Raw genomic sequence first — 57,671 nt, 5'->3', positions numbered from 1 at the left:
GGTAGAGTCCTTAAGATAGTTTGAGCGGATTTCAAGAATCGTAAAACGAATAAGTACAAATGCTTAGTGATAAATTGATGAGCTAAAAATTAATCCTTCACCAACATGACTAGTACTTCGAAGTGATCCGTGTGGGGGAATAAATCAAATAGCTGCACTTTGGTTAAGTGATAGCCTTGAATATGTTCGAGATCTTTCGCTAAGGTTTGCGGATTACAGCTTGAATAGAGAATGGCCTTAGGGGCAAACTCGCTTAAAGACTGGCATAGCGCCTCGCCAATACCGCGCCTCGGCGGATTAACTATGATCAAATCCGGCTTATCGGCAGCGCTTTTACCCTTAGCAAAGTCGGTGGAATCGAGCGCCATAAATTGCACGTTTTCGAGCCCCATCATTTGCGCTGACATTTGCGCGCAGGCAATCGCTTCAGCTTCAATTTCAATCCCTGTGAGGGTAATGTCTTTGGATGCACAGTGCAGTCCGAAACCGCCTACACCACAGAAAAGATCCCATAACGAATGAGGTGAAAACTCGGCAACCCATTCACGGGCCGTTTGATATAACTGCGCCGCAACGTGTGGATTGGTTTGGAAAAAGCTCTTAGGCCGAATGAACAAAGGCACATGATTAAAACGTTCTTCAAGCCTAGTATTCTCAGTTAAGAAAATCTCTTCATCACCCTCAAGTATTGCCATATGAACCGGTTGGATATTGACTGACACCACTTTAATTTGCGGATATTCAGCTAATAATGCAGGTAATTCACGTTCGATACGTTCGATACTATTGGTGGACCGCAGTACAAACCGCAGTAGATATTCACCACGCACTTGACTGCGGGTCAGCAGAATAAATTTAAGTTCACCCTTGGCTCTATCTACCCGATAAGGAGGAAGTCCAGCCTGCTGCACAAAGCGTGTTAAGCGATGTAATAAATCTTGCATATCAGATGGATATAAAAGGCAGTCGCAAAGATCTACCGCCTCGCCACTTGGGCTCACAATCCCCAACACAGGCGCATGGGCGGCGCCTAAGGCCACCATTTTAGCTTTATTACGAAAGCCGCTGTCCTCGCCAATTACCGGCGGCTGAAAAATATCGGGCAAATTAGCTGGGATAAAAGGCGCGAGTAGTTGCTGTAAAATTTGAGTCTTAACCGCCACTTGCTGCACCATAGGCTGTTGTATATGCCGGCAAGAAAGGCACTGACCTTGGTTAAAATAACCACATTGCTTGGCGGTATTTACAATAGCAGCATTCACGGCAGATCCTAGATATCAGTAAAAAAGCGCCACACTGTAGCGGTTTTACAGGTAAAAATCACCTTGAAGCATATTCAAATCAGCATCAAGTGCATAATTCACGGCGCACTCAAGATAGGGTGAGTTTATCAACATCAGCAATAGACTGCCGCTTACCTATGGCCTTTTCAATCCATTCAAGCACTTCGGCTGAGGTACTGCGAAACGTCGTTAACTTACCGCCATATAAACTGAGTATTCGCGGATGGGAAATCGATGTTTGCATTAAGGTATCTCGCGGTCGCTCAAAGGCTTGGCTATTTTGCTTAGGCAAGACCCGAATACCACAGAAAGTTTTGGTTATTAGCGCCTTGAGCTCATCAATATCCGGCGTTAGTGGGAAATAATGTTTGTAGATCCCCAGCAGATAATTAATTTCAGATTCGGTCGCCTCAGGCGGCTTATCTAAAGAGGTTAATTCAGTTTCTGTGGTGCCGACTAAGGTTTGACCATACCAAGGCATCACAAATATTACCCGTTTATCGAAGCATGACTCTAAGTACAAGATGCCATCGGGCGCAGGAATATCCAGTAACACATGGGCGCCTTGCACCCAATCGAGTTCAACACCCGCAAGTGGGGGCAACACTTTACTCAACACCTCATTCACCCAAGGACCAGCGGCATTGATAACTAGACGCGCCTCGGCACTATGGGCCTCGCCCCTGTGGCTAAAACTCAGCTCACAGGTCTCGCGCTTGTGTTCCAACTCAAGAAATTCAGCCTCGGCATAGACTTCAGCACCCAGTGCCTGTGCGCTACGCGCCACCGCTTGAGTTAATAGTTTATCGTCGGTCTGCGCATCCCAATACTGAAATACGGCTTTTAATCCAGAGAGTTTTAATCCCTTGAAACGATGCCAATGCACAGCGGGTACTGACACAAATTGGCCTAAAGGATCAAATTCACTCAGCAGTGCATACATACTCAGTCCTGCGCGAATGGTCCAAGGACTGCGCTGACTGTTGTCGTACACGGGAATATAAAATGGCACAGCTTTAACAAGTGATGGCGCAAGATTGAGTAAATGTCGCCTTTCAAGCAATGATTTGCGGACTAAATTAATTTGTCCGGTTTCTAAATAGCGTAAACCACCGTGGATAAGCTTGCTGGAATTCGCTGAGGTTTGGCCGCCAATTTCGCCCTTTTCAATCAGCAAGGTGGAATAGCCCGCTGCTGCTGCATATTGGGCAATGCCGACACCGCTGATCCCACCGCCAATAATGGCTACATCGAAACAGGCCATAACTTACTCTCGCTACCTTCAATAGACGACTGACCCGCTGAGCCTCAAGCATACAACCCATTACACTCAGTCGAACCGCTAATAAGCGTTAATATGTCAATAAGTTAATCTTAGATCAAATCTCGACGATAAGAGTTTAATCAATACTGGCATGTAATTGCTTAAGTGCTTGATCGCACATAGTCTTTAAGGCTTTTAGTTCGCTCGCCTCGCCGCCGACTTTACAGCGCATCAAATGGGGAATTTCACTTGCCTGTGTTTTGAGGGAAAGTCCTGCAGGCGTTAAGGCCAGCACTCTCACGCGTTCATCCTGTTCACTACGACCGCGAGTCACTAATCCTTTAGATTCTAGTCGCTTCAGCAATGGCGTTAACGTGCCTGAATCGAGGAAAAGTTTATCGCCTAAGGTTTTGACACTAATCCCCTGCTCTTCCCATAGCACTAGCATGACTAAGTACTGCGGATAAGTTAGATCTAATTTGTCCAACAAAGGCCGATAGGCACGCACCATAGCATTTGCAGCACTATAAAGTGAGAAGCACACTTGATTCTCAAGACATAAGGCATTCTCTGTGCTGGTATTTTCGGCCATATCGACAGTATTAACACGGGTGTTGGGTTGAGTTGTTGCCATAGGAAGATCCAACAAATTAAATATATTGCGCACAATATACTTGCATTCACACCAAAGATCGAATTATAGTTTATCACAATTGAATTGCGCGCAATTTAAATCAATTTACTTAATCCTTAATCTTAAAAGGTCTAATACTATGAAAACACTTTATGAAACACGTGCCACAGCAAAAGCGGGGCGTCAAGGTCAAGTCAGCACTGATGATGGTTTACTGGATGTCGCTTTAGCCTATCCAAAAGCCATGGGCGGTAGCGGTCTTGCCACGAATCCTGAACAACTGTTTGCCGCAGGTTATGCCGCCTGTTTCTCAAACGCCATTCTGCACGTCGCAAAAATCGGCAAAGTGGATATTACCGAAGCGCCAGTCAGTGCAGTTGTTGGGATTGGTGCCAATGACGTCGGTGGTTTTGCATTAGCGGTTGCCTTAGAAGTCAGCTTAGATTTACCGCAAGAAGCCGCAGAAGCCCTAGTGCGTCACGCACATCAAGTTTGTCCGTACTCGAACGCCACGCGCAATAATATCGACGTGAAACTTAGCGTAAATGGCGTAACGTTAGGCTAACCATAACCCATCATCGACACCTGTTGATAACGTCAGAAATAGAGCACCCTCGGGTGCTTTATTCTTTATTAGCCAATAACAGCTCAAGCTGAGAATGAGTGTGCATCACACCATTTCACAGGGAGATAAACTGGTTTCAGTTCCCAAAAAATTATTATTCGCGAGTTAACTAACACTTCTTAATATCTAATTTAATCAAAATGATTGATTTAAGTAGAGTAAGAGATAATCGAACCGTTTGACGATACTTAAACCCACTCTCTGTGGGAGGCGCTATGACAAAATATCTATCGAAATTATCTCTCTTTTGCTCGCTATTATTCCTCTTTGCCTTTTCTATCCCGAGCTGGGCCGAGACAACACCCTCAAGCTCAGCGGATCGAACGTGGCATTATGTGAATGCTCAGGGTGAACTCAAAATTAAGCTGTATTTCTTTTGGTCAAAAACCTGTCCGCACTGTGCAGAGGCCCATCCCTTCATTGATTCATTACCGCAAAAATACCCTTGGATAGAACTCGAATCCCATAGGGTGTCAGATCCCGGCGTACAGGATATTTGGCAAAATATCGCCTCCAAAACCAGTACTGAAGCACGCTCAGTACCCTATATGGCAAGTTGTGAAAAGGCCATTGTGGGATATTCAAGTGAAGCGGTAACGGGTGAATTTTTAGTCAATCGACTGAAGAATTGTTATTTATCCCTTGGCGGTAAACTGAGCGACGCTGACCTCCCCACCAAAGGAGCCACCAGCACAACCACAAGCGCTCAAACAGATGCACCGCTCTTTGGCACTTGTGGCACAGATACTGGCGAAGGCACCTGTGATGCCACCAGCTTAAGCGAGCCCGTTGCAGAGCCAGAAGTTCAACCCGTTGAATTACCTTTAGTGGGAGTAGTGACACCTGAGACTATGTCTCTGCCGTTACTCACCTTAGTGCTCGCAGGTGTCGATGCTTTTAACCCTTGTGCCTTCTTTGTATTGCTATTTTTACTATCGATAATGGTTAATGCCAAGAGTCGCAGCCGCATGTTACTCGTCGGCGGGATTTTCGTATTCTTCTCCGGCTTTATCTATTTCCTGTTTATGACGGCATGGCTAAACATCTTCCAACTGCTGGGGGCAGGCAGTGATGGCGGTATGATCATTTTAGCGGCGGGTTGTTTAGCTTTGATCGCTGGAGTTATCAATATCAAAGATTACTTCTTTACTAAGGGAGAAGTAACACTATCAATGTCGGCAGAAAATCGTACGAGTCTAATAAAACGCATGGGGAAACTATCCAATTCCAGTAACTTAGGCGCGTTACTCATAGGTTCTACCGTATTAGCTATCCTCGCCAATGCCTATGAGTTACTTTGCACCGCAGGCTTCCCAATGATCTACACCAGTGTGCTATCTATGCACAATCTGCCTGACATTGAACGCTATATGTATTTGGTTTTATACAATATTGTATATGTGATCCCGCTGGCTATTATTGTTATCGTTTTCAGTGCGACCTTAGGCAAACGTAAGTTGACCGAAAAAGAAGGCCAAACCCTGAAACTTATGTCAGGCGTGATGATGTTGGGTATGGGTATCGCACTGGTTATTGACCCAACAGCACTGCAAAATGTGAGTCTGGCACTCGGATTGATCTTAGGCTCACTAGGCGTTACAGCAATAATTGTCATCGGCCGCAAACTGTTCACGGCCAAGGCAAAATAATTGCAGATTGGCAAATTCATGTGTAACGACTAAAGTTAACCGTGGGTTTGCCGATAAAGGGATCCAGCTTACAATCGAGGTTAGTTATGTCAATTTCACTGAATACCCAAGCTATCGCACCAAATCTAGAAAATGGTGCAATTGGCGTTAAGGTTGCTCAGTTAGCAAAAGAGCAGCAAAAAGCCGAAGGTAAAATCGCGGTAGATTTAATTGCAGCTGCGGCGCCAAAACCCGTAGGCAATGCAGGCCACAACATCAACACTACGGCCTAATTGTTAGCAATACAAAATCAAAAAAAAGCGCTCTGATTATCAGGGCGCTTTTTTTTTGTTATTTTCTCTAAAACGTCAGGCGAATTTAAGAAAAAGCGTTACCATTCACGTGCATAATAGTGAATGTCCACACCACAAATGCCAGTGGGATATGCACTAAGGCATAGAAACACTGATCGAGTCGCCCCATTCCTTTTGCTAACAAAATCAAATATAAGTGTAATCCAATCACCAAAGGAAATAGCGCTAACAGCGGATAGAGTGCGACAGGGTTTGCATCGGAAAATAAGCTGTGACTGAATAAAGCCCACGCCACCATAAAGGCGGTCGTCAACGGCGGCGTTGCAATGCGATATTGCTCTGGATAGGGAAACATCCTACGACCTCTGAGTCTCAATCAATAAATTTACGTTGTAGGTTTTCGCGCAATCAACTGGGCTTTATAACTGCTTTGAGTGGACTGCGGATCACATAATCGACCTTCAAAGTAATGTAAAGATTGCCAGTTAGCAAACACTGATTTGAGTTCATTTTCAGTAAGTAAGAAATCTGGGTTGCGTGGCCTACCTATCTGCGCCTGTTGCGTTGTAAAGGTTTCATAGACGATAAGGCCTGTGCTCTTAACCGCCTTAGCAATTTGTGGCAGTAATGGGCGATGCAGATAATTAAATACTAAGACAATATCGTACTCTTCAACCGGCAATAATGGTCCTGCCTCAGCTTCTAAATCCCTTTGTAATTTGTAAGCATTAGCCTGATCAATGTGTGACATGGCTGACAAATCTCGATCGATAAAAGTCACCTCAGCCCCCTGCGCTAAAAACCACAAACCATTACGCCCAGAACCGCAAGCGAGATCGAGTACCTTAAGTCCATCAAAACAACTCAAGTCTAAGTTATACACAGATGGATTAGGCCAAGCGAACTCTGTGATTAACGCGGCAGGCGTTAAAGTTGACGTATGGGTTACAGACATATCAATTAGCCCTTAATTTCTTTTTTCGAGTCAATTTGCCGACGATGCACAATAGAATAATGCCTGAGCCCTGCAGGACCATGGGACACGATAACTGACAAAAAAAGTATCACGATTAACAGCTCAGGCTTGTAATGAGCCAGCGGCACAAACAGGCCAAGCAAGCCTATTTTTACTAAAGTTAACACTCCCTTAAGCTGGATCAGCCAGCGCCAATCCCGTGCGATTTCCCACAACATTAATATGCTGCCCGTCGTCATCGCGAGATACCAATAACTCAACCATTGCACTTTATTTACATCTAATAAAATGCCACCACCAACACCAACGATCCCTAAAATATGTAATGCCCTTAAACTGGTTTTACTCAAACGTTGAAACCAAAAACGTTTTTCAGATATGCCTTGTTTGTGCATTACAACCCCTTAAGAATCAATTGCGTAACATTTAATTAAAATGATAATATAATTTTATACAATAAAGGCTTTTGAAATAACATTATTTATAGAATACATAAAAATAAATAAGCCATCACCTCAATATACAAGATTAAATTATAATATCTATAAAATACAAATAGATAAAACACGCTACCAAAACCATAATTCATACCATTTTTATTTTATAAAGTTAAAATCAATCCATTCAATATGTTAACTAACGCATATTATACCGTATTGAAGCAGTGATTAGTCTCAACTTCATTAATATTTCCCATCCGATTGCACATTTTAAATATGTTATTTTCGCTGTAACAAAGGTTATGTGATCTGAACACACATATACCTCTTTAGATAGTGCTAAATTTGCAAATGGAGAATGCTCTAACAGTGCGTGAGCTGCGTAAAAAATAAATATCACGCCACGATGAATAACCCTTATTAAGTAGATGAATGTACGGCGGAGGAACTATCATGTTCACAAGAAAGATTCAAAAAACAGCACTAGCCATGCTGATCTCTGGCGCTATGGCAGGTACTGCCTATGCAGCACCAGAAGTGCTAGCCGATTTTCACGGTGAAATGGGTAGCTGCGACAGCTGCCACGTATCAGACAAAGGTGGCGTCACCAACGACAACCTTACCCATGAAAATGCTCAGTGTGTTAGCTGCCACGGTGATTTAAAAGAACTGGCCGCCGCTGCACCTAAAGATAAAGTATCACCCCATAAATCTCACCTAATTGGCGAAATTGCTTGTACTAGCTGCCATAAAGGTCATGAAAAATCAGTCACCTATTGCGATGCTTGTCACAGCTTCGGCTTCGATATGCCTTACGGTGGTAAGTGGGAACGTAAGTTTGTGCCTGTTGATGCAGACAAAGCTGCTCAAGATAAAGCCATTGCCGCTGGCGCAAAAGAAACCACTGATGTCGTGATCATAGGTTCAGGTGGTGCAGGTCTTGCTGCAGCCGTTTCAGCCCGTGATGCAGGCGCTAAAGTTATCCTGCTTGAAAAAGAACCTATCCCAGGCGGAAACACTAAACTTGCTGCTGGCGGTATGAACGCTGCAGAAACTAAGCCACAGGCTAAACTAGGTATCGCAGACAAGAAACAAATCATGATCGACGACACCATGAAAGGTGGTCGCAATATTAACGATCCTGAATTAGTCAAAACCTTAGCCAACAACTCATCAGACTCTATCGATTGGTTAACCTCTATGGGTGCCGATATGACTGACGTAGGTCGAATGGGTGGCGCAAGTGTTAACCGTAGTCACCGTCCAACAGGCGGCGCTGGCGTGGGTGCACACGTAGCACAAGTTCTATGGGACAATGCAGTGAAACGTGGTACTGACATCCGCTTAAACAGCCGTGTAGTACGTATTCTTGAAGATGCGAGCGGTAAAATTATCGGCGTATTGGTGAAGGGTGAATACACAGGTTATTACGTTGTCAAAGCTGACGCTGTCGTTATCGCAGCGGGTGGTTTTGCGAAAAATAACGATCGTGTAGCTAAGTACGATCCTAAGTTAAAAGGCTTTAAAGCGACTAACCACCCAGGTGCTACAGGTGATGGCTTAGACGTGGCATTACAAGCGGGTGCAGCAACTCGCGACTTAGAGTTTATTCAAGCTCACCCAACTTATTCACCTGCTGGTGGTGTAATGATCACCGAAGCGGTACGTGGTAACGGTGCGATCGTGGTTAACCGTGAAGGTAACCGCTTTATGAACGAAATCACCACCCGTGACAAAGCGTCTGCCGCGATTCTGCAACAAAAAGGCGAAAGTGCTTATTTGGTATTCGATGACTCTATCCGTAAGAGCTTAAAAGCCATCGAAGGCTATGTGCACCTGAACATTGTTAAAGAAGGCAAAACAATTGAAGATCTGGCTAAACAGTTAGATATTCCAGCAGCCGAACTCGCTAAAACAGTGAAAGCTTATAATGGCTTTGTTAAATCAGGTAAAGATGCTCAATTTGAACGTCCTGATTTACCACGTGAATTAGTTGTTGCACCTTTCTACGCTCTCGAAATCGCGCCAGCAGTTCACCACACTATGGGTGGTGTTGTGATCGATACTAAAGCCGAAGTGAAGAGTGAAAAAACGGGCAAGCCTATTGATGGTTTATATGCAGCAGGTGAAGTCACAGGTGGCGTTCACGGTGCTAACCGCTTAGGTGGTAATGCTATTTCCGATATCGTTACTTATGGCCGTATCGCGGGTGCATCTGCAGCTAAATACGCTAAAGACAAAAAGTAAAATGCAATAACGGAGGGTTAAAGGACTAACCCTCAGCTCATATAGTACGACTTTCAATATGAGAGCCCTAGCTTGAACACTTCAAGTAAAAGCAGTCAATCAATAAGCGAGCCGTCAGGGGCTCGCTTTTTTTATTCCCAATTGATGATAAAGCTCACTCTTTTAACGGGGAATTTTCTAAGGCTAAGGACAAAAAGCCCTAACTCACTTACACTCTTTGCCAGATAATTACATCAGCAAACCCGTTAGGTGACTGAAATGAGAATTGGATTTTTTAGCGCAAAACATTACGACATGCAGCACTTTAACCGCACAAATGCTGCGTTTGGTGCACAAATTGAGTACTTCGATTATCGCCTCTGCATGCAAACAGTGAAGCTTGCCGAAGGTTTTGAAATTGTCTGTGCCTTCGTCAACGATTCACTCTGTGAAGAAGTTCTGGTCGAACTCGCTAAGGGTGGCACAAAAATTATCGCCATGCGCTGCGCTGGCTTTAACAACGTCGATTTAGTTGCCGCTAAACGCTTAGGCATGCAAGTCGTTAACGTACCAGCTTATTCTCCTGAATCCGTGGCCGAACATACAGTCGCACTGATGTTGACACTGAATCGAAAAATCCACAAAGCTTACCAACGCACCCGCGATGCCAACTTCTCCCTCGAAGGCTTAGTCGGCTTTAACATGTTCGGCAAAACCGTCGGCGTGATTGGTACAGGTAAAATCGGCGTAGCAACCATCAAGGTATTGCTCGGTTTTGGCTGTAAAGTCATTGCCTTCGATCCCTTTATCAATCCAGCGGTTGTCGCGCTGAATGTGGAATATCAAGATCTCGACTCTATTTATGCCAACAGCGATATCATCAGCTTGCATTGCCCGTTGACCGCGGATAACCGTCACTTACTAAACCAAGCCAGCTTCGCCAAGATGAAACCCGGTGTCATGGTGATCAACACCAGTCGCGGTGGTTTACTCAATGCTTTCGACGCAATGGAAGCATTAAAACTGGGGCAAATCGGCTCGCTTGGGCTCGATGTATATGAAAACGAAAAGGGCCTGTTCTTCGAAGACAAATCGAATGAAATTATTCAAGACGATGTATTCCGTCGTTTATCAGCCTGCCATAACGTGATTTTCACGGGTCACCAAGCCTTCCTCACCGAAGAAGCCCTAGGCGCCATTGCCAAAACGACCTTAAGCAATATAAAAGCACTATGTGCCGGTGAACTCTCAGGTAACGAATTGTTTTAACTGACAGATAAAATCCTGACTGCTAAAGTGAGGCTTCAACGTTTGAAGCCTCATAGAGGAATATAAATATGTTAGTGACTCAGGAAATTCAGGATATCTCCACACCTTCAGGGCTAATGCGCACCTATATCTATCGCCCAGATGCACAGGGAATATTCCCAAGTATCATCTTTTATTCCGAGATATTTCAGCAAACTGCGCCCATCGCCCGCACCGCCACTATTCTTGCTGGCCACGGTTTTGTGGTGTTAGTACCCGAAGTGTTCCATGAACTGAATCCTTTAGGCACTGTGCTGGCCTATGATGAATCGGGTAAAGATAAAGGTAACGCCGATAAATTTGCCAAACCCCTAGAACACCACGATAGCGATACCCAAGCACTGATCGATTTTGCCACTCAACAAACTTACTGCAATGGCAAAGTTGGCTCTATGGGCGTGTGTATCGGCGGCCACTTAGCCTACCGTGCCGCACTCAATCCCGCTATTTTAGGTGCATTTTGCCTCTATCCAACCGACATTCATTCCAACACCCTACCCTGCGCTTACGGTAATGACTCACTGAGCCGCAGCGGTGATATTCAAGGGGAATTAGTGTTAGTGTTCGGCAAGCAAGATCCCCACGTATCAGCAGAAGGCCGTGTTCTAATCCACCAGCAATTAATGGCGCTGAACCGTAACTTCACTTGGCTTGAAGTCAACGCCCAACACGCCTTTATGCGTGATGAAGGCGAACGCTATGATCCCGCACTCGCACTGCAAATGTACCTGCAAGCGGTAGCTTTTTTTCAAAGAGTGCTTCACTAGTTTATAAATTAAACATACAAAAATATTAAATACTTAAGGAAAGAGTAAAAATGAAACCCTATAAAAATTTATCCTCAAAAAACTTAGCATTACTATTAATGATTACCCGAGTAACAACCGTTGTTTCGTTATTAGCCGTCGTGCTTTCATTAATTGGCCTAGCGAGTCAGTTTTGGATGACACGTGGATTTAGCCTTAACTTTTGGTCGACAGTGGGCATAGCTACTCTTATCCCCTCTCTACAAGTGCTTTTGGGCTCTGGTATCATAGCTGCTATCATTGCATTTGAAGAATCCTACCGCCAAAAGTCTGAAGCCTTTATCGCCTCGTTAAAATAGCGTTCAGTAATTATCTAAAATACACCTAACGATCTAACTTTTTAAAATCAAATGAATCACTAAAACCTTAACTAATATTATGGTTTTAGTGATTCATCCTTTCATATATTAAACTACTAGTAAAAAGCAGATAATCACTATTCAGAATATATTTCATCGATAAAGCCATCTAAAACACCTATCTGCAAAAGGGGAAAACCTTCACCCCAAGAAATATCATATCCAATGGAAATGGCATTTGAACCTAGCTTACCAACACCAAGGCTGTATTCATTATTTGCATTAACTTCGATCAAGCATGGCAACAAAAATGTCCAAACATTGGATGAGGTGAGTTGGATTTCTGCAGGAACAATGTCTGAAGAGGTAAGAAAGTGAATAATCCTAGTGGTTGCATCTTTTCTAATCTGCTCGGCATTATTGATGAGTTTATCGAATGCCTCACATTGGGATACTGTTGGTCCCTCTTTTGTCCCCCAAATACGTATGAGAAAGCCATCCCCTAAATAAGGTATATCTAATTTCCTTTCCCAGATTTTTGATTGACCTTTTCCTGAAATATCACCAAAAGGAAAAATGGTTATTGACTTTACAAACATGCGAACTCCAAATAACTAAGGTTGCCAACTATGGCCAGATCTATCAAGTTTGTTAAAAATTATGTACACGTATAACTCTGACTGTTCTCAATTACAAAGCAGTCATTATCTCCTTTAATTTTCGTGAATATTTTTTGCTGCCTGGGACTCTTATTTTTTTAAGGTAACGTTCTAGTTCATCTTGTTTTTCAATTAAGAGGCAGAACTCAATAATGTATATCACCAAGAAATTTTTATAAAAAGGCAGTGTTGCGATAACATCATCATTGCTCTCTTGCTCATCTGGTGCATCAATAAAAGTATCAATCTTTTTATCGAAGAAACGAGTAAATAGTGGCATGTTCGATGACACTATCTTCTCCATCTCTAAAATAGAAAATTCGGCGGCGTTTATTTTTTGTGCATCATAGGCTAATAACACTTTAGGTAGATCACATTCATTCACATTTACTTTGCTATTCTTTTTTGCATAGACGAGTAATGAACTATAAAGTTCAGTATCAATCAATTTGCCAACCTCTTCTTCAATGACCATGTATCTATATCCTTTGTTACTCAGGATCAAACTTCTTCTTGCCTTCGAGTAACGCCTGACGTTCGGCTAAGGGAGTTTGATCGGCGAGCTTTAACACTGCCTTTTGCAGCATGAGGTTATTGGGATAAGTAATGGTATCGCCATTGTCGCGGTGAATAAGCACATGGAATAAAGCGATTTCGATGATCACTCCGCTAATATCTTCATCCTTATCAACCACTCTAATACGTTCACCGATACGGTAGGGAAACACGAAAAAGATCAGCACGCCAGCGGTTAAATTACTCAATATCGACCATTGAGCAACCAATGCTACGCCCATCACTGCAAAGGCGGATGACACAAATAGCGACACATCCTGATAGCCCAGTCCGAGCGAGACCGCCATCAATGACAGAGTAATAAAAAACATCACATAGGAAATAAAACGGGTCACTAAACTGGTCCGTGCAACACTCACTTGCTTCATTTGCGCGAGTTTTCTAACCCAATGGGTTAAGGCGCGCTGTAAAAAGATAAACACTGCAAGATAAATACAGGCAAGCAGGATTTGATTTGTCATAATAGCGGCTCAATTAACTAAAACTGTCTGAATTCTAACTTTTTTGCGCGAGCAGTTATAGCCCGTGCAAACAAGCCAAACAGCTAAATCGAGTAATTAATCCAATATGGCCGATTCTACCCTCTTACATGAAACCCAAGACGCACTAGGCCCGATTCGTGTAATCGATTATGACGACTCACGGATCCTGTCCTTTGGGGATAACGATGAGCAGAGTAAGATCCTCAAGGCGGCGCCCCATATTCCCCAGCACACTTATGTGCAAGCCATGTTGTTGGTTTTACTGTTTTGTAAGCCCAAGAGCGCTATTGTTTTAGGTTTAGGCGGCGGCTCGATTATTCACTCACTGCGCAATTTCGACGCGGCAATAAAGTTAACAGCGGTGGAATTACGCCCCGCGGTGATTGAGTTAGCTAAGCGCTATTTTCAACTGCCGATAGGTAAAAAGCTCAATCTTATCAATGATGATGCTATTGCCTTTTTAGCTGCTGGCGATCATAAAAAAGTGGATGTAATTTTTGCCGATATTTATACAGCCAAAGGCGTTGAAACAGGGCAGCTTTCGCCAATATTCCTTGAGCAGTGCACTAACCTCATCAAACCCAATGGGTATTTAGTGCTGAACTGCTGGAAAGAACATAGCCAAAATCGCGAGTTGTTAGCCGACTTACAACAACACTTTGCCCATGTGAACGCTTGTCTCACAGGCGGCGGTAATTGGGTGATTTTTGCGAGCCAATCGCCACAGCTTTTAGGCACCTCGGCCCTTAAAAGTAGTGCTCAATCTTTATCGCAACAATTGGGTTTTGCCCTTGATCGATCATTGACACGCTTTGGGCCTTGGATTTAATACTAATATCAGCAAAATAGCGTAAATTAGTTAACCCTAAGGCTGAGCTTTGATATTCTTCTCACACTTCCATGATATGAGCTGTCACCATGAAAAATAAGCACAAATTTATGTTAAGCGTTATGGCTCTGGCGTGCCTTAACTCTCTCAATGCTAACGCCGAAAGTTTTAGTTTTGACACTCGTAGCTCACTGAATTCAGATACATTAGTGCTATTCCAAAGCGCTGATTCTACTACCTATGGGATCGACTTTTTACCTCAGTCGACCCAAGATCAATTAAACCTAGCAACGGCGGATAATATTTTTTCCGGCAAACGGGGGGAAATCCTCGAGATTTTGGTACCCAGCGAAATTGATGCTAAACGGGTCTTACTGGTCGGCATTGGCGATGCAAAAAACTTAACGCCCGGTGACATTAATACCATCGGTGGCAATGTTGCGGCCAAACTCGATACGGTTCCCCAAGCCACAGTGCGTGTACTCACCCAAGGCTTAACTGCCGCGCCGCTATTTGCCTCTGAGCTTGCCCACGGAATTGAACTACGCAGTTATCGTTATACTCAGTTCAAAGCGAGCCCCCGTGCCGAGAAGAATTACCAAATCGCTGTCGATGATTTAAGTCGCAACCAAAAACACCATAAAAATCTGCAAGCGGTTGAAGCGGGTGTGTTTTTAGCGCGCGATCTGACAAACGCACCTGCAGACATTATGTATCCCGACAGCTTTGCTAACGAAGCCAGAAAACTTAAATCCCTCGGCGTTAAAGTCACGGTATTAGAAGCCAAAGATATCGAACGTCTACAACTGGGCGCCTTAGCTGCTGTAGGTAAAGGCAGCGAGCGCCCACCTAAGTTAGTGGTCGCCCATTGGCCTGGTAGCAAAGACGCGCCAATCGCACTGGTCGGTAAAGGTATCACCTTCGACTCGGGTGGTTACAATATTAAGGCGACAGGTACTTCAATCGCGCGGATGAAGTCAGATATGGCAGGTGCAGCCACTGTGCTTGGCACTATTAAAGCCATGGCGATTCAAAAAGCGCCAGTCAACGTAGTAGCAATTATGCCAATGGCGGAGAACATGGTATCGGGTCATGCAATGATCCCTGGTGATGTGATTAAAACCGCCCAAGGTCTCACCGTTGAAGTGCTCAATACCGACGCCGAAGGTCGCCTAGTGCTGGCCGATGGCCTCTGGTATGCCAGAGAAAATTATAAGCCATCAGTGATTATCGATGTTGCGACACTGACTGGCTCAAAAGTGAGTGCGTTAGGCAATGTTTACGCAGGCTTGTTTACCGATTCTGAGCCTTTAGTGCAGCAGCTAACTTATGCAGGTCAACAGGTTGGCGAAAAGGTCTGGCGCTTACCGTTAGATCAAGCCTATGCGGATGAGCTTAAATCCACTATCGCGGATCTCACAAACACAGGTAAAGAAGGCAGCGCTGGCGCTTCCTCTGCGGCCATGTTCTTAAAACGCTTTGCGGGCGAACAGCCTTGGGCACATCTCGATATCGCGGGCAATGCCTTAACCGCCACCGATACCGCTGTTGTGCCTGCGGGGGCAACAGGTTACGGCGTGCGCTTACTCAGCACTTGGTTAACTCAACCCAAAGCACAGAACTAGAACCTAGAACCTAGAACCTAGAACCTAGAACCTAGAACCTAGAACCTCAGTATCTTGTTTTAATTGTATTTACACTTTAAGGGATATCATTGATATCCCTTTTTTATGCTCGAAATTTATCTTATCTCAATCAACAAAAACCAGCCGGCTAAATCCAAACTACACCCAATCACGCCAAACCCGCAGCCGTCGCAGAAAAACCGATTGAGTCCGACCTAATCGCATCATCATTCTACTAAACCGATTAAGATAATAGTTTTTATCCGTTATCTTAATTTTAATCGAGTCGGTAATATGCTTCACATCGACAGGACGCAAGCAAATGTCCTCGTTATGAACTTAAGCCATCATCAACTAAATGGAAGCATAAAATGACTCAATCAATTATCAACAGCACAATCAAACCATTCAAAGCCACTGCATTCCACAATGGTGAGTTCGTTCCAGTAACTGAACAAGACCTGTTAGGTAAATGGTCTGTTGTCTTCTTCTACCCAGCAGATTTTACCTTTGTTTGCCCAACTGAATTAGGCGACATGGCTGATCACTACGAAAAACTGCAAGGAATGGGCGTTGAAGTTTACTCAGTATCAACTGACACACACTTCACTCACAAAGCATGGCATGACACGTCAGACACCATCAAAAAGATCAACTTCCCAATGCTGGCTGACCCAACAGGCACTATCAGCCGTAACTTCGGCGTGATGATTGAAGAAGACGGTTTAGCACTGCGTGGTACTTTCGTGATTAACCCAGAAGGCCAAATCAAGGTCAGCGAAGTTCACGATTTAGGCATCGGCCGTAGCGCTCAAGAGCTAGTTCGTAAAATTCAAGCAGCTCAATATGTTGCTACTCACGATGGCGAAGTTTGCCCAGCTAAATGGCAACCAGGTGACGAAACATTAGCACCGTCTTTAGACCTCGTTGGCAAAATCTAATTTAGCCTGCAAAGCGTCAACCCCGCCAGTCTAGCGTCCCAAGCTGATTGGCGTTACAGCCGACACAGTTGTAGCGCCACGCAGCAAAGGATTAAGCCCGCCCCTGCAAGGGCCTAGACTGGCCCCCTTTTTCTCCCTTTTACGCGATTTTGGAGTCATCACATGTTAGATGCGAATTTAAAAAATCAACTGCAAACCTATCTGCAAAACCTCAAGAGACCAGTTGAACTTGTCGTGTCTGCAGATGAAAGTAGAAAGTCTCAAGAATTAAAAAGCTTAGCGCAAGACATTGTCAGCCTATCTTCTCTGGTGAGCCTGAAAGAAGTTCAGGGCGAACGCATCCCGGCGATGACAGTGATTAACCCAGAGATTAATACGCAAATCAGCTTTGCTGGTCTGCCTATGGGTCACGAATTTACCTCACTCGTGCTGGCATTACTGCACACGGGTGGACACCCAATCAAACTCAGCGATGATATTATTGAGCAGATCCGCAATCTGCCAGGCAAATATGCCTTTGAAACTTACGTCTCACTGACCTGCCAAAACTGCCCAGACGTAGTACAGGCACTGAACATGATGGCGGCCATTAACCCGAATATCACCAACGTGATGATCGATGGTGCCCTGTTCCAAGAAGAAGTAACCAGCAAAAACATTATGGCTGTGCCTTCTGTCTACTTAAATGGCGAAGTGTTTGCAGCTGGCCGTATCAGCATTGGCGAGATCCTCAATAAACTGGATACCAATGCCGCAAGCCGTAAGGCCGATGAAATTAATGAAAAAGCGCCATTCGAAGTCTTAGTCGTCGGCGGCGGCCCAGCCGGCGCAGCAGCCGCTATTTATGCAGCACGTAAAGGACTTCGCACCGGTATTGTTGCCGACAAGTTTGGCGGACAAGTGGCTGAAACCGTCGGTATCGAGAACTTTATTTCGGTCAAAGCGACCGAAGGTCCAAAACTAGTAGCAAACCTTGAAGCCCATGTAAGAGACTACGAAGTCGACATCATGGACAACCAAAAGGCAGTGTCGTTATCAACAGATGGCTTGTTCGAGCTTGAACTGGCAAGCGGCGCTAAATTACGTAGCCGTACCGTATTGTTAGCCACAGGTGCCCGCTGGCGTGAGATGAACGTCCCCGGCGAGAAAGAATACCGTGGCAAAGGCGTCGCATACTGCCCACATTGTGATGGCCCGTTATTTAAGGGCAAGCGTGTGGCGGTGATCGGCGGCGGTAACTCAGGTATCGAAGCGGCTATCGATCTTGCGAACATAGTAGAACATGTGACTGTGCTGGAATTTGATAAAACCCTGCGCGCCGACGATGTACTGCAACGTAAAGCGGCTTCTATGGGTAACATTAAAATCATTACCCAAGCCATGACCACTGAAGTGACTGGCGATGGTACTCGGGTTAATGGCCTGAACTACACAGACAGAGCCACTGGCGAGAGTCACCATGTCGCACTTGCAGGTATCTTCGTGCAGATTGGGCTAGTACCGAATGCGGAATGGTTGAAGGGCACGATCGATTTAACCCCAAGGGGCGAGATCATAGTCGATGAGCGCGGGCAAACCTCAGTCCCAGGTATTTTTGCCGCAGGTGATGTCACTAACTCACCTTTCAAGCAAATTATCATTGCCATGGGCAGCGGCGCGACCGCATCACTGGGCGCATTTGATTACTTAATTCGCCACAGCGATGAAGAAACCGCCGCGACCAAAGCCGCTTAAGGCTTCGTCAACAGACATCAAAGCTAACGCAAAAATAGCCAGCAAATGCTGGCTATTTTTTTGATGTTAACTAAGGTATTGATAAGGCTTAGCAGGCCTAATTTGCATGAGCATTTCAGGGGGATCGACCGCGTTGAAACCAAACTGGGCGTAGAGTCCATGGGCATCGCGGGTGGCTAACATTATCCGTCTTAAACCTTGTAATTCAGGATGTTCCATAATTGATGTCATCATCAACTTACTTAAGCCTAAGCCACGGTGCGACTCAAGTACAAACACATCGGCAAGATAGGCAAAAGTGGCTTTATCTGTGATTAAGCGGCCAAAAGCCACTTGTTGATTGTCCTTATCAAATACCCCAAAACACAGGCTATTGGCTAACGCTTTTTGTAGCAGCGCCTTTGGCATGCCCTGCGCCCAATAGCTATTACTAATAAAGCCATGGATAACCTCAAGATTCATTTCAGCTTGATCTGTACTGACTCTGTATCCTGTTTCCTGCAGCATTTTCCTTTCTCCGAAATTTTCCGTTAACGTCAGTTCAGGTGTTATTGGCACTCATAAATATCATAAATGCCATCGCTAATAACACCACTTTAGCTAACGAATACAAAGCCCCCGCTAAAGTGCCACCGCCATGATAACTAAAGGCTAAGTGGCGATTGATTTCATACTTAAAGGATTTAGCTAAATAACGGTAAGCGAGAAAGTAAAACAAGGAGGCTGCGGGCCAAATCCCCATAAGCAGCATTTGCCCCTGAGCCTTAGTAGTGAGTAAGGTTGAGATAAACGGTACACTTAAGCAGATAACATATATCCAAGCAAAACGCTTAAGTAGCTGGCGAATTTTTTTATCGGATAATGATTTCAACTTAACTCCTTGTCATCTTACATAGCTTCGATTTGCTCAACCATAAGTTGCAGCGAAAAATTGCCGCGATACTCATTCACATCGAGTTTATACACAACACGGGCATGATTAATCGTCGCATCTGGCCAAGTGTACAAATCCACATTAAAAGCAATCGCATCGAGCATCACAGTGCCGCATTGGGTTTCAAGTACGAGCTTAAGGTGGCGCTCACCGACAAGACGTTGTTGCACTATCGTAAAGTAACCATCGAATAACGGCTCTTCGAAAGCTTGTCCCCAAGGCCCCGCATTGCGCAGTAACTGAGCCATTTCAAGATTCAACTCTGCGGGAGTGAGCTCGCCATCGGACCAAAGCTCACCCGTTAACAACTCAGGTTTAAGCTGCTCACGCACCGCATCATCATAGGCTTTGGCAAAAGTAGCAAAACTGCCCGCTTTGAGCGATAAACCCGCCGCCATTGCATGACCACCAAATTTGATAATCAGTCCCGGATGGCGAGTGTTCACTAACTCCAATAAGTCGCGCATATGCAAGCCTTTGATCGAACGCGCCGAGCCTTTAATTTCACCATTGCCCGCATCGGCAAAGGCAATCACGGGTCTATGGTATTTGTCTTTAATGCGCGAGGCCAAAATCCCGATCACGCCTTGATGCCAATCCTCTTGAAATAAGGCAATCCCCCAAGGCAACTCGGCTTCGTTAAGCTTTAAGTGCTCTAGGCTTTTTAAGGCTTCCTGCTGCATGCCGACTTCCAGCTCACGACGTTCTTGATTCAATCCGTCAAGCTCTGCCGCCATGCGCCGTGCATACATCATGTCTTCGCAGAGTAAGGTTTCAACCCCAAGTGCCATTTCATCTAGTCGCCCTGCGGCATTCAGTCTAGGGCCTACGGCAAAACCAAAGTCAGATGCGACAATGCGCGCCGGATTTCGCTTCGCCACTTCAAGCAACGCAGTAATCCCCACACGGCAACGCCCGGCTCGCACGCGCTGCAAACCTGCTTCAACCAAAATACGATTATTGGCATCGAGTGACACCACATCGGCAACGGTGCCAAGGGCAACGATATCGAGTAATGTGCCTAAATTAGGCTCAGAAATACCATGGGTTTGATACCAGTTTCGCGTCCGTAATTCAGCCCTTAATGCCGTCATCAAATAAAAGGCCACGCCGACACCCGCTATCGATTTACTGGCAAATGGACAGCCCGGTTGGTTAGGGTTCACTATCGCATCGGCAGCGGGTAACTCATGGCCGGGTAAATGATGGTCGGTAATCACCACTTGCATACCAAAGGCTTTGGCCGCCGCAACACCGTCAATTGATGAAATACCATTATCAACTGTGATGAGTAGCTCAGCCTGTTTGGAAGCCGCAACTGCAACAATTTCAGGGCTTAAGCCGTAGCCGTAATCGAAGCGATTGGGGATCAAATAATCCACTCTCACCGCGCCCATCATCCGCAGCGCCAACATACACACACTGGTCGATGTGGCGCCGTCTGCGTCAAAGTCACCCACGATCAGAATCGACTTATTCGCCTGCATGGCATCGGCAATAAGCGCCGCAGCTTCAGGCAGGCCCTTCATGGTTTCAGGTCTTAATAGACCCTTAAGGACAAGTTCGCATTCGTGGGTGAGCGCACCACGGCGAGCGTAAAGCTGCTTCAATAGCGGCGAAAGATGAGCAGGTAAATGGCTATCATCAACGGTTGGGCGACGGACTATCTTATGGATCAAGGGACTCAAACTCTCATGAAATCGTGGCAATAAGATAACAAAAAGGTGAGCCTTAAGCTCACCTTTCGTGGGATAAATTTTACATTTTAGACTGTTACTGACGTGCCTCTAAGGTGCGCAATAAGTCTTCAGGCGGTTGATAACCAGGGATCATATTGCCATCTTCTAATACGATTGCAGGTGTACCATTGACACCAAAGGTTGTGCCTAAAGCATATTGCTCGGCAATTTTAGCATCACATGTTGCCGCGGCAACTTTGCTGCCCGCTTTAGCATCAGTCATGGCTTTTAATGGATCTTTAGCACACCAGATAGCTTGCATCTCGTCGGCATTAGCTGACGGCACACCCGCGCGCGGGAAGGCTAAGTAACGCACTGTAATACCAAGTTTATTGTAGTCAGACATTTGGCTATGCAATTTACGGCAATAACCACAGCTAACATCGGTAAATACAGTGACCACGTGTTTTTCGTTTTTCGCTTTATAGACAAGCATATTCTCTTCAAGCGGCTTCATCATTTCTAAACGCGGACCCGCTAATGCGGCTTCGGTTAAGTTTTTCATGCCCTTATCGATATCATACACACTACCGTGGAATAGTTTTGAACCATCACGGCTAATATAGAGCACGCCGCGGTTGGTCATGGCTTGATACAAGCCCTCAATTGGTGAGTCCTGCATAGAAATGACTTCAACATCTAACATCTCACCGAGTTTTTGCTTAATCGCAGCGGTATCGGGAGACGTCGCAGTGGCAGCGCTGGCAAGTGGTGCAACTAGGAGGGCAAAAACTAAGGATAATGCTGGGGTCAACTTCATGGGACATCCTATAAATTGTGTCGCTACAACGAGATATTGGGGCCGTTCTAACTCGAGATATTCAATAGACCCTGTATAGGGGCAAAAAGTTACAGACAAGCCGCGCGGAAAGCAAATTTATGCTGTAACTAAATCCTTTTTTAGCCTCTAGGATGATGCTGTTGATGCAATTCCTGCAATCTTGCCCGTGCTACATGGGTATAAATCTGTGTCGTCGATAAGTCGCTGTGACCTAATAACAGTTGGACAACCCGCAGATCGGCACCGTGATTGAGCAAATGAGTGGCAAAAGCATGGCGTAAAGTGTGCGGTGATAATGCAGTTTCAATCCCCGCACGCAGAGCATAAAGTTTAATCCGATGCCAAAAAGTTTGCCGCGTCATCATCTGCCCGCGTTTCGACGGAAATACCACATCAGATTGTTTATTACCGAGCAACTCTTGGCGAGCAAATTTCATGTAGCCCTCCACTTCGGTAATAGCCAATTCCCCCAGCGGCACAAGACGCTCTTTGCCACCCTTGCCCACAATACGTACTAAGCCTTGGCGCAAACTCATTTGCTCCATGGTCAAGCCGACAAGTTCACTCACCCTGAGGCCAGTTGCATACAAAAGCTCTAGCATTGCCTTGTCACGGCATTCGACGGCATCATCCACATTGGGCTCAGACAGTAAACGGTCAACCTGCGACTCACTCAGAGAATCCGGCAAATGGCGCGTTAACTTAGGTGACTCTACTAAGGCCATAGGATCAGCTGAAATCTGCTTGGTCTGCACCAGATAAGTATAGAAACGCCGTAAGCTGCTGAGCAGCCGAGCGCTACTGGTACGCGCAAAATTCTGCTCAACTCTAAAGGCCAGATATGCCCTAACATCGGCCTGAGAAACCGCGAGTAACGTCACACCTTGCTGACCTTGATAACGATCAAAATGGCGTAAATCGGTACGATAGGCCGATAGCGTGTTATCACTCAATCCCTTGCTTGACCAAAGATCATCAAGAAAAGCATCGATAAGTGGATCTGGCATATAAGTTTTAGGCACAAATACTCCATAAAAAAACGGCGTAATCAAATGATACGCCGTTGATATTAATTTAAATATGTCTAAGCCTGCATAAGCTTAACTGAGTTAAGCATAAAGACGAGAACTCAAATGCAAAGCCTAGGCTGCAGCCGTTTGACCACGGCCACGGCCGAATACTAAACACAGTGCAATCGTCGCAATGGTCGGCAATAACCAAGCCATACCTTCTTCATAGAGTGGCAGCTTAGATAACACTGGAGACATAACATTCACTATATGGATAAAAACCTGTGCTAAGCCATTCATGGCTTGACCATCAGCGTCAGTCAAACTTTTCGCTGCCACTTTAAGACCATCGAAGATGCCGAAAAACAGTGCCACGCTCAGTACTGCACGATGTGCAAACTGTGGATTCGCAAAATAAGCGGTCAGGAAAGTCACAACCACAAGAGCAATAGCCACAGGATAAATCGTCATTAATACGGGAATACTAATAGCAATCAACTGACTTAGGCCCACGTTCGCAATCACAGCGCATATCAAGCTTAAAAAGATCACGAGGAAACGGTAAGACAGTTTAGGCATCAGCTCATTAAAGAACTCAGAACACGCACTCACCAGCCCAACCGCAGTGGTTAAACAAGCTAAAGTCACGACTGATGACAACAAGACTGAGCCTAGTTCACCAAACTCACGGGTCACGTAATTTGTTAATATTTCGCCGCCATTTTTAGCACCGATGGCGATATCGCCGGCGGTTGCACCTAAAAAGAACAAGGACACATACACAAAAGTTAAACCAGCGGCGGCGATAAAGGCTGCACGAATGAGATACTTAGTTTGATCACTCGGTTGGTCAATGCCCTTTTTACGCAGGATATCAATAATCAACATACCAAACATCAAGGATGCTAACGTATCCATAGTGTTATAGCCTTCCAAAATACCTTTGGTCAGCGGATGCTGTTGGTAATCCCCCACAGCTTGGCCCACTTCGGATGCAGGTAAAAACAGCACTGAAACGGCTAATCCGACCAACAAAATCAATAAAATAGGCGTTAATACTTTACCTACGCTATCGAGCAACTTACCAGGGAAAAGCGCCAGCAACATAGTGACAGCGAAGAAACCTAATGTGTATAGCAGTTGCGTCAGGTTTAATTCCAAACTGCCCAGCAAAAACGTTGCCGTAGTGTCATCGATAAATGGCTTAGCGCCAATCTCGTAAGCCACTAATCCCGTACGCGGCGCAGCAAAAGCAGGGCCGATAATAATGTAAATCGCGACGGCCAATGTCGTTGCTGCAAATACTGGCAGCATAGCCATAACCTTACCTTGAGCCTTAGCGACAGCAATCAGTCCAACTAAAGGTAAACCTACGGCGGTAATCAAAAAACCCAACATGGCGAGGGGCATATTTTCGCCCGCTAACATACCCGCGAATGGTGGAAAAATTAGGTTTCCCGCACCTAAAAAGAACGCAAAGGTCATAAAACCTAAGCCTAATGTATCTCCGATACTCATCTGATTGTCTTGCACTGGAAGCCCCATCTTGTCTTATTGTTTTTTTACAAACTTAAGTGATTATGTGTCGATTAGCCATAGCTAAAACAAAGCCCATCCGGAGTGCAAATCTATGTTTACACAATTCCGTGGTAAATATGTTCGATATCTGCCGAGTTTATAAACGATGGCGAACGTTTATGTAGCCTAACTGACGACTAATTCACCAACAAACTCGTTTACCTATCCGTTAATCTTAAAAGTGATTAAAAATGGGGGCGAAACTAATACCAGACTTAAAGCATCAATACAAGACAACAAGTCCGTTCAGGCAAAAAAAGCTAAATAATGCTAATTAACTGCTAATAAAAGGTTTCTAAGGCAATAAATTAAAGCGTTAATTAAGTGAAATCAGTATTACCACGTAAAATAGTAAATGATTTGGCGACACACATTCATACAGCTAGGACAGATGCGACTGTTTAAAAACATTAGCTAAAAACGAGGGCTAGAATTAGAATATTGCGCGCCCAATATTGGGCCTAAATCACTTTAGAACGGCAAAATTAACTCCCCATGGCATTCACTTTTAAACAATTTCATATCGATGACATGAATTGCGGCATGGCCGTAGGCACAGACAGCGTCGTCCTTGGGGCATGGGCACAACTGACCACCGCGACATCAATCTTAGATATAGGCGCAGGCAGCGGCTTACTCAGTTTAATGGCAGCTCAGCGCAGTCAAGCACATATCACCAGTGTCGAATTAGACACCAATGCCGCCCATGCTTGCCAACATAACTTCCACAATAGTCCTTGGGCTAATCGACTGACCTTAGTTAATTGCAGCATCCAAGACTTTTGCCAACAAACTGAGTATCAAGGGTATTTTGATCACATAATTTGTAATCCCCCCTATTTTGAGCAAGGCACGCAAGCGATACAATCCCAGCGCGCTATGGCCCGTCACACAGATAGCTTAAGCTTTACCGCACTACTCGATGCCATTCATGTGTGCCTAGCACCGCAAGGAAAGGCAAGTCTCATATTACCAATGCAGAGTATGGCCCGTTTCGACGAAATACTAACGCACTCTCAGCTCAATTTTATTGAAATAACCAACCTTATCAGCATTGTAGGAAAAAGTGCTAATCGAGTGCTCTGCGTGCTCGCCCACAAGACTCATCCACAAATGACTCCAAAGCTCAGTGATATCACTATTCGTGAAAGTTCAGGCCAATACACACAAACCATGGTGCAATTGATCCAAGATTTTTACCTTAAATACTGATATCGAGTCCAATCCTGACACCTTAAGTAAAGCTAGCTAAGTTTGGCAAATTTAACGAAAGGTCCAATTCTCCACAAATTAAATGCTAATACATTGACCTAAAAGTAATTAACTTATGCCAATTACCATAAAACTTTACTGACACAGAAGATAAACACAGGAGATCTAGATAAGTTATTTAAGTTAACCGCCATAACCTTTATAATGCTTCGCTATTATCCGTCGAGACGCTGCGCATGCAATTTGAAGATTTCCAGCTTGACCCTAGCTTATTAGAGTCGCTTAATGCCATGGGGCATCATTCACCCACAACGATTCAGCAAGAAACGATTCCTTACGCCCTAGAGCAAAGAGATATTCTTGCGCGCGCCCCGACAGGAACAGGTAAAACAGCGAGCTTTTTACTGCCGTCGCTACAACATTTGATCGACTTTCCCCGTCGTTTTGCTGGACAAGCAAGAGTGCTAATCCTCACGCCAACCCGTGAGTTAGCTAGCCAAATCCACCGTTATGCGAGTCACCTAGCCACGGGCCAAGGTTTAGATATTGCTATCGTTACTGGCGGCGTTCCTTATGGACCACAGGAAGAAGCCTTAGCAGGCAACGTCGATATTCTGGTCGCGACCCCAGGCCGCCTGATGGAATATTTAGACAAAGGCAATTTCAATGCACAAGAAGTCGATATCTTAATTATCGACGAAGCCGATCGCATGTTAGACATGGGCTTCTCTTCTGTGGTGCAAGCCATTGCTATTGAGGCCCAAGGCCGCAAACAGAACATGCTGTTCTCTGCCACCTTAGAAGGCGGCGGTGTACAACGTTTTGCCCGTGAAGTGTTAAACGACCCGATTGAAATCGATGTTGAAGCCCCTCGCAGTGAAAAAGCCAAGATCCACCAATGGATCCACTTAGCCGATGATAAAGAGCATAAATTTGCGCTGTTGTGCCATTTGCTACGCCAAGAAGATGTCAAACGGACTATCGTATTTGTGAAAACCCGCGACATCGTTTCTAGCCTAGAAGGCCAGTTACTGAAAGTCGGTATTCCCTGCGCCTTTATGCGTGGCGATATGGAACAGAAGAAACGCTTCCAAGCCTTGAGTCGCTTTACTAAAGGTGAAGTCAATGTCTTGTTGGCGACCGATGTGGCTGCACGCGGTATTGATATCGACGATATCACTCATGTGATCAACTTCGATATGCCACGTTCTGCCGACACTTATATCCACCGCATTGGCCGTACTGGCCGCGCTGGCGCAAAAGGTACCGCGATTTCGCTTGCCGAAGCCCACGACATGCGTATCGTCGGTAAAATCGAGCGTTATATCGAGCAACCGTTGAAACGCCGCGTGATCGAAGAGCTGCGTCCAAAGAATAAAGAAGCGCGCACACCGGGTAAGAAAAAAGCCAAAGTGAAAGCGAAAGAAGCTGCGAAGAAAACGAGCAAGAAAGAAGCGGCAAAGAAAGCGAGTAAAATCGCCCGTAAGAAAAAGTAACACCCGCTTAAATTCACCAAACTAAAGCCGCTATATGCGGCTTTTTTATTACCAAAATATAACTTACGTGGGTGATTTTACTAAAAATATCCTGCTATGTTTAATTATATAGAATGAAATGCGGCGGATTTAGAGCAGTTAACCCCAATACGTATTCATTCTTATTTCAATATATTCCAATTACCTAACTGAACCTTTCATCACCTTTCTGCTCTAATTTTCGCCCAAATATCGATGCATGATGAGCATATCTGTCGCGGCATCACTTTTAGAAACATTTAATTTACAAAAATAAATTTATTGGCGTGGCCGACTCTGCTACTTTAACCCCATTACGCGATTAGCATGGATTTAACCATTATATGATGAAGACCCTACTGAGGAGACTGTCTCCTTTTCTTATTCTGCTGCTGTTTGTCTTTGGCGCAGCCTTATTAATGCAAACGAAGGAGGCGCCAGAACAAAAACCTGAAGAGATGCCCATTCCTATCGTTGATGTCACGCAAGTGACTCAGCAAACAGTATCGCTAAACTTACCTTCCTACGGCGTGGTTACCCCAAAGTATAAAACACAACTCGTAACCGAAGTTCAAGGCAGAATGCTCACTATCTCCCCTCATTTTGTTGCAGGTGGCATAGTCAAGAAAGGCGAACAATTAGCGCAAATCGAGCCCTCAGATTACGAGGCTGACTTAATGCAAGCCGAAGCGACGCTGGCCCAAGCCACCGCCGCACTGAACGAAGAAATAGCCCGTGGTGAAGTCGCTAAAATCGAATTCAAAGGCTACGATAAGGGCTTGCCCCCTGAGTTAGGTCTACGTATCCCGCAACTCAAAAAAGAACAAGCTAACGTAAAATATGCGCAGGCAGCACTGGCGCGTGCCCAACGTAACCTTGAGCGCACAGTTATTCGTGCGCCCTTTGACGGCATAATCAAAGTTAGAAATGTCGATTTAGGTCAATACGTTAGCTTAGGCACTAATCTAGGTGAGCTCTACGATACTCGCGTTGCCGAAATCCGCTTACCCATTTCTAATGATGATTTAGCCTATCTAGAGTCTGTCGATAATCCCGATACCCAAGTCACGCTTAGCGCCTCTTTGGCGGGCAAAGAAAATACTTGGGAAGGCAATATTATCCGCAGTGAAGGTGTTATCGATGCCGAAAATCGCATGGTGTATTTAGTCGCAGAAATCAAAGATCCCTATCTGCGCGCGAATAAAGTGCCAGGTAGCTTACCACTTAAATACGGTAGCTTCGTCAATGCAGTCATCAAGGGCCGCACTGTCGATGGCATAGTTAAATTACCCCACCATGTGGTTCGTAACGACCAAGTCGCCCTAGTCAACGACAAAAATATCATTTAAATGCGCCAAGTAAATGTGGTTCGTAGTGATTTAGAAAATGTGTTCATCAAAGACAGTCTAAAAACGGGTGAACGCGTCGCTACGACCCACTTCAACAGTATGGCAAATGGGCAAATGGTCAAAATCTTAGGAGAAGCGGCATTGCCCACTGAGACACCAAAAGAAAATACTCCTGAATCGAGTCTTGCGGCCGCTGGAGTCAAATAATGGACACTCAAAAAGGGATCTTAGCTTGGTTCGCCCGCAACAGTGTGGCCGCGAACTTATTAATGTGTGTTCTGCTCATCGGCGGCCTGTTCAGCAGTATTTTGATTAATAAAGAGGTTTTTCCTTCTTTCGAACTCAATTTATTAAATATTTCCGTCGCCTATCCGGGTGCGGCGCCACAGGAAATCGAAGAAGGCATCAACATCAAGATTGAAGAAGCCATCCAAGATATCAACGGCATCAAGAAAGTGACTTCTGTGGCTAGCGAAGGCGTTGGCTCGATTACCGTTGAAGTTGAAGACGGTTACGAAGTGCAGACCATTCTCGATGAAGCCAAACTGCGGTTAGATGCAATTTCAACCTTCCCAGTGAACATCGAAAAACCGAATATCTCTCAAATCAAACCTGAGAATAACGTCATTTGGGTGTCTGTTTATGGCGATATGACACTCCACGATATGAAAGAATTGGCTAAATCGGTTCGTGACGATTTAACCCAACTCCCCGCGGTAACCCGTGCGAAAGTCACAGGGGTGCGCGATTATGAAATCGGTATTGAAGTTTCTGAGAATAAGTTACGAGAGTACGGCTTGACCTTCTCACAAGTCGCATTAGCAGTGCAAAACTCCTCCTTAGACTTACCAGGTGGCTCTATTCGTGCTCAAGATGGCGATATTCTATTGCGCACCAAAGGCCAAGCCTACACGGGCGATGACTTTGCCAATATAGTCGTCACAACTCGCGCAGACGGTAGCCGCGTGATGCTGCCACAAGTGGCGACCATCAAAGATGATTTTGAAGAACGTTTGGAATATACCCGCTTTAACGGCAAACCCGCTGCGATTATTGAAGTTACCAGCATTGATGATCAAAACGCCTTAGACATTGCAGACCAAGTCAAACAGTACGTAGAGCAGCGCCGCGCCACACTGCCAGCGAACGCTCAACTCGATACTTGGGGTGATATGACCCACTATCTCCAGGGCCGCTTAGACATGATGATGTCGAACATGTTTTACGGTGCCTTGTTGGTGTTTATCATCTTAGCCATGTTCCTCGATCTGAAGTTAGCATTTTGGGTCATGATGGGGATACCCGTGTGTTTCCTCGGCACTATGTTGGTCATGCCGCTCGAACCTTTCTCCATGACGATCAACATGTTGACCCTATTCGCTTTTATCTTGGTGCTCGGAATAGTGGTGGATGATGCCATAGTCATCGGCGAGAGTGCCTACACAGAGGTCGAACGCCACGGTCACTCGGTTGAGAACGTGATCCGCGGCGCGCAAAAAGTGGCGATGCCCGCGACCTTCGGGGTCTTAACCACAATTGCGGCATTTATTCCCATGTTAATGGTTTCTGGCCCTATGGGGATTATCTGGAAATCCATCGGTATGGTGGTCATCCTCTGTTTAGCCTTCTCACTGGTAGAGTCTAAATTCATTCTGCCAGCGCATTTAGCGCACATGAAGTTTAAAAAACCTGGCGCACCAAAGGGATTCTTTGGCCACCTAAAAGCCAATTTTAACGACAGAGTGCAATACTTTATTCACCACAGTTATCGCAACTTCCTCGAGCGCTGTATCAAACACAGATACAACGTGGTCGCGGCCTTTATCGGTGTATTAATTCTGTCTATTGCCTTAGTCGCCAGTGGCAAAGTGCGCTGGGTATTTTTCCCAGACATTCCCTCAGACTTTATTCAAGTTGAACTTGAGATGGATGAAGGCAGCTCCGAAGGAAACACCTTAAAAGTAGTACAGAGCATAGAAGAAGCCCTGTACAAGATGAACGAAAAAATGGAGAAAGATAACGGTTATCAAGTGGTGAAGCACAGCTTTATCAATATGAGCTCCCGTACCTCTGCCTTTATTTTTGCCGAACTGACGAAAGGGGAAGACCGTGAAGTCGATGGCGTGACGATTGCTGCCGCGTGGCGTGAACAATTGCCTGAGCTTTTGTCGGTTAAAAAACTCAGTTTTAACGCGAGCACCAACGATGCCGGCGGCGATATTTCCTTCAGATTGACCTCGAGTGACCTCGATGAGCTGTCCGCAGCCTCTAAAGAGTTGAAGCAAAAACTCGCCAGCTATGAAGGCGTGTACGATATTGCCGACAACTTCTCCTCGGGCAGCCATGAAATTCGCCTGAAGATACGTCCAGAGGCAGAAGCCCTAGGCTTGACCCTTTCCGATTTAGCCCGCCAAGTGCGTTACGGTTTCTATGGTTATGAAGCCCAACGTATTTTACGTAATAAAGAAGAAATCAAGGTAATGGTGCGCTATCCATTAGAGCAGCGCCGCACTGTGGGTTATCTTGAAAATATGCTGATCCGCACGCCAACGGGCACTTCGGTTCCCTTCTCGACCGTGGCACAAATTGAAAAAGGTGAATCCTACGCCTCAATTACCCGTGTTGACGGCAAGCGAGCGATTACCATCACGGCAAATGCCAACAAAAACATCGTTGAACCTTCAAAAGTAGTGCAAGAAATCCAAAAAGATTACCTGCCACAATTGCAGGCCAAGTACCCTAAAATCCAAACTGCACTGGACGGTGGCAGTTTGGATGAACAGAATGCCATGGTCGGTTTGATGCAAGGCTTCTTCTTTGCGCTGTTCACCATTTATGCTTTGATGGCCGTGCCACTTAAATCCTACAGTCAGCCGTTAATCATCATGTCTGTGATCCCCTTCGGGATTATCGGCGCTCTGTTTGGTCACTTAATTCAGGGACTCGCGATGAGCGTGTTAAGTCTCTGCGGCATAGTGGCATTAGCAGGTGTGGTGGTGAACGACTCCTTGATTTTGGTGGACTTTGTGAACCGTGCGCGGGAGCAAGGGCAATCGGTCAGGCAGGCGGCGGTCGATTCAGGCTGTTATCGTTTTAGGGCGATCATCCTGACGTCACTCACCACCTTCGTCGGCTTAGTGCCTATTATTCTCGAACGTAGTTTGCAGGCGCAAATTGTGATCCCTATGGCGACATCCCTCGCCTTCGGTATCCTGTTCTCGACCGTTGTGACGCTAATTTTAGTACCCTTGCTGTACATCATACTCGACGACGTTAAGCGCACTAGCAGCCGCTTCTTCCATTGGTGGTGGCAGCCTAAAAAAGACCATGAAGTGGACTTTACACCTGAGCATTTAGAGCCGCCAGTCCCCACTGACTATAAAAAAGACTATCTATAGGAAGTTAACTAGAAGCAGTTAATCAATATCTTGAACCTTAAAAAGAGAGCTTAGGCTCTCTTTTTAATCCTCAGTGCGAGTCAATAACCTCTCAATCATCTATGTCATTTTGAGTCTGCCGCGAGTGGCTTGAGCTTTCAAGTTGCGATCTAGTTGACAGTTATCGCATCAGGCTTTCGCTACACTGTGTTTAAGTCGTCAGCTATCGTTAGAATGAAACCCATCATTATGTCTGAGCATCTGCACAAGCAAAGTATTGATAAACCACAAGTTATAACCACAGAAACCCTAGCGAACGGTCATATAACAGATGAAGTTTGCACAAATGAAACCTGTGCGACTGAAACGCTTGTCTATGATATTCGTCGCAGTCGCTACCTTAATATTACAGGTCGCTGTACCCTGCGCTGCGCGTTTTGTCCAAAACATAATGGCAGTAAACAGATCCACGAATATCAACTGGCACTGTGTCACCAACCTAAGCCCGAAGAAATTATTCCACTGCTTGGCGATGTTAAAGACTTCGAAGAATATGTGTTTTGTGGCTATGGTGAACCAACCTTAAATCTTCCAACCTTGCTGGCGGTGGCGAAAGAAATTAAACAAAGAGGCGGGCGAGTACGCATTAATACCGATGGTTTAGGTAATTTAGTCCATAGGCGCAATATTTTGCCAGAACTGGCTAACTGCGTTGATAGTTTATCCATTTCCCTTAATGCGGATAATGAAGCCGCCTATATGGAACATTGTCGCCCCAAACTCGCCGGTTCTTATGCCGCCGTACATGCTTTCATCGCATTAGCGCCACACTATATTGAAACGGTACAAGTTTCAGCCATCGAAGGATTAGCGGGGGTTGATATCGACATCTGTCGTGAACAAGTTGAGTCCTACGGCTGCGAATTCAAGCATCGCATATTAGGCGCCTTAGGCTAAACGGCATTCTAATACAGCCAAAATCGACTCAAACACCCAAGCAGATAACACTGTCGATTACGTGAGTGGTACATGTGTGAATCGTCTTAACTTTTACTCAAGGAATCTTGCTGAGTAACTTGGCACTGTCGTAACAATTCTTTCGTGTTAACATAGCGAAATTAACAGTTCACCCACTCATAATCGGTTCATGCTGAAGAATAACCCAAGCACGTATCCCGCTGCGCCACTGCTCTCTTTAACTCAAGGGATCTATTGGTCGCATCAACGCTTACTCGCTATTGCAAGCCAGCTTTCTATGCTGGTGATTGGCATGATTATTTTAACTCACTTAATCATTACGTTAGGTGAACGACGCCTGCAAGAAGAGTGGGCAACGCAAAGATACAGTGAACTGCAAACCATAGGCTCATTGATCGCAGATAAAGTGTCTTTTCAGCAATTTCGAACCCAAATTTTCGCCAATGGGGAACTGCTAAAACAATACTTAAGCAATCCTACCGCCAAGCAACAACTTAAATTGCAGGAAAACTGGCAAGATCTAGTAAAACATATTCCTGAGTTACTCGGCATTGCACTGTACGATCCCCAAGGTAACTATAAATTCTCAACTCCCCCTAATTTCAATAAAGATGCCTTACCACCGACCTTACTTGGAGCGAGTCGGAGCATGGGTGGCAAAGAAGTTTATACCTCACCGCTGGAATTTGTTCCGATAGACGGCATGCTTGAACCTTATATGTATCAAATGGCGTGGCTCGAGAAGCCCGATCAGAGTTCTATCGGTTATCTGGTGACGTACAACTCTATGGTAAAAATGCTGGAGGCCATAAAACCAGCCTTTTCGAGCAATAAGTCCCCTATGTTAGTGCTTGATACTCAAGGATTACTCTATGCTGGCGCGAGCGATCTCGCCCCTCTAAGCAATATGCCAGAGACCTTAGGAGCAAGTTTAAGACAGAGCTATCCGGCCCTGTGGCGCGATATGTCCATGAGCAACTTTGGACAATTCCACGGTGAAGAAGCCACTTATGTTTACCTTAAAATCGAACTAACTGCCCAACCTGAGACTCACAGAGAATATTTTTTACTCTCCTATGTGCGCAACTCAGACATAGCTGCTCGTTTCTCACAATGGCAAAACATTGTCATTGTGGCATCGTTAATATTAACGGTTTTAGCCGCTTGGGTTGTACTACTCAGCCACATGTATCGCTTACAACAGCGTTCACGCCAATACAGTATTGATGTTGCTAATGGCTTATTTAATAGTGACATCGGCTTTATGATGGTAAACGAAAATGCCAGAGTCATCAGTGCCAATACTAAAGCGGCACAAGCGACCTTAGTACCATTAGATGAACTGACAGACCGAAGCCTACAGCGTACCTTATGCCTCGATGATAAAACCTACACGGAGTTAATGGAGCAGGTACATAAAACCGGTCAATGGTCTGGTGAAATCAGTCTAGAGAGTATTGATGGCCCTACTTTACGCGTTCATATCCGCCAAGCACCAAGGGCGAGCCGAGGCTCACCACATCTATTAATCACCCTTGAGGACATCAGTGAGTTAATCAGCAGCAAACAAAATGCTTTTCTCAGTGAGCTTTTATGCGATAACACAGTCGCGACAGCCCTCACAGATGCTAACGGTAAACTGATTAAAATCAATCCTGTATTCGATGCGTTAATGCAACTCAATGGCGATTTAAATCAAGATTTAGCGTCATTACTCGCGAATGATTTAGGCAATCAATGGCAGAGGATCAGCGCTCAGATAGCCATGCAAGGTCAGTGGCAAGGGCAAATTCTATGCTCACCTAAACAGGCGCATTCCAATTGTTTGCAAGCCACATTGAAGGGCCATGTGGCCGCCGATGGTGAGATTGATTATATCGTCTGCACTTTAGAGCAAGCCGCCGAGCGTGGTCGAGGCACAGAGAAGCGTAACCTTGTACCCCATCGCAGTACTATTCTGCTGAATTTGGCAGATTTAGAACGTTACTTTAACTCTCTGCCGCCACCAAGCCGTCTCAGTTCAAGCTTACTGTTAATGGATATCAATCCAGAGGGCATGCTAAGCCACATGAGTGATATCGACCAACTGGCAAATCGTCAGCAAGAAATAGAAGTGCAATTATTGCTTGAAATTCCAGCTAATTATCAAATTCTGCATTGGCAGCTAGGGAAGCTCATTGTGATGTTACCTGACACAGACGCCACCCATGCGCACAACTTTGCCCTCAATATGATGGAAAAGCTCAATGGTAATGGCTTAGGGGAAGGTATTAGTATTGGTATTGCGGGTTATCAAGAAGGCCAGACATTAGAGCAATATTTGAATAATGCCGAAATCGCCCTAAAACGGGCGAAGCAAAATAACGATCAAAATATCGGTCAAGCCTTTACTCGTCATCAATCGTAGATTCGGGTGCATTAACTGAGTCAGGCAACTGACTCTGGGTAATTTCTATGATTGCCGAGCGGTTCATGGTGATTTTATAGCGGATATACTGCGGGGCTTCGCGCCCATCACGCAACACTAAAATCAGGTTGACTTGATAGCGCCGCTCAACCGATTCATAACTAATTTTGCCCTCAACTTCCTTATAAATCTTCGCTTTACCCCGTTCTAAATAACGGGCAAAAGGCACTAAGCTAAAGCTCACTTGCTCTTGAATAGTCGAATATCCCGCTTGGAATTCACTCTGATTCACCTTAGTGGCGATTTTATAGTGCAGAATTTCCGCATCGACCTTATTTTGACTATGTCTGTGCTTTAGAATGTCACTGACTTTTTCAGGTAGATCTTGCTGACGCATAAACTCAAGCCATACCAACTGCTTAGCGATAACCGCCTGACTCGTAGTATCCCGTAAAATGCGGCTCCAACGTGGTCGACCCCGCTGAATAAATCGCCACATGGCATTGCGCACATCGTCCTTAAAGATTTCCCTAAAACCGTAGATCACGGCCAAGGTCAGCACTAGCGCAATAGTAAAACCACTAAAGGCGCCCTGCGCTTGAATTATCAACGCAGACACCACCAACATCACTAACGCGGTTGCCAGTCCTGTCGTAAACTTTTTAAGGCCAATCCCTAAAGGCTTTAACTCTTCTTTGAGTACCACACCTTGTTGGATTAAACGGCGCAACAACAACATCTTGTTAGAGATACGGTTAGGATCTTGCTTAGTTTGCGCAGAGTTGTACTTATGCTCATCACGATAGGCACATTCATTACGACATAGCGTGAGTACCCGCTCTAAAATATCGTTGAAATCACTGGTACGAGTGGCATAAGCGAGCACTTTGAGTAACTGCTGCTCACAAAACCAAGACAAGTAGTTATCAGCATTTTCAAAGTAAGATTTCCATTTGGGATCACCTGGTTCGTTACGACGAAACTTTTTCAGCAACTGGGCAATTTGTTCGCGTAATTCGTCGAGGGCAAAATAAAAATGGGTTACATCTGTGATTTGATTGAGTTCTTTAACATCGTTTTCAACCGCAACCGCAAACTGATAGGCGAAGAGATTTAGGTACAACCTGAACTCTTCAACAGTACGTCGATTTAAACTGGCAAAACGCCCCTGCACCAGAGGTAAGTGCAAGCCTTCTGAATAGTATGAGCGACGTCCAACTATTGAGCTGTAGTAGTATTCTTCTTCATTGAGCGTGCGCGAGCCTATGCCCATTTCCTTAGGTAAAAAGAAATAGAGATCAAGCTGACGATTATCGCCCTTTTCCATCTGATGGCTGAACTTAATCGACAGGGATTCTTCTTGCTTTACACGTATCTTAGACACAACACCCTTTTCATGAATCCCTCACTGGAGACTCACCACAGTAATCACAAATCAATGAGCACTAATCTTAACTGAAATAAACTCAAATTCACTGATTAAATTCGACTATTTACGATTCTGCATCCACAAATGGTATTGCTAGGCTGAAAAAGGACCACGGCATAATCTTTGGTGTCATCCATATCTAACACCTCGATACTGAGATTGTGCATTTCTGAGTCATTAAAATGTAAGCTGCTGATATAGGATAGATATTTCATATGTTCTGGCCAATTTTTTTGCTTTTCAATTTCAGATTCCGTTTTCGTTTTAACGGTAACTTTATAGGTCATGCTATTGGCCTCAATACTGTCGACTTTGCCTTGCATTAAAATATTGCCCGCACTCGTACCGTCAATATTAAAGTAACGATAATTGATCTGCGTATTGTCAGCGGCAATCAAAACATCCACGAGTAGGTAAAATTTACCGTCACTGCTAACACTCGAGCTGCCGCTAGGATTGGCACTAGAATGGCGGTCGAATAATTCAGAGCTGCAATTTAAAATCATCGTCTGATTGGTAGCCGACTGTTTGTATATCACACCGCAGGCCATAATCAATGCCGACAAGATAACAATATTAATCGTCCACTTTAGCCATTTAGCCACAGATGTTAACCTCCTGCAGCCAAGCAGCATCGATGAAGGTTTTCGGTCGAGTGAAATCACTGATTTTAATATTACGGATCACTGACTGACCGAGTTTTTCGCCTCGAAAAGTAATATTAAGCACTTGTTTATCATGGGACAAAGAAGCATAAACATCAGCCCAATCACTTTGACCGCAGGCGATTAATCCTGCACTTAAGCGCTCACCTAATTCGAAGAGTAAGGTGTTATTAGTATTGGAATCAGCAAATAAGTGTAATCGTACTTGCTGGCCTGAAGCCAAAGGTAATATTGAGGTCATAAGTGCTTGGGTTGGCTTGCTGTGATCCGTATGATTCAAATAAAACACCGAAAACGCTAACATAAACCCGAATAACACTAAGGCACTCCACAAAGGCACTGTGTGCAATCTGAGGTAATTAACACCTCTAAACTCAGTCCCATTAGATGGTTGGAGTAAATAACCTTGGCCTTTCACGGTTTCAATCAAGCCCTCATATTGAGGTCCAAGAAAGCTGCGAAGCATAAAAACAGCACGGGCCACAGAGGTATCAGTTAGCGGCGGATGCTTTCCATCCCCCGTCTTCAGCATGTGCTTAGAAACCAACTTACCTTGATGCTCAACAAGCAAATTAAGTACTTGTAACTCGGCTCGAGGAAGATGCCAAGATTCATCGCGAGACAACTCAATCAGTATGCCTCGTTCCCGATCAAACCTGCAGTCTCCCAATTGCATCAACATCCACTCAACTCCATAAAAACACAAAGTTAAGTCTATGCAAACTAACTAATGATTAATGTGATCTTGCTAACCCAAGTCAGCAAATAGTTAATTTTCGTGAGACGACCCCCAAGTTCAGCGCTATTAGGCAAAAACATGCGTTAACTCACAGGAATAAATGCCATTTAGCACATGGTAAATTCGGCATAAATTTACATAAATATAACAAAAATCGGGACGATGAGCACTTTGCAATCTGTTTAGTTAATTAAAATACATAATTTAAGTCGGTTAATTCTATTGTAGTGACGCTATTTACCGCTCATGTAAAAGGCAAATATCCTCCGGCGTAAATCACAATATTTATCTCAAGCATGCTTAGAATTTACGCCATCAATTTATCTTTAGCATTTGATAAATAGAAGTAATCCTACATAGAGGAAATACATAATGAGCATAAATAGACGTCAAGCATTAACCCGTATTATTGGTATTAGCACCGCTGCGGCAGGTGCAACACTCATGGGAACATCGGTTCTCGCGGCAACGAATGCCGATGGTCAATATCAATTAGCGATAGGTGAGAAACTTAAATACGTTCCACTTGATGCAATGGCAACAGCAAAACTGGCCTATGAAACGGGTGGTGGTTGTATGCACCAAGTTTTTCATGCCGTTGTGACTATGCTAGCCCAATCTAATAGTGCCGATGCAGACAAGTTCAAAACAATTCCAACGGCATTAGCCGCCTATGGTTTTGCAGGGGTAACGGGTCAAGGCACGCTCTGCGGTAATCTTAATGCGATAGGCATGTTAGTGAATATTTTAGATGACATTAATGGTCACAATAACGCCGTGATAGCTAATACCTTCCGCTACTACGAAAATACAACGCTCCCTTTATCTTCACCTGAATTTGTTACTGGTATTGGCTCGACAGCAGAAAAAACGGCTCTTGTGGGCAGTTCATCAAAAGCCAAGAGCGTGTTATGTCACTCATCTATCAGTAACTGGTCAAAGGCTTCTGGCTTACCATTCGCGAAAAAAGGTGAACGCTGCTACCGCTTATCCGCGTCTATGGCTTATTACCTAGTAGATGTATTGAATCGTGCCTATCAAGGGGAGAATATCGGCACCCTTGTTGGTAGTAAGCCAACACCAGATGCGCAAGATTGCCAAACTTGTCATGGTAGCACTAGCACACTAGGCTCAGCGGCAAGTGTAAAGACAGACATGGAATGCACCACTTGCCATACAGGGCATTTCAATTAAGGAGACTGTGATGAAATACCCATTACTCACATTGACCCTCGCGACATTAATGCTCGTAGGATGTGGCAGTGACAGCAATAACACTGAGCCTGAAACGCCGCAGCCACCTCCCGTCGAAAATGCAGTAAACATTGATGAAGCAACGCAAATAAATCTCAAGCTTGAGCAATTTGACTCGAGTACAGGGACAATTCAATTTTCACTGACGAATGCGCAACAAGAAGCGATCACTGCAGCAAAAACCTATGATATTTACTATTTTGGGTTCCCCGACAAAGCCAAGGAATCCTCGAATCCGAAGGCATGGAAACACTGGCATGTTACCCAAAATTATCGTTGCCAAAGTCTTGGAGAATGCAGCGGTAAATTAACCGAAGTCACAAGCGGTCAATATCAATTTGAGATAGCTGGCTTAGATTGGGCTCAGCAGGATCCAAGTGGTTCAGTGGCACAAATTAAAGTCGCGATTCAGATCTACGGTGCAAAAGCCAATAACGAGCTGGATTTAATCCAAGTTCTACCGCAATAATCCTTCCCATGACATATCCAAACAAATAGAGGCATCCATCGGATGCCTCTATTTTATTCATTGATATCTAGACGTTATGCGATTGAATTTTGTTAGCTCGATGTTGTTCGCTAAATAATTCGCGATATTATCCGCTACAAAACGACTCACAAACACCAATACAGCCCAAAAGGTGAATGAGCAGTACTTTTATTTAGAACATCGCAGCATTGAGCCACATATGTACTAAAATGCTCGCGATATAACCCAGCGCAATGACAGGTGTCCAACGCAAATGGGCACCAAAGGTGTAAATCCCCCTAGCTTGTCCCATTAACGCGACCCCTGCAGCACTGCCAATTGACAATAAACTGCCCCCAACTCCTGCGGTTAACGTTACCAGTAACCATTGGCCTAAGGCCATCTCAGGGTTCATCGTCAACACAGCAAACATCACCGGAATATTATCAACAACAGAAGACAACAGACCGATAGCCACGTTGGCATAAGTCGTATCCCAATTGGAATACAAAGCCTCAGATACTAAGCTCAAGTACCCCATAAAGCCAAGGCCACCCACACATAGCACTACACCATAAAAGAACAACAGGGTATCCCATTCAGCACGGGAGATCCTGCTAAACACATCGAAGGGCACCACACTACCAAGCTGCTGAAGACGCTGCTCGTCCTGACGCAATTCAGCCTTTGCACGTTCGCGGGCAACGGAACGATTGAAGGTTTTACGCAGATAAAAACCAAAGAATTGTAAGAAACCTAATCCCGTCATCATACCCAATACAGGCGGCATACCTAAGAAGGAATGAGCACACACTGCCGTAGCGATTGTGAGTAAAAACAACGCAACAATTCGCTTAGCACCCGGCTTAGTATAAACATGCTCTTTTTCTGGCTCTGGCACGAAATGTGGAATAAACACACTCATAATGGCAGCGGGTAATGCAAAGTTCACTAAAGCAGGAATAAACAGATGGAAGAAATCGCTAAAGTGCACTAATCCTTTTTGCCACACCATTAAGGTCGTGATATCACCAAACGGGCTAAACGCGCCACCCGCATTAGCCGCAACAACAATGTTGATACAGGCTAGGGTGATAAACTTGCGTTGCCCTGCCCCCACTTTCATCACCACGGCACACATCAATAGTGCAGTCGTTAAATTATCTGCCACGGGTGAGATAAAGAACGCCATAAACCCCGTCAACCAAAATACGGTTCTTAGACTAAACCCACGGCCAACAAGCCAACCACGAATGGCATCAAATAAATTTCGCTCTTCCATAGCATTGATATAAGTCATCGCCACGAGTAAGAAGAGTAGAAGCTCAGCATATTCAAGCAAGTTATGTTTGAATGCTGCTTCCGACACTTCAGACATACCATTTTGTACATACACAAAACCTATCATGCCCCAGATAATCCCTGCTGCGACCAGCACAGGTTTCGACTTGCGTAAATGTAACGACTCCTCAGCCATCACCATTATGTATGCAAGTACAAACACAAAGACGGCAACATAACCCACACTCGATGCGGTTAAATTAAGCCGTTCTATCCCTTCTGTCATAGCCCATGCTGCAGGTGAGAATCCGCTCAATATTGCAACGCAGAATAGACTCCATAACGCCATTCCACTGCCTTTAAACAACCGCTGTAATTTCATTAAAGTTCATCTCTACGTAGGAAATTAGTCGAAAATTACCATAGCTTCGGCATAGTAAATGTTGATAAAACGCAACTTTCTATGCATTACCCTATAACCAAAGGCGTTTAAAACATTAATTTTTGTATAACTACAGCGATAACTAATAAAGAAACATTTAACTTAGTCTAAAAAGAGCCAATAAAAAAGCACCTCAAAGGTGCTTTTTAGTTTCTAAATCAGTGTCACAGCATTAGAAGGAATATAACAAGGTCATATTGGTTTCTGTATCTGTACTTTTCTTATTATCCAACGGCTCGCTGTTGTAGCGCACAATAATGGCAAACTTCATTGCTAATGCGCCGATAATATTCGCCGTTAACGAAGTTTCAGAGCGGGCATCGAGCTTATCACCGTAATCTGCAACGAAACGTTGTTGGAATTTAGAGGTGTCAGTGATTTCGGTTTCAAAGTTGATCACACCGTGAGCAACGACGCTGTCATTGGTGTCATGGCCTTCGATAAGTGCTTGCTCTGTATCAAGACGCTGATAGATATAACCTGGACCGACTTCGACATCTAAAAAGGTCTTACTAGTATCATAGAATCTATAACCATAACCCGCTGCGCCAGATAGCGTGTAATCATAACCTGTGAACGGATCAACTTCATAATTACCGTTAGCAAACAAGTAGCTACGATCTGTCATCTTGTAGTTACCTTGTGCGCCCGCTAAATAGCGTTTCGCGGTAACAGAACCTGTATCCTCTTTATATAAACCTTCGAGTAAGTACTGATTCTCCCAATCGCCAAGCTCATGCTTAAGATTTAAACGTCCTTTGAATGATGAGGTTTCAGTGTTACCTGTGGTTAAGGTTGCACCAAGTTCAGCTTCACCTGCGAATGTCTCATCGCCTTTTACAAAATCGGCCCCAGCTGTCGCCATAAAAGGTGCAGTCATTAATAGTGCTGCGGTCAGTACTTTCTTCATGTTTATCCGTTCCTGTTCCGTTAAATCCAATCCCTATAAATATCTGTTCGTCCCAGCGATGCTGAATAAGCACATATTAATAAGGGTTAGTATTTTCCCCTGAAAATCTGCGCGATATTAACATTTACGATTAAAAAATGAAAATTGCAGCTATTTTAAGTATAAAAAAACCCGCTTTAGCGGGTTTTTATCTCAGCGATAACGCTTACATATTGATCTTAGGATCTAACGCGCCAGACTGGTACGCTTTATACATTGCTTGTAAAGACAATGGCTTAATCTTAGATGCTTGACCTGCACAGCCGAAAGCTTCATAGCGAACCGTACAGATATCGGCCATGGCTTCCATTGATGCTTTCAGGAATTTACGTGGATCAAATTCACTTGGGTGTTCAGCTAAGAATTTACGAACGGCACCCGTTGATGCTAAACGTAAGTCGGTATCAATGTTGACTTTACGTACACCGTGTTTGATACCTTCTACGATTTCTTCTAATGGTACACCGTAGGTTTCTGGGATCTGACCACCATATTGGTTGATGATTTTTAGCCACTCTTGTGGCACAGAAGATGAACCGTGCATCACTAAGTGAGTATTAGGAATACGCGCATGAATTTCTTTGATGCGGTCGATACGCAGTACATCGCCTGTCGGTTTACGACTGAACTTATATGCACCATGGCTAGTACCGATAGCAATCGCGAGTGCATCAACATGGGTATCGGCAACGAAACGCGCCGCTTCTTCAGGGCTAGTCAGCATTTGATCGTGACTTAAAATACCTGATGCACCAACACCATCTTCTTCGCCAGCTTGGCCAGTTTCTAAGCTGCCTAAACAGCCGATTTCACCTTCAACTGACACACCACACGCATGGGCAAATGCCACTGTACGACGGGTAACATCAACGTTGTACTCGTACGATGCAGGCGTTTTGCCGTCAGCCATCAAAGAGCCGTCCATCATGACTGATGACATGCCTAATTGGATAGAACGCTGACAAATATCAGGATCGGTACCGTGGTCTTGGTGAATACACACAGGAATATCTGGGTACTGCTCAAGAGCCGCTGCCATCAAATATTTTAAGAACTGTGGGCGAGCGTATTTACGCGCGCCAGCAGAAGCTTGCACTATCACTGGGCTGTCTGTTGCTTCAGCGGCCTGCATGATGGCACGCATCTGCTCTAAGTTGTTAACGTTAAACGCAGGCACACCGTATCCATGTTCTGCTGCGTGATCAAGTAGTTGTCGTAGGGAAATTAACGCCATTTTTTAACTCCAATAATAGGGTGATATCTATCACCGAGGTCGCTATCGTTTGGATGGATTTTTATACCCGCATTCAACTCTGTACCTTAAATAAACAACTTAAATTAAGTACCTTAGATGAATACGGGCGGTTTTTTTATAATTTTTTACTTTTTATCAAAGCTTTGATGTTATCAGAGCTTATCGCAGCGTCTTATGCGCCGCGTGTTTAAAACTTAATGATTAAGCGCCGCGCTTTTCTAACATAGCCACAGCCGGTAATTCTTTACCTTCGAGGAACTCGAGGAAAGCACCGCCGCCAGTCGAAATATAAGACACTTTATCGGCAATACCGTACTTATCAACCGCAGCCAAAGTGTCACCACCGCCTGCGATAGAGAACGCTTTTGAATCAGCAATCGCTTGGGCGATACGCTTAGTACCTTCACCGAATTGGTCGAATTCGAACACGCCCACAGGGCCGTTCCACACGATAGTACCAGCAGATTCGATGATTTTAGCCAGTGCTTCAGCACTATCTGGACCAATATCGAAAATCATTTCGCCATCAGCGACTTCGCTAACCGATTTTAACGTTGCCGCTGCTGTTGGGCTAAACTCGCCCGCAACGACCACATCGGTCGGCACAGGAATATCGGCGCCACGGCTCTTAGCATTAGCCACTAAACGCTTAGCTTCGTCGATCAAATCCGCTTCATACAGCGATTTACCGACATTGTAGCCCGCCGCCGCAATGAAAGTATTGGCAATACCGCCGCCAACCACTAACTGATCGACTATGCCTGAAAGACTTTCTAGCACGGTCAGCTTAGTCGACACTTTAGAGCCACCGACAATAGCCACCATTGGACGCGCAGGGTTATCTAACGCTTTACCTAAGGCATCTAATTCTTGCGCCAGTAATGGACCGGCACAGGCGATTGGGGCAAACATGCCCACGCCATGGGTCGATGCTTGGGCACGATGTGCAGTACCGAAGGCGTCCATCACATAGACATCACACAGCGCCGCCATTTTTTTCGATAAGGCTTCGTTGTTCTTGCCTTCACCCACGTTGAAACGCACGTTTTCGAACACAACCACTTCACCCACGGCAACGTCAACGCCATCTAAATAGTCGGTCGCTAAACGCACAGGAGAAGACAGGGCTTTTGCCAAATAATCGACCACAGGTTGCAGAGAATATTCAGCATTGTATTCGCCTTCGGTCGGACGACCTAAATGCGACATCACCATCACAGCCGCACCTTTTTCAAGGGCCAACTCGATAGTCGGTAGAGAGGCGCGCAGACGTGCGTCACTGGTGACGACGCCGTTGCTGACAGGGACATTGAGATCTTCGCGGATAAGCACGCGCTTACCTTGTAGATCCAGATCTGACATATTGATAATTGCCATGGTAACGCTTCCTTTTATAATCAAAAAACAAACTGTTTCACACATAGCCGGTATGAATTGACTGCCGCTCGGCGCTCGACATCCCGTCGAATTGGCATAAATTCAGTGACCCACAAGTGAATAATCTACTTTTATCAGCCTCGCTTGGCCGCGATCATCGCCAAACTCGTATCTAACATACGATTGGCAAAACCCCACTCGTTATCGCACCACAGGAGTAACTTCACCAACTGACCGGCGCTCACGCGGGTCTGGGTACCATCGACAATACTGGAGCGCGGATCATGGTTGAAATCACATGAGACTAAGGGCTCATCAGTATAGCCTAAGATGCCGTTAAATCGCCCATTGGCGGCTGATTCAAGCACCTGATTGACTGTGGCAATATCGACGGTTTTTTCTAAGGTCACGGACAAATCGATGGCGGTCACGTTGATGGTGGGCACGCGCACCGAAATCGCTTCAAACTTATTTTTCATGTGCGGCAAGATCCGCTCAATACCGCGGGCAAGCTTAGTGTCGACAGGGATAATCGATTGACCAGCGGCGCGGGTACGACGCAAATCATCATGGTAAGCATCAATCACTTGCTGATCATTCATCGCCGAATGGATAGTGGTAATCGCACCGCTTTTAACGCCGAAGTGGCGGTCGAGCACATCGATCACAGGCACGATACAGTTAGTGGTGCAAGAAGCGTTGGAAACGACTGTGTGTTCGGCGCGGAGTAAATCGTGGTTCACCCCATAGACAATCGTGCCATCGACATCAGCTGAGGATGGATGACTTATCAGCACTTGTTTAGCGCCGGCGTGAATATGGGCTTCGCAGCTTTGACGATCGACTAATACGCCTGTGGCTTCATAGACAATATCTATGTCCATCTCGTGCCAAGGGAGTTTTGCCGGATCGGGCTCGTGGAGAATTTTTATCGCATCGTCGCCAATCAGCATATGATCATCAACAAGCTTCACTTTGTGCGCAAACCGACCGTGGGTGGTGTCGTACTGGGTCAGATGAATAATGGCTTCAGGTTTAGCTAATTCATTAATCGCGACAATCTGCATTTGCTGCCGTTTTCCAGACTCATATAAAGCTCGGAGAATAGAGCGGCCGATACGGCCATAACCATTGATAGCGACTCGGATCATTGAGGTCTCAATTTCCTCTTAATACAAAAACGGCCTGCAAACGATTGCAGGCCGCATTATACAGATTAACACTTAAAAAGTTTAACCTTTTGTATTGAATCTAATCCCTTGAGCGATTAGCCCAATGATTTTGCAGCATTCAGCACATTTTCAACGGTGAAACCGAAGTGATTCAATAGCACGTTACCCGGCGCAGACTCACCAAATGTGGTCATGCCCACAACTGTGCCTTCAAACCCGACGTACTTGTACCAGAAATCGGTATGCGCCGCTTCAATAGCCACACGTTTAGTCACTGCACGTGGTAATACAGATTCTTTATACGCGGCATCTTGCTTATCGAACTCAGTTGTCGATGGCATAGAAACTACGCGAACGTGTTTACCTTGCTCAGTTAGTGCAGCGGCTGCATCCATTGCCAATTGTACTTCGCTACCAGTTGCGATCAGGATCAGCTCTGGTGTACCCGCACAGTCTTGCAGTACATAAGCACCTTTAGCCACATTAGCTAATTGCTCAGCGGTACGCGCTTGCGCTTTCAGGTTTTGACGGCTGAAGATCAGTGACGTAGGTGCATTACGGCGCTCAATCGCAGCTTTCCAAGAAACTGCCGTTTCTGCCGCATCACATGGACGCCATACGGCCATATTTGGCGTCATACGCAGGTTAGCTAATTGCTCAACTGGCTGATGCGTTGGGCCATCTTCACCTTGACCGATAGAGTCATGGGTATAAACGAAGATGTTTTGAATGCCCATCAGCGCCGACATACGAACTGCGTTACGAGCATATTCCATGAACATCATGAAAGTTGCGCCGTAATTGATGAAACCACCATGCAGCGAAGCACCGTTCATAATGCCGCTCATGCCGAATTCACGCACGCCGTAGTAAATGTAGTTACCAGCTGGATCGTCTTGAATACCTTTAGAACCTGACCACAGTGTCAAGTTAGAACCCGCTAAGTCAGCAGAGCCGCCTAACAGTTCAGGCAACATAGCGCCAAATGCACCGATAGCATTTTGTGAGGCTTTACGGCTCGCAATGCCTTCGGCTTTGTCCTGTGATGCTTGTACGAATGCCTGCGCTTTTTCTTCGAAATCAGCCGGTAATTCACCTTTCAGAACGCGACGCTCATATTCAGCAGCCAGTTCTGGGTGAGCAGCGCGATATGCTGCAAACTTCTCGTTCCACGCTGCTTCACGGGCCGCACCGGCTTCTTTGGCATCCCAACCGGCATAAACGTCAGCAGGGATTTCAAATGGTGCATGTGGCCAGCCAAGGAATTCACGGGCGGCTGCGATTTCTGCATCGCCTAGTGGCGCGCCGTGACAATCGTGGCTGCCAGATTTGTTGGGTGAACCAAAACCGATAATGGTTTTGCAGCAAATCATGGTTGGTTTATCGGTAACGGCTTTAGCCGCTTCGATAGCAGCACGGATTGCCGCGCTATCGTGACCGTCAACACCGGCAATCACATGCCAGCCGTAAGCTTCAAAACGTTTTGGCGTATCATCGGTGAACCAGCCTTCAACATGGCCATCGATAGAAATACCGTTGTCATCCCAAAATGCGACCAGTTTACCTAAACCTAAAGTACCGGCTAATGAACAGGCTTCGTGGGAAATGCCTTCCATCAAACAGCCATCGCCGAGGAAGCAGTAAGTGTAGTGATCAACGATATCGTGACCATCACGGTTAAACTGTGCCGCTAAGGTTTTCTCAGCAATCGCCATACCGACAGCGTTGCTGATGCCCGCACCGAGTGGACCCGTTGTGGTTTCAACACCTGGGGTGTAACCGTATTCTGGGTGACCCGGGGTTTTAGAATGCAATTGACGGAACTGTTTTAGCTCTTCAATTGGTAATTCATAACCAGTCAGGTGAAGTAAAGAGTAAATCAGCATTGAACCGTGACCGTTAGAGAGGATAAAACGATCTCTATCTACCCATTTCGGATTGTTCGGGTTGTGCTTAAGGAAATCATTCCACAGCACTTCAGCAATATCTGCCATACCCATTGGGGCGCCGGGATGGCCTGAATTTGCTTTTTGAACTGCATCCATACTTAACGCACGGATTGCGTTTGCGAGTACTTTACGGGAAGACATGCTCTCTCCTGCTTGTTTGTGGGGTCTAGCGGGCAATTTGGATGCATATTTTCCCCTACATGCCAGTGTGACGCAAACTAAAATTACCATTCACTCAGCAAAAGATGGGCGAATATGTACCCAAACAACCTGAAGATGCAGGATTCAGGTCGCTTGGGTATACAAGTCGCAGAAACAAGCCAGTCACTTTGCTGGCGTTTACTTGAGAGGGCATAGCAAGGATCACTTGTAATGGAGAAATAAATTTCTCAAAAACATAGTAAACTTAATGCTATGAAATATAAGTAAAATAACCTATTTATGACAGAGCGTAGTCGTTTTCAGGTCACAATCTGAGAGGATTTTTTATTATCGGGGGTGATCGGCAATCGGATTTAAACTAAAATAGCCGTCTAGATGTAGATGCTTCTACACGTTTGAATGCTAACGACGAGATTTTCCTACTATGGCAAAGCACTTGTTTACTTCTGAGTCGGTATCAGAAGGTCATCCCGATAAGATTGCAGATCAGATTTCTGATGCTGTGCTAGATGCAATTCTGGCTCAAGATCCAAAAGCACGCGTAGCGTGTGAAACTTATGTCAAAACCGGCATGGTATTAGTGGGTGGTGAAGTCACTACCTCTGCCTGGGTTGATATTGAAGAAATCACCCGTAAAACGGTGCGTGAAATTGGTTATACCCATTCAGATATGGGGTTTGATGCAGACTCGTGCGCAGTATTAAACGCCATTGGTAAGCAATCACCCGACATCAATCAAGGTGTAGACCGCGCAGACCCTGCAGAGCAAGGTGCTGGCGATCAAGGGTTAATGTTTGGCTATGCCAACAACGAAACCGACATTCTGATGCCTGCACCTATCACCTATGCCCACGCATTAGTGAAACGTCAGTCTGAAGTGCGTAAAAATGGCACGCTACCTTGGTTACGCCCAGATGCGAAAAGCCAAGTCACTTTTGCCTATGATGATGGCAAAATTATCGGTATCGATGCAGTTGTGTTATCGACTCAGCACAGAGATGACGTTTCACAAGCCGACTTAATTGAAGGCGTGATGGAAACCATTATCAAGCCAGTATTACCGGCTCAATGGTTAAACAAAGATACTAAGTTCTTTATCAACCCAACTGGCCGTTTTGTTATCGGTGGTCCAGTAGGCGATTGCGGCTTAACGGGTCGTAAGATCATCGTTGACACCTACGGCGGCATGGCCCGTCATGGTGGTGGCGCATTCTCTGGTAAAGATCCATCAAAAGTGGATCGTAGCGCGGCATATGCTGCCCGTTATGTAGCAAAAAACATCGTTGCAGCAGGTCTTGCTGATCGCTGTGAAATCCAAGTGTCTTACGCTATTGGTGTGGCAGAGCCTACCTCTATCAGCATCGAGACCTTCGGTACCGGTAAGGTGTCTGAAGAAGTGCTGATCAAGTTAGTACGTCAACACTTTGAACTGCGCCCATACGGTTTAACGGCCATGCTAGATTTAGCACGTCCAATTTATCAAGCGACCGCCGCTTATGGCCACTTTGGTCGCAGCGAATTCCCATGGGAAGCAACTGATAAAGCCGAAATATTGCGCGCTGACGCGGGTCTATAGTCTTAATTCATTTCAATTTTTACACTTAAGACCCATGAAAAACCGCTACCCAGCGGTTTTTTTATGTCTGACATTTAGTTAGATTACAAATATGGCAAAATAAAAGCAGCATATACACAGACCATTAGAGTGCACAGACCCCATGACCGATAACGCCATCTTATTACAGCAACTTCAATCTTGTGCATGGGCAGCCAACGTAGGTCTGCCAGAGGAAACTGCAAAGACATACGGTACATTAGAGGAGATCGCCGCTTTTCTTGAATCCGATCCTGAAGCCTTTTTTGAAACACCTTACGAAATCCACTATGAAAGCCTGTGTGTAACAGACCATGACTTGGCAAATTCGTTAAAAACAAAGGCAGTAGTAAATGATGTGCATGCTTGGATTTCTGACAGCGAAGTCGATGAAATTTCTAAGTCAGCTTACCTCTCCACTTGGAAAATTATTCCCGTTGCAGAAATATGCGCGCTGACATCCGATGACGCTAATACGCTCGCAACACTGCTCCTAGCTGACGTTAAACTTTCAGCCTTTACGAGTGAACGCCTATCTTGGTATCTCTGTGGAAGAATCCCCTTTGGTTATATTGGTACTTACCCAAACGGGCAATGGCTCATTCTGTAGGCTTATACGCTAGCACCTTTAATTTTTCTGACTTCATCTAGGGTCTATTGAGCTTTCGAGGATGATTTTTAGACAGCATACCAATACTGATGCTAACCAATGCACGCAGGGAAACGCTATTTCATTTAATGAACAGCACAGGCCATGTTTATGATAAACCTGAACATAGACAAATATTCGAAGGCATTCTTTACCGCCTTCTAACAGGTATCCCTTAGCAAGATTTACCCAAAGAGTTGAGCCATTGGAGTACGGTCTTTAGACGGTTTTATTTATGCTCTAAAAAGACATTCAGGCCTATTTATTCAAAGCTTTAGCGAAAATGGCCGACACGGAATGGGTCTTTATTGATGGCTCGATAGTGCRGRCTCACCAGCACAGTGCAGGTGCACTGAGTAATGAGTAATGAGTAATGAGTAATGAGTAATGAGTAATGAGTAATGAGTAATGAGTAATGAGTAATGAGAGTTACCCTATTGTTTAATTGATAGTGGATACCTTTATCAAACGGGTAACTCTCATTTTTATCTATCGCCCATGAATATCAAATAATGACTAATGCACAGAGTATTAGTTTAGAAACGTACATTCATACCAACCCAGAAGTTACGGGCCTTATCTTTGTTATTGAAATCATCAACGTAAGATGCTGTGTATCCATTTTGGCCATTATCGTCAGAGACACAAGTGGTGCTAGTGTCACTACATTCGGTGAAGACAATATCGTATGAAGTAAAATCTTTATCAAACAAGTTATTTACTCGCATGTTGAAGGTGACAAACTCACTCGCCTGATAAGAACCACCAAGATGGAACACGTTATAACCCTTATAGTAAAGTGCAGCATCATTAATGATATCCCAAGAGCGATAACGTTTAGCACGGTATTCTGAGGTCAAGAATACGTTAAATGAGTCGGTCAACTCCCATTTTAATGTCGCGTTTGCCATATGCTTGGCACTGTTGCCGAGTGGACGACCTTGCTCTGCACCGCTTTTCTGCTCGCTATCTGTGTAGGTATAATTAGCATTTAACGTTAAGGCATCTAGAATTTCCCAACGTCCCGCGAGCTCAGCACCTTGAATAGTAACTTTATCTATGTTGACTGTTTTGCTACTGACTGCATAACCTAAATCAGCATATTCACCCGCATCGGAACATTCTATGCTCGTACCTTTACCACAGGGTTGTGAAGCAATCTTATCGTCAAAGTCATTTTTAAAGATAGTGACGTTAAAATTATGGCCATCTGGATGAGACCAATACAAGGCGACTTCGCTGGACACACTGGTTTCAGCTTCGAGATCTGGGTTACCAAATTGCGGTGAGGTTCCTTGGCCACCAAAGCCAACGACACCATCATACAATTGTGTGGTTTTAGGTGTTTTAAAACCTGTGCTCACCCCACCTTTTACTGTCCACTCATTATTAATGGTGTAAACACCGTATAGACGTGGGCTGAGTTGGTTGCCAAATATTTCATGATCATCATGACGTAAACCCGCAGTAACAGATAAATCAGAAGTCATGCTCCATGTATCTTCAGCAAAAACAGACCACATATTATGTTCTTGTACTGCACCCGGCGTACCTTCTTCCATACCAAATACACCGTCTTTCAACTCACCACGAATCACCTGTGCGCCCGTCACTGCGACATGATTTCCAGCAGCTTCAAATGGAATATCGAGTTTCATATCAAGCGTATATTGATTACTTGCCATTTCGCGTTTAGGTCTAGGCAGGAAAGTGGATTCAGCAATCGCTTTACGTTCGGCTTCAGTCATGCCGGTGTAATCCCCTTTACCATCAATCATCTGCAGTAGTAATACTCGCTCAGCAGTGGTAAATGGCAGTGTGCGGCCATTATTTTGTGTGTCGACATAGGATAGTGACACAAAGCTTGTACCAAAATCCCAAGCACCTTCATGGGTTAACGCCCAAGCATCACGGGTAAATTTTTGAGTCTCGCTGTAACCCGCTCGCGGATTTGAGCGTCTTGCCCATTCACCACCGCTGGCTAGACAAGCAGCCTCACGGGAACCTACGCCGCCTTTACAGAAGTTACTGGCAATCCAGAGACTATCGATATTATCAACAGTACCAAGCGGATACTCGCGTTCACCGTTATCATTGATCAGTGGTGTATTATCATAATCTTGAGATGAGGAATCTAAATCAAACCAAATTTTGTGATGTTCATTTAACGTCCAACTTAAACTACCACCTAACATATGATTTTCGTTATCGACGGTTTTACCGCCACCACCAAAACCGAGTGAACGAGTGCGTACTTCTCCATTAGGATAATCTACTGGTGCGTACTCTGGTGTAGACCCCATTCGATCATAGATACTGCCATGAATAGATAACCCAAGAACGCCTTTAATGAGGGGACCCATCACGCTGAAATCGGTAGTGATATCTTCACCATAGGCATCATTGGTTTGATGAGTTCGGCTGTGAGTGATAGAGCCAGACCATTCGTCGCCCACTTTTTTAGTGATGATGTTCACCACACCACCTAGAGCATCTGCACCGTATAACGTTGATGCTGGCCCACGAATAACTTCAATTCGATCAATAGCATCAAGTGGTGGTACATGACCAAATTGATTGCCACCAAAACTGTTTGGATAAATATCACCATGGTTATTCTGACGCTTACCATCGACAAGGATTAAGGTATAGTCAGATCCCATACCGCGTAGACTGATGGTACCTTGCCCTGTTTTATCACGGGTTTCACCAATATCAACCCCTTCCAAGTCACGCACTGCATCTAGGAGAGTGGTATAAGGTTTTATCATCAAATCTTCTTGGGTGATAACAGAAATACTGGCAGGTGCATCAACCAATTTCTGTTCATATCCAGAGGCAGTAACAACCATAACTTCCATTTTTCTGTCGGGAGCCTCTTCGGCTTGGACAAAATTACCCGCAAATACAGCGGTAATGGCAACTGCCAAGCAAGTTTGACGAAATAACATAAACCTCTCCTGTTTAGTAAACTTAGTTTACAAATGTAACCTATAAATGATTTCGCGAATGATAATGATTAACATTAGTGAGATCAATCAAAAGTTGAATACAACAGAAATAACATTTACGTTTATAAAGTAATCACATTCCAGAAAGAGTTTTTGACATGAACTTTGAAGTTATGAGTGAAGAAAATACCGCGATTGTGGATGCGCTGATAGACTGCGTTCGGCAATATAATGCTGGGCTGCTGGGCTCTTAGGACCCGAGAAATCAGTGCCTTTGACTGTCATAGCACGCGATGAAACTGGCAAGTTGATTGGTGGTGTGGGTGGACGGACTATCTATAAAAAACTTCTTAATCAATGTTGTCTGGGTTGATGACCAAACCAGAGGTACAGGGCTTGGGTGCAAACTCATGGCGCTTGCCGAAGCTGAGACGAAGCAACGGGGTTGCTTGGTCGCTCAAGTGAATACCTTATCGATTCAAGCCCCTGTATTTTATGAAAAACAAGGGTTTGAGATCATAGGTACAGTCACCACTACCCCTCAGCGCATCTTTCTGATGAAGAAGTATTGATCAAAAAAGCGATTGAGAAACTGGCTGAATAAGCGCACTTAGCAATGGTCGAAATGGGCGTTTTGCATGCACAGTAGACCAATCTGCTCTTGGGATAAAATGGCGCACTCTAGCGCCTTTTTCGTATTCGTGCGGCTGACTTGCGCATCGCTCAGTTGCGTTATCGTCGCAGAATAGGCATTGGTTCGGCCACAATCGAGCCAAATGTTCCCCACTTGTACCCAATAATGCTGCGCTTGCCCTGAATCGGAAACAAACTCGACTTCAAATCCCCTCGCCTCATATTCATGGTGAGCGCACTCAGATAGGACCAATCTCAAGTTGTCCCAAGCCGATAAATTGACTTCGGCATAGGCCGTTAATAGTGACTCAACAAATTGTACTTTCATGTATTTATCTCCGTTATTTAACCTGAACTCAGGTTATTTACACAGTAGAGATTGAATCCTTAATTTCTATCGTCGAACAACTAAGCTTGGGTCTTTGCCGCCATTAAATAATAATCCCTTGCCGAAACGGTGAAAAAATCCACCACCTGCATGTGCGCTTTACCAGAGTGAGCGGCAAAGGAACGTTCATTATCTTCAGCAATAAAGGTCAGCATATAGCTAAAATGCGGAGCAACTTGGCGACGAATTTCACGGACTAATGCCTCGAAAATCCCTTGCCCACGGTAGGCTTGCTGCACCCAAATCGGCCCGTATTGGCAAGAATTGGCCTTAGTTAATTTAGGTCCATCCCAATCGAGTTGCCCCAAACGATTCAACAAAGTGCGGTAAATGGGCCAATGTTCGAAAAATCCCCAACGGCCTGCAATCACATAACCGACGATCTGCTGCTCAACCAGTGCCACTACAATCCAATGGTGCAGCACTAATTCGCTCAGTTCACCGTGGGAAAAAGCTTGCCCTTGTAACCCCATACTGGCGGAAGCTAATTCATCATTAAGATGTTTTTTCTCTAGCATCGCTAAGAAATCAACATCTTGAGGTAAGGCTAGTCTAATTTTCACAGTATTCTCACAGCATTATTTCGGCTTTGGGCCCAATTTCAGCCCGCCAGTATACTCGGTTGGGTTAATAGGCACAGCTAGAACAGGGTATTATTTAGGGCTTTGATTTGCTAAATATCCTTTTATTTCGCAAACTTAATGGATATTTAGCCATAGTTAGGCGTTTGTATGTTGCCCGAAACCATTAATCCCAACTTGAGTTTACTTGATAGCGACAATCAACAAGTGAATCTCACTCGCTGGATGCACCAATGTGAGCTCATCAAAAGCTATTACAACGCCAACACAGTTTTCATATTCCAAAAAATCAGTGCAGGGTTTGAGATCATCGTCAGTTCAATCACTGAAACACCGCAATTTACCGCAGGCACTTTATATCCACCAGAACTCGAACTCTTCAAACAGATACAAAACAGCCAACCTGATGGTTTATATCAAAACCTCGGCAGCTTTATGTTAGAGGATTTACCAAGGGATTTTGATGGTATTCAGCATATTCTCTCACGTCCTATCGCTTGGCCGGATGGTAGCCAATTTGGTGCCCTGTGTGTACTCAACCCGCATATAACAGAGCCACTAGTCAATGCCGCTATGCTCGAACCATTTCAGATTTTACTGCAACAGGAATTATCTCTGCTGTGTCAGAACCATAGAATTGAATCCCTTTCGATGCGCGACCAAGAAACCGGCATGCTCAACCATTACGGCTTCTTGATGATGGCGCCAAGACAGCTCAATTTAGGCCGCCGCTTTGGTGCCCATGCAGGCATCATCTTCTTTGAATTACTGAGCACGGATAACACGCCCATCCCCCTCGAAGATAATCACCACAGGCTGTTAGGCAAGTTGATCCAAGATACGATAAGAACCGCTGACGTTGCCGCCCACTACAACAACACTCAATTTGTGGTACTGGCCTTTGTGGATGGTGAACGGGATGTTCTACATATTATGAAGCGAGTAGAAAAGCAGCTAGAACAACAAAACCATCAGCTTAAACTCGATGCGAGTTACAGTTTCTTCACTCCAGAATCCAGCGCTAAGCTTGCACCTATGATGGAACTCGCGCGGGGCAAACTCGATTCAATGCGCCCACCTGTACCACAAGCCGCAGACACACCAGTAGAACCCATCATTGACTCAAGCTTGTACGATAATCCAGCCGCAGATTCGGCAGAGCTTTGATTTAATGAAATTTAGGCTTAATTAGGCAGTACAAAATTACTTGGAATGCTCATCTTGGCGCTTCGCCCATTGGATAAACAGCACCACAGGATAGGGCGACATTAAGACCAACCCTAAACCAATCAGACTTGAGATCAATAACATGCCGCTTATCTCTAGACTCCATTGCGTCAACATATAAAACCCAAATCCACAAACTAGCATCAATACACCTAACCAATGTAAAAACTTCAACAAATTCAGAGTACTTTTAAATGAGCCTGTCATATAAACCCCTTTAGATCTTACGAAAAACTTGTCACACTATGGCCATAATCATGGAAAAAGGAACCGCAACGATGTTAAAAAAAACATTCATCTTAGGTGCATTACTCTTAGGCATCACAGCCTGCCAAAGTGCCGATATAGCCCCAAATGATACCATTCCATTAGAAGGCAACTGGCACATTGAAATGGTTCAAGGCCAACCGACTATCGATTACAGCCCAGCGCAAATCACCTTTGAGGCCGAAGGTAAATTACACGGCAACAACAGCTGCAATAACTTTTTCGGTCAATATACTCAGCAAGGCGAAGAGCTTAAGCTATCTCCTGCCGGTAGCACAATGAAAGCCTGCGTGGATGCCCTAATGCAGCAAGAGCACAAAGTGATGCAAGCTATGCCATTAGTTACCAAAGCAAAATTAGTGCAAGGCCGACTTACCTTACTTAACAGCGACGACAAGCCAGTGTTAGTGTTAAGCCAAATGAAGTAACCATAAAACTTGTCAGCATAAAAAAACCGCCAATGGCTAATGCCGTTCACTTAAGAGTGAACGGCATTTTTCTTTGGTCTAACCGGGAACTTGTTTTTGCTCATTTTAAGAACTCGTGGATATGCCCTTTCCCGTTTACCATCCAGCTTAAATTGCCGTGCATTTCGTTCTATATCCAATACGTCTCTCGGGACATTCCCCGGTGTTTGTGATGACAGTTGTGTCAACTTGAAGATGATATAACTCGCCGCATCTCGAAAACTCAGTTGATTGGGGTGGACC

General features: G+C 45.0%; 50 protein-coding genes and 4 pseudogenes. 25 read left to right on the top strand and 29 right to left on the bottom strand.

What is annotated here, in order from left to right; translation table 11 throughout:
* Window positions 1-89 precede the first annotated feature (89 nt).
* The 3 genes from rlmC to ohrR all read right to left on the bottom strand — a co-directional run bounded on the left by rlmC (window position 90) and on the right by ohrR (window position 3,181).
* The gene (gene rlmC, locus L5M11_RS19330; RefSeq protein ID WP_263143381.1) at window positions 90-1,262 is read right to left on the bottom strand and encodes a 23S rRNA (uracil(747)-C(5))-methyltransferase RlmC; all 1,173 of its coding nucleotides are present in this window, start codon (window positions 1,260-1,262) and stop codon (window positions 90-92) included.
* Window positions 1,263-1,371: 109 nt separating this feature from the next.
* Window positions 1,372-2,547, bottom strand: coding sequence for a glycerol-3-phosphate dehydrogenase/oxidase (locus L5M11_RS19325; protein WP_263143379.1), 1,176 nt, complete (start codon window positions 2,545-2,547; stop codon window positions 1,372-1,374).
* A 136-nt stretch (window positions 2,548-2,683) separates the two neighbouring features.
* Window positions 2,684-3,181, bottom strand: coding sequence for a hydroperoxide resistance transcriptional regulator OhrR (ohrR, locus tag L5M11_RS19320; RefSeq protein WP_263143377.1), 498 nt, complete (start codon window positions 3,179-3,181; stop codon window positions 2,684-2,686).
* A gap of 139 nt (window positions 3,182-3,320) precedes the next feature.
* Between ohrR and L5M11_RS19315 the strand changes: the two genes are divergently transcribed.
* The 3 genes from L5M11_RS19315 (at window position 3,321) to L5M11_RS19305 (ending at window position 5,727) form a co-directional block, all read left to right on the top strand.
* Window positions 3,321-3,746 (top strand): organic hydroperoxide resistance protein, encoded by a 426-nt coding sequence (locus L5M11_RS19315; RefSeq protein ID WP_263143375.1) that lies wholly within the window; start codon window positions 3,321-3,323, stop codon window positions 3,744-3,746.
* 275 nt (window positions 3,747-4,021) lie between these two features.
* Window positions 4,022-5,455: a cytochrome C biosynthesis protein gene (locus L5M11_RS19310; protein WP_263185923.1), complete on the top strand. Its 1,434-nt coding sequence runs from the start codon at window positions 4,022-4,024 to the stop codon at window positions 5,453-5,455.
* 86 nt (window positions 5,456-5,541) lie between these two features.
* The gene (locus tag L5M11_RS19305; protein ID WP_028759392.1) at window positions 5,542-5,727 is read left to right on the top strand and encodes a hypothetical protein; all 186 of its coding nucleotides are present in this window, start codon (window positions 5,542-5,544) and stop codon (window positions 5,725-5,727) included.
* 85 nt (window positions 5,728-5,812) lie between these two features.
* Here the strand turns inward: L5M11_RS19305 and L5M11_RS19300 are convergent, their stop codons facing one another.
* Genes L5M11_RS19300 through L5M11_RS19290 form a run of 3 tightly spaced genes read right to left on the bottom strand, consistent with a single transcriptional unit; the run spans window position 5,813 to window position 7,119 of the window.
* The gene (locus tag L5M11_RS19300; protein WP_105250069.1) at window positions 5,813-6,103 is read right to left on the bottom strand and encodes a hypothetical protein; all 291 of its coding nucleotides are present in this window, start codon (window positions 6,101-6,103) and stop codon (window positions 5,813-5,815) included.
* Between the two features lie 30 nt (window positions 6,104-6,133).
* Window positions 6,134-6,703, bottom strand: coding sequence for a class I SAM-dependent methyltransferase (locus tag L5M11_RS19295; RefSeq protein WP_263193024.1), 570 nt, complete (start codon window positions 6,701-6,703; stop codon window positions 6,134-6,136).
* 5 nt (window positions 6,704-6,708) lie between these two features.
* Complete coding sequence (locus tag L5M11_RS19290; protein WP_105250071.1) at window positions 6,709-7,119, bottom strand: hypothetical protein; 411 nt, start codon at window positions 7,117-7,119, stop codon at window positions 6,709-6,711.
* Window positions 7,120-7,617: 498 nt separating this feature from the next.
* Here L5M11_RS19290 and fccA point away from each other — a divergent pair, with 498 nt between their 5' ends.
* The 4 genes from fccA to L5M11_RS19270 all read left to right on the top strand — a co-directional run bounded on the left by fccA (window position 7,618) and on the right by L5M11_RS19270 (window position 11,803).
* Window positions 7,618-9,411, top strand: coding sequence for a fumarate reductase flavoprotein subunit FccA (fccA, locus tag L5M11_RS19285; RefSeq protein WP_263193023.1), 1,794 nt, complete (start codon window positions 7,618-7,620; stop codon window positions 9,409-9,411).
* A gap of 258 nt (window positions 9,412-9,669) precedes the next feature.
* Window positions 9,670-10,659, top strand: a complete 990-nt coding sequence (locus L5M11_RS19280; RefSeq protein ID WP_263143368.1) for a 2-hydroxyacid dehydrogenase — start codon at window positions 9,670-9,672, stop codon at window positions 10,657-10,659.
* Between the two features lie 68 nt (window positions 10,660-10,727).
* Entirely contained in the window at window positions 10,728-11,465 is a 738-nt protein-coding gene (locus L5M11_RS19275) for a dienelactone hydrolase family protein (protein WP_263193022.1), read from the top strand.
* 50 nt (window positions 11,466-11,515) lie between these two features.
* Window positions 11,516-11,803: a hypothetical protein gene (locus L5M11_RS19270; RefSeq protein ID WP_173246570.1), complete on the top strand. Its 288-nt coding sequence runs from the start codon at window positions 11,516-11,518 to the stop codon at window positions 11,801-11,803.
* Between the two features lie 137 nt (window positions 11,804-11,940).
* Here the strand turns inward: L5M11_RS19270 and L5M11_RS19265 are convergent, their stop codons facing one another.
* From L5M11_RS19265 to L5M11_RS19255, 3 genes are all read right to left on the bottom strand, one after another.
* A complete protein-coding gene (locus tag L5M11_RS19265) occupies window positions 11,941-12,402 on the bottom strand; it encodes a hypothetical protein (RefSeq protein WP_263193021.1) in 462 nt (153 codons plus the stop codon).
* Window positions 12,403-12,493: 91 nt separating this feature from the next.
* A complete protein-coding gene (locus tag L5M11_RS19260; RefSeq protein ID WP_263193020.1) occupies window positions 12,494-12,937 on the bottom strand; it encodes a hypothetical protein in 444 nt (147 codons plus the stop codon).
* 16 nt (window positions 12,938-12,953) lie between these two features.
* A complete protein-coding gene (locus tag L5M11_RS19255) occupies window positions 12,954-13,499 on the bottom strand; it encodes a mechanosensitive ion channel family protein (RefSeq protein ID WP_106651494.1) in 546 nt (181 codons plus the stop codon).
* Between the two features lie 106 nt (window positions 13,500-13,605).
* Here L5M11_RS19255 and L5M11_RS19250 point away from each other — a divergent pair, with 106 nt between their 5' ends.
* From L5M11_RS19250 to ahpF, 4 genes are all read left to right on the top strand, one after another.
* Window positions 13,606-14,349, top strand: a complete 744-nt coding sequence (locus L5M11_RS19250) for a spermidine synthase (RefSeq protein ID WP_113939824.1) — start codon at window positions 13,606-13,608, stop codon at window positions 14,347-14,349.
* An 89-nt stretch (window positions 14,350-14,438) separates the two neighbouring features.
* The gene (locus tag L5M11_RS19245; RefSeq protein WP_263193019.1) at window positions 14,439-15,974 is read left to right on the top strand and encodes a leucyl aminopeptidase; all 1,536 of its coding nucleotides are present in this window, start codon (window positions 14,439-14,441) and stop codon (window positions 15,972-15,974) included.
* 371 nt (window positions 15,975-16,345) lie between these two features.
* Window positions 16,346-16,915 carry an alkyl hydroperoxide reductase subunit C gene (gene ahpC / locus L5M11_RS19240; RefSeq protein WP_105250080.1) on the top strand — a complete coding sequence of 190 codons (570 nt, stop codon included), beginning with the start codon at window positions 16,346-16,348 and terminating at the stop codon, window positions 16,913-16,915.
* A 162-nt stretch (window positions 16,916-17,077) separates the two neighbouring features.
* Window positions 17,078-18,649: an alkyl hydroperoxide reductase subunit F gene (ahpF, locus tag L5M11_RS19235; protein ID WP_263193016.1), complete on the top strand. Its 1,572-nt coding sequence runs from the start codon at window positions 17,078-17,080 to the stop codon at window positions 18,647-18,649.
* A gap of 66 nt (window positions 18,650-18,715) precedes the next feature.
* On the opposite strand, the gene L5M11_RS19230 is transcribed toward ahpF, so the two are convergent.
* The 6 genes from L5M11_RS19230 to brnQ all read right to left on the bottom strand — a co-directional run bounded on the left by L5M11_RS19230 (window position 18,716) and on the right by brnQ (window position 24,658).
* Window positions 18,716-19,156 (bottom strand): GNAT family N-acetyltransferase, encoded by a 441-nt coding sequence (locus tag L5M11_RS19230; RefSeq protein WP_173497328.1) that lies wholly within the window; start codon window positions 19,154-19,156, stop codon window positions 18,716-18,718.
* Between the two features lie 34 nt (window positions 19,157-19,190).
* The gene (locus L5M11_RS19225; RefSeq protein ID WP_105250083.1) at window positions 19,191-19,520 is read right to left on the bottom strand and encodes a hypothetical protein; all 330 of its coding nucleotides are present in this window, start codon (window positions 19,518-19,520) and stop codon (window positions 19,191-19,193) included.
* A gap of 17 nt (window positions 19,521-19,537) precedes the next feature.
* A complete protein-coding gene (gene recJ / locus L5M11_RS19220; protein ID WP_263193013.1) occupies window positions 19,538-21,262 on the bottom strand; it encodes a single-stranded-DNA-specific exonuclease RecJ in 1,725 nt (574 codons plus the stop codon).
* Window positions 21,263-21,356: 94 nt separating this feature from the next.
* Complete coding sequence (dsbC, locus tag L5M11_RS19215) at window positions 21,357-22,082, bottom strand: bifunctional protein-disulfide isomerase/oxidoreductase DsbC (protein ID WP_105250085.1); 726 nt, start codon at window positions 22,080-22,082, stop codon at window positions 21,357-21,359.
* A 140-nt stretch (window positions 22,083-22,222) separates the two neighbouring features.
* Entirely contained in the window at window positions 22,223-23,125 is a 903-nt protein-coding gene (xerD, locus tag L5M11_RS19210; protein ID WP_105250086.1) for a site-specific tyrosine recombinase XerD, read from the bottom strand.
* 120 nt (window positions 23,126-23,245) lie between these two features.
* A complete protein-coding gene (gene brnQ / locus L5M11_RS19205) occupies window positions 23,246-24,658 on the bottom strand; it encodes a branched-chain amino acid transport system II carrier protein (RefSeq protein ID WP_263193012.1) in 1,413 nt (470 codons plus the stop codon).
* Between the two features lie 528 nt (window positions 24,659-25,186).
* Here brnQ and L5M11_RS19200 point away from each other — a divergent pair.
* From L5M11_RS19200 to L5M11_RS19175, 6 genes and pseudogenes are all read left to right on the top strand, one after another.
* The gene (locus L5M11_RS19200) at window positions 25,187-25,903 is read left to right on the top strand and encodes a tRNA1(Val) (adenine(37)-N6)-methyltransferase (protein ID WP_263193011.1); all 717 of its coding nucleotides are present in this window, start codon (window positions 25,187-25,189) and stop codon (window positions 25,901-25,903) included.
* Between the two features lie 236 nt (window positions 25,904-26,139).
* Window positions 26,140-27,399 carry an ATP-dependent RNA helicase SrmB gene (gene srmB, locus L5M11_RS19195; RefSeq protein WP_105250089.1) on the top strand — a complete coding sequence of 420 codons (1,260 nt, stop codon included), beginning with the start codon at window positions 26,140-26,142 and terminating at the stop codon, window positions 27,397-27,399.
* A gap of 362 nt (window positions 27,400-27,761) precedes the next feature.
* Window positions 27,762-28,973: pseudogene (locus tag L5M11_RS19190) on the top strand (efflux RND transporter periplasmic adaptor subunit).
* On the top strand, window positions 28,973-32,164 hold the full coding sequence (locus L5M11_RS19185) for an efflux RND transporter permease subunit (protein ID WP_028761618.1): 3,192 nt from the start codon (window positions 28,973-28,975) through the stop codon (window positions 32,162-32,164). The pseudogene L5M11_RS19190 and the gene L5M11_RS19185 overlap by 1 nt, the downstream one beginning before the upstream one ends.
* A 228-nt stretch (window positions 32,165-32,392) precedes the next feature.
* A complete protein-coding gene (locus tag L5M11_RS19180) occupies window positions 32,393-33,100 on the top strand; it encodes a TatD family nuclease-associated radical SAM protein (RefSeq protein ID WP_263193010.1) in 708 nt (235 codons plus the stop codon).
* A gap of 190 nt (window positions 33,101-33,290) precedes the next feature.
* Window positions 33,291-35,528: a PAS domain-containing protein gene (locus tag L5M11_RS19175; protein WP_173246598.1), complete on the top strand. Its 2,238-nt coding sequence runs from the start codon at window positions 33,291-33,293 to the stop codon at window positions 35,526-35,528.
* On the opposite strand, the gene L5M11_RS19170 is transcribed toward L5M11_RS19175, so the two are convergent.
* The 3 genes from L5M11_RS19170 to L5M11_RS19160 form a co-directional block, all read right to left on the bottom strand.
* A complete protein-coding gene (locus L5M11_RS19170; RefSeq protein WP_028761621.1) occupies window positions 35,509-36,912 on the bottom strand; it encodes a hypothetical protein in 1,404 nt (467 codons plus the stop codon). The two genes, L5M11_RS19175 and L5M11_RS19170, sit on opposite strands and share 20 nt — an antisense overlap.
* A 95-nt stretch (window positions 36,913-37,007) precedes the next feature.
* Window positions 37,008-37,562, bottom strand: coding sequence for a hypothetical protein (locus L5M11_RS19165; protein WP_113939813.1), 555 nt, complete (start codon window positions 37,560-37,562; stop codon window positions 37,008-37,010).
* Window positions 37,555-38,304: a transcriptional regulator gene (locus L5M11_RS19160; RefSeq protein ID WP_105250092.1), complete on the bottom strand. Its 750-nt coding sequence runs from the start codon at window positions 38,302-38,304 to the stop codon at window positions 37,555-37,557. The genes L5M11_RS19165 and L5M11_RS19160 overlap by 8 nt, the downstream gene beginning before the upstream one ends.
* Before the next feature lie 429 nt (window positions 38,305-38,733).
* On the opposite strand from L5M11_RS19160, the gene L5M11_RS19155 reads away from it, so the two are divergent.
* Both L5M11_RS19155 and L5M11_RS19150 read left to right on the top strand, forming a co-directional pair.
* Entirely contained in the window at window positions 38,734-39,555 is an 822-nt protein-coding gene (locus L5M11_RS19155) for a cytochrome c3 family protein (protein ID WP_263185905.1), read from the top strand.
* 10 nt (window positions 39,556-39,565) lie between these two features.
* Window positions 39,566-40,084 (top strand): hypothetical protein, encoded by a 519-nt coding sequence (locus L5M11_RS19150; RefSeq protein ID WP_173497322.1) that lies wholly within the window; start codon window positions 39,566-39,568, stop codon window positions 40,082-40,084.
* Between the two features lie 193 nt (window positions 40,085-40,277).
* On the opposite strand, the gene nhaD is transcribed toward L5M11_RS19150, so the two are convergent.
* The 6 genes from nhaD to tkt all read right to left on the bottom strand — a co-directional run bounded on the left by nhaD (window position 40,278) and on the right by tkt (window position 48,650).
* A complete protein-coding gene (gene nhaD / locus L5M11_RS19145) occupies window positions 40,278-41,747 on the bottom strand; it encodes a sodium:proton antiporter NhaD (RefSeq protein WP_173246601.1) in 1,470 nt (489 codons plus the stop codon).
* A gap of 232 nt (window positions 41,748-41,979) precedes the next feature.
* Window positions 41,980-42,717 carry a YdiY family protein gene (locus L5M11_RS19140; RefSeq protein WP_028761626.1) on the bottom strand — a complete coding sequence of 246 codons (738 nt, stop codon included), beginning with the start codon at window positions 42,715-42,717 and terminating at the stop codon, window positions 41,980-41,982.
* 205 nt (window positions 42,718-42,922) lie between these two features.
* Complete coding sequence (fba, locus tag L5M11_RS19135) at window positions 42,923-43,990, bottom strand: class II fructose-bisphosphate aldolase (protein ID WP_028761627.1); 1,068 nt, start codon at window positions 43,988-43,990, stop codon at window positions 42,923-42,925.
* A gap of 222 nt (window positions 43,991-44,212) precedes the next feature.
* Window positions 44,213-45,388 carry a phosphoglycerate kinase gene (locus L5M11_RS19130; protein WP_263167476.1) on the bottom strand — a complete coding sequence of 392 codons (1,176 nt, stop codon included), beginning with the start codon at window positions 45,386-45,388 and terminating at the stop codon, window positions 44,213-44,215.
* A gap of 134 nt (window positions 45,389-45,522) precedes the next feature.
* A complete protein-coding gene (gene epd / locus L5M11_RS19125) occupies window positions 45,523-46,539 on the bottom strand; it encodes an erythrose-4-phosphate dehydrogenase (protein WP_105250098.1) in 1,017 nt (338 codons plus the stop codon).
* A gap of 116 nt (window positions 46,540-46,655) precedes the next feature.
* A complete protein-coding gene (gene tkt, locus L5M11_RS19120) occupies window positions 46,656-48,650 on the bottom strand; it encodes a transketolase (protein WP_028761630.1) in 1,995 nt (664 codons plus the stop codon).
* Between the two features lie 445 nt (window positions 48,651-49,095).
* Here tkt and metK point away from each other — a divergent pair, with 445 nt between their 5' ends.
* The 3 genes and pseudogenes from metK to L5M11_RS19105 all read left to right on the top strand — a co-directional run.
* Window positions 49,096-50,247 carry a methionine adenosyltransferase gene (gene metK / locus L5M11_RS19115; RefSeq protein WP_113939808.1) on the top strand — a complete coding sequence of 384 codons (1,152 nt, stop codon included), beginning with the start codon at window positions 49,096-49,098 and terminating at the stop codon, window positions 50,245-50,247.
* Between the two features lie 142 nt (window positions 50,248-50,389).
* Window positions 50,390-50,875: a hypothetical protein gene (locus L5M11_RS19110; protein WP_105252989.1), complete on the top strand. Its 486-nt coding sequence runs from the start codon at window positions 50,390-50,392 to the stop codon at window positions 50,873-50,875.
* 77 nt (window positions 50,876-50,952) lie between these two features.
* Window positions 50,953-51,278: pseudogene (locus tag L5M11_RS19105) on the top strand (transposase); the annotation flags it as partial.
* Window positions 51,279-51,450: 172 nt separating this feature from the next.
* Here the strand turns inward: L5M11_RS19105 and L5M11_RS19100 are convergent.
* Complete coding sequence (locus tag L5M11_RS19100) at window positions 51,451-53,865, bottom strand: TonB-dependent receptor domain-containing protein (protein WP_212599759.1); 2,415 nt, start codon at window positions 53,863-53,865, stop codon at window positions 51,451-51,453.
* A gap of 158 nt (window positions 53,866-54,023) precedes the next feature.
* On the opposite strand from L5M11_RS19100, the pseudogene L5M11_RS23910 reads away from it, so the two are divergent.
* A pseudogene (locus L5M11_RS23910) lies at window positions 54,024-54,437 on the top strand (GNAT family N-acetyltransferase).
* A gap of 38 nt (window positions 54,438-54,475) precedes the next feature.
* Here L5M11_RS23910 and L5M11_RS19090 read toward each other — a convergent pair.
* Complete coding sequence (locus tag L5M11_RS19090) at window positions 54,476-54,826, bottom strand: hypothetical protein (RefSeq protein ID WP_263185901.1); 351 nt, start codon at window positions 54,824-54,826, stop codon at window positions 54,476-54,478.
* 80 nt (window positions 54,827-54,906) lie between these two features.
* The gene (locus L5M11_RS19085) at window positions 54,907-55,449 is read right to left on the bottom strand and encodes a GNAT family N-acetyltransferase (protein WP_263185900.1); all 543 of its coding nucleotides are present in this window, start codon (window positions 55,447-55,449) and stop codon (window positions 54,907-54,909) included.
* A gap of 168 nt (window positions 55,450-55,617) precedes the next feature.
* On the opposite strand from L5M11_RS19085, the gene L5M11_RS19080 reads away from it, so the two are divergent.
* Window positions 55,618-56,634: a GGDEF domain-containing protein gene (locus L5M11_RS19080; protein ID WP_263185899.1), complete on the top strand. Its 1,017-nt coding sequence runs from the start codon at window positions 55,618-55,620 to the stop codon at window positions 56,632-56,634.
* A gap of 36 nt (window positions 56,635-56,670) precedes the next feature.
* Here L5M11_RS19080 and L5M11_RS19075 read toward each other — a convergent pair whose 3' ends face one another.
* Window positions 56,671-56,901, bottom strand: coding sequence for a hypothetical protein (locus tag L5M11_RS19075; RefSeq protein WP_263185898.1), 231 nt, complete (start codon window positions 56,899-56,901; stop codon window positions 56,671-56,673).
* A gap of 71 nt (window positions 56,902-56,972) precedes the next feature.
* Between L5M11_RS19075 and L5M11_RS19070 the strand changes: the two genes are divergently transcribed.
* Complete coding sequence (locus tag L5M11_RS19070) at window positions 56,973-57,389, top strand: META domain-containing protein (protein WP_263185897.1); 417 nt, start codon at window positions 56,973-56,975, stop codon at window positions 57,387-57,389.
* A gap of 50 nt (window positions 57,390-57,439) precedes the next feature.
* Here the strand turns inward: L5M11_RS19070 and L5M11_RS19065 are convergent.
* A pseudogene (locus L5M11_RS19065) lies at window positions 57,440-57,671 on the bottom strand (IS4 family transposase); the annotation flags it as partial.

The organism is Shewanella sp. SM87, from assembly GCF_025653705.1.
Classification (GTDB): Bacteria; Pseudomonadota; Gammaproteobacteria; order Enterobacterales; family Shewanellaceae; genus Shewanella; species Shewanella oncorhynchi.
The sequence above is the reverse complement of the archived record's forward strand: the minus strand, read 5'-3'. Positions and strand labels throughout refer to the sequence as shown.

Coding starts and splice junctions, on each gene's coding strand:
- L5M11_RS19325 (WP_263143379.1), bottom strand. CDS start 2,547: ATGGCCTGTTTCGATGTAGCCATTATTGGCGGTGGGATCAGCGGTGTC.
- ohrR (WP_263143377.1), bottom strand. CDS start 3,181: ATGGCAACAACTCAACCCAACACCCGTGTTAATACTGTCGATATGGCC.
- L5M11_RS19315 (WP_263143375.1), top strand. CDS start 3,321: ATGAAAACACTTTATGAAACACGTGCCACAGCAAAAGCGGGGCGTCAA.
- L5M11_RS19310 (WP_263185923.1), top strand. CDS start 4,022: ATGACAAAATATCTATCGAAATTATCTCTCTTTTGCTCGCTATTATTC.
- L5M11_RS19305 (WP_028759392.1), top strand. CDS start 5,542: ATGTCAATTTCACTGAATACCCAAGCTATCGCACCAAATCTAGAAAAT.
- L5M11_RS19300 (WP_105250069.1), bottom strand. CDS start 6,103: ATGTTTCCCTATCCAGAGCAATATCGCATTGCAACGCCGCCGTTGACG.
- L5M11_RS19295 (WP_263193024.1), bottom strand. CDS start 6,703: ATGTCTGTAACCCATACGTCAACTTTAACGCCTGCCGCGTTAATCACA.
- L5M11_RS19290 (WP_105250071.1), bottom strand. CDS start 7,119: ATGCACAAACAAGGCATATCTGAAAAACGTTTTTGGTTTCAACGTTTG.
- fccA (WP_263193023.1), top strand. CDS start 7,618: ATGTTCACAAGAAAGATTCAAAAAACAGCACTAGCCATGCTGATCTCT.
- L5M11_RS19280 (WP_263143368.1), top strand. CDS start 9,670: ATGAGAATTGGATTTTTTAGCGCAAAACATTACGACATGCAGCACTTT.
- L5M11_RS19275 (WP_263193022.1), top strand. CDS start 10,728: ATGTTAGTGACTCAGGAAATTCAGGATATCTCCACACCTTCAGGGCTA.
- L5M11_RS19270 (WP_173246570.1), top strand. CDS start 11,516: ATGAAACCCTATAAAAATTTATCCTCAAAAAACTTAGCATTACTATTA.
- L5M11_RS19265 (WP_263193021.1), bottom strand. CDS start 12,402: ATGTTTGTAAAGTCAATAACCATTTTTCCTTTTGGTGATATTTCAGGA.
- L5M11_RS19260 (WP_263193020.1), bottom strand. CDS start 12,937: ATGGTCATTGAAGAAGAGGTTGGCAAATTGATTGATACTGAACTTTAT.
- L5M11_RS19255 (WP_106651494.1), bottom strand. CDS start 13,499: ATGACAAATCAAATCCTGCTTGCCTGTATTTATCTTGCAGTGTTTATC.
- L5M11_RS19250 (WP_113939824.1), top strand. CDS start 13,606: ATGGCCGATTCTACCCTCTTACATGAAACCCAAGACGCACTAGGCCCG.
- L5M11_RS19245 (WP_263193019.1), top strand. CDS start 14,439: ATGAAAAATAAGCACAAATTTATGTTAAGCGTTATGGCTCTGGCGTGC.
- ahpC (WP_105250080.1), top strand. CDS start 16,346: ATGACTCAATCAATTATCAACAGCACAATCAAACCATTCAAAGCCACT.
- ahpF (WP_263193016.1), top strand. CDS start 17,078: ATGTTAGATGCGAATTTAAAAAATCAACTGCAAACCTATCTGCAAAAC.
- L5M11_RS19230 (WP_173497328.1), bottom strand. CDS start 19,156: ATGCTGCAGGAAACAGGATACAGAGTCAGTACAGATCAAGCTGAAATG.
- dsbC (WP_105250085.1), bottom strand. CDS start 22,082: ATGAAGTTGACCCCAGCATTATCCTTAGTTTTTGCCCTCCTAGTTGCA.
- brnQ (WP_263193012.1), bottom strand. CDS start 24,658: ATGGGGCTTCCAGTGCAAGACAATCAGATGAGTATCGGAGATACATTA.
- L5M11_RS19200 (WP_263193011.1), top strand. CDS start 25,187: ATGGCATTCACTTTTAAACAATTTCATATCGATGACATGAATTGCGGC.
- srmB (WP_105250089.1), top strand. CDS start 26,140: ATGCAATTTGAAGATTTCCAGCTTGACCCTAGCTTATTAGAGTCGCTT.
- L5M11_RS19185 (WP_028761618.1), top strand. CDS start 28,973: ATGGACACTCAAAAAGGGATCTTAGCTTGGTTCGCCCGCAACAGTGTG.
- L5M11_RS19180 (WP_263193010.1), top strand. CDS start 32,393: ATGTCTGAGCATCTGCACAAGCAAAGTATTGATAAACCACAAGTTATA.
- L5M11_RS19175 (WP_173246598.1), top strand. CDS start 33,291: ATGCTGAAGAATAACCCAAGCACGTATCCCGCTGCGCCACTGCTCTCT.
- L5M11_RS19160 (WP_105250092.1), bottom strand. CDS start 38,304: ATGTTGATGCAATTGGGAGACTGCAGGTTTGATCGGGAACGAGGCATA.
- L5M11_RS19155 (WP_263185905.1), top strand. CDS start 38,734: ATGAGCATAAATAGACGTCAAGCATTAACCCGTATTATTGGTATTAGC.
- L5M11_RS19150 (WP_173497322.1), top strand. CDS start 39,566: ATGAAATACCCATTACTCACATTGACCCTCGCGACATTAATGCTCGTA.
- nhaD (WP_173246601.1), bottom strand. CDS start 41,747: ATGAAATTACAGCGGTTGTTTAAAGGCAGTGGAATGGCGTTATGGAGT.
- L5M11_RS19140 (WP_028761626.1), bottom strand. CDS start 42,717: ATGAAGAAAGTACTGACCGCAGCACTATTAATGACTGCACCTTTTATG.
- fba (WP_028761627.1), bottom strand. CDS start 43,990: ATGGCGTTAATTTCCCTACGACAACTACTTGATCACGCAGCAGAACAT.
- L5M11_RS19130 (WP_263167476.1), bottom strand. CDS start 45,388: ATGGCAATTATCAATATGTCAGATCTGGATCTACAAGGTAAGCGCGTG.
- epd (WP_105250098.1), bottom strand. CDS start 46,539: ATGATCCGAGTCGCTATCAATGGTTATGGCCGTATCGGCCGCTCTATT.
- tkt (WP_028761630.1), bottom strand. CDS start 48,650: ATGTCTTCCCGTAAAGTACTCGCAAACGCAATCCGTGCGTTAAGTATG.
- metK (WP_113939808.1), top strand. CDS start 49,096: ATGGCAAAGCACTTGTTTACTTCTGAGTCGGTATCAGAAGGTCATCCC.
- L5M11_RS19110 (WP_105252989.1), top strand. CDS start 50,390: ATGACCGATAACGCCATCTTATTACAGCAACTTCAATCTTGTGCATGG.
- L5M11_RS19100 (WP_212599759.1), bottom strand. CDS start 53,865: ATGTTATTTCGTCAAACTTGCTTGGCAGTTGCCATTACCGCTGTATTT.
- L5M11_RS19090 (WP_263185901.1), bottom strand. CDS start 54,826: ATGAAAGTACAATTTGTTGAGTCACTATTAACGGCCTATGCCGAAGTC.
- L5M11_RS19080 (WP_263185899.1), top strand. CDS start 55,618: ATGTTGCCCGAAACCATTAATCCCAACTTGAGTTTACTTGATAGCGAC.
- L5M11_RS19075 (WP_263185898.1), bottom strand. CDS start 56,901: ATGACAGGCTCATTTAAAAGTACTCTGAATTTGTTGAAGTTTTTACAT.
- L5M11_RS19070 (WP_263185897.1), top strand. CDS start 56,973: ATGTTAAAAAAAACATTCATCTTAGGTGCATTACTCTTAGGCATCACA.